Here is a 55,624-nt window from a genome sequence, read left to right as displayed (position 1 = left end):
TTCAGCTATGCTGCTTTTGACCTGCCCTTATTGCGGTGTCTCCGCCGATGAGACTGAACTTTCCCCAGGCGGTGAGGCGCATCTCAAACGCTTTGGCCCAGGATCTTCGGATGAGGATTTTGAAGGCTATTTGTTCATGCGGCACAACCAAAAGGGCGTGCATTTTGAACGTTGGCGGCACACATATGGCTGTGGCAAATGGTTCTTGGCGGCGCGCTGCACCGCGACCCTAGAGGTGTTTGGAACCTATAGCGCACAAACGCCCGAACCCCCCAAAGAGATTATTGCAAAGATACAGGCAAAACGCCCTGATTGGAGCCTGACATGAGCCATCGTTTGCCTCAAGGCGGCCGTCTGATCGACAAGGCCCGCACGGTTTCTTTTGAATTTAACGGCCAGAAAATGCGCGGGCTTGCGGGCGATACGCTGGCCTCTGCGCTTTTGGCGGAAGATCAGATGTTGGTGGGCCGCTCGTTCAAATATCACCGCCCGCGTGGCATTGTGGCCTCGGGCGCGGAAGAACCAAACGCGCTTGTTGGTTTGGGCCGTGATGCGCGGTTTGAGCCGAACCAACGCGTGACCACCACCGAATTGTTCGAAGGACTTGAGGCGCAAAGCCAAAACCACTGGCCGAGCCTTGAGAACGATATCGGCGTGGTGAACAATTACCTCGCGCCGTTCTTGCCTGCGGGCTTTTATTACAAGACATTCATTCACCCGCGCCCGTTTTGGAAACATGTGTTTGAACCCATTATCCGTCAATCCGCGGGTTTGGGCAAAGCCCCCAAAGATCGCGATGCAGATCGTTACGAGCATTTCTACGCCCATGTTGATCTGCTGATTATCGGCGGCGGTATTGCAGGGCTTCAGGCTGCGTTGGACGCAGGCAAGCAAGGCAAGCGGGTGCTTTTGGTTGAACAAACCGCCCATTGGGGTGGCCGTGCCCCTGTCGATGGGATCGAATTGGGCGGTAAATCTGCGGATGAATGGATCACCGCAACATTGACCGCCCTTGGTAAGATGAAGAATGTCACCTTGCGCACCCGCACAATGGGGGCAGGGGTCTATGATCACGGCTATGCCTTGGCCTATGAGCGCGTGACGGATCACGCGCCGAGCCTTGATGCCCCCCGTCATCGCTTGTGGCGTATTCGCGCCGCACGCATCATCACCGCGACAGGTGCAATCGAGCGCCCGCTGTCTTTTGCAGGCAATGATATTCCAGGCGTGATGTTGGCCAGCGCCCTGCGCGATTACATCGTCAATTATGGCGTGGCTGCGGGCAAGCGTATCGTGATTGCCACCAATAATGATGATGGCTATCGCAGTGCTTTGGTCGCCAAAGAGGCGGGTCTTGAGGTTGCAGCCGTTATCGACCCACGCCCCGATGCGACAGGCGATTTGATTGAAGCCGCCCGTTCTGCGGGGATTGCGATCAAGCAGGGGATGGCCATTGCAGAGGCGCAAGGGGGCAAGCGTGTCACGGGCGTGAAAATCTGCGCGCAAGACAGCGATGGCAGCACGGGCGAGGTCATCGCCTGTGATGCGGTCGGCATGTCGGGCGGATGGTCGCCTGTGGTGCATCTGTGGTCACATTGCGGTGGCAAGCTGATTTGGGATGAGGCACAGGCCTGTTTCCGACCCGATCCCGCCCGCCCGCCGCTCAGCCATGATGGCGAAGGGTTTGTTTTCGTTGCGGGGGCGGCAGACGGGCATTCCACCGCAGCTGCGTCTTTGAAATCCGCGCAGGCGGCTGTTGCGGCCGCCACGGGCCAAGCGGTGAAATCGCGCCTGCCTAAAGTGGTGGAGCCTGAATTGGGGGCCTTGGCCCCGATTTGGATCATGCCCGCCCGCGCACCCATTCAGAAACGCGCAAAAATGTGGCTTGATTTCCAAAACGATGTGAAAGTGTCTGACGTTCAGTTGGCCGCGCGCGAGGGTTATGAAAGCGTTGAGCATACCAAACGCTATACCACATTGGGCATGGCAACCGATCAAGGAAAGCTAAGCAATATCAATGGCCTTGCGGTGCTTGCTGATGCACTTCAGGCGCAAATCCCTGCTGTGGGAACCACCACATTCCGCCCACCCTATACGCCCATTTCCATGGGGGCCATCGCAGGCGAGGCGCGTGGTGCGGTGTTCCAACCGCTGCGCCGCACCCCGATCTTTGACTGGCACGTTGAACATGGCGCCGATTTTGAGCCTGTGGGTCAGTGGCGGCGCCCCTATTGCTATCCACGGGCGGGCGAAGATCGCCACGCAGCCGTGACCCGCGAGATCAATGCCACCCGCGGCTCGCTTGGTCTGCTTGATGCATCGACCTTGGGCAAGATCATCGTCAAAGGGCCTGATGCGGGGCGGTTCATGGATATGCTCTACACCAATATGATGAGCACCCTGAAACCGGGCCGCTGCCGCTATGGTCTTATGTGCAATGAGAACGGCTTTTTGATGGATGACGGCGTTGTGGCCCGTCTCGATGAAGAGACGTTCCTCGTGCATACCACCACAGGCGGGGCTGATCACATCCACGCGCATATGGAAGATTGGCTGCAATGCGAATGGTGGGACTTTAAGGTATACACGGCCAATGTGACCGAAAGATGGGCACAGGTGGCCGTGGTTGGCCCAAATGCGCGCAAGCTGTTGGAAAAGCTCGGCTCTGATACGGATTTGTCGGCAGAAGCCTTGCCCTTTATGGCGTGGACAGATGCGAAAATCGGCGGGTTTGAGGCGCGGGTGTTCCGTATTTCCTTCTCGGGTGAGCTGTCCTTTGAAATCGCTGTCCCTGGAAGTCAGGGATTGGATTTCTGGAAAAGCCTGATTGAGGCGGGCGCAGAATGGAACATCACCCCCTATGGCACCGAAGGGCTGCATGTCATGCGGGCCGAAAAGGGCTTTATCATGATCGGGGATGAAACCGATGGCACGGTCATCCCACAGGATTTGGGCCTTGATTGGGCGATTTCCAAAAAGAAAGAGGATTATTTGGGCAAACGCGCACAGGCGCGGAGTTTCATGGATAATCCCGATCGGTGGAAATTGGTCGGTCTTGAGACGCTGGATGGTGGGGTTCTGCCAGATGGTGCCTATGTGATCCGCGCAGGCAAAAACGCCAATGGTCAGAACAATGTCCAAGGGCGGGTGACATCGACCTATTATTCACCAACCCTAAAACGCGGGATCGCAATGGCGCTGATCCATAATGGCCCTGATCGCATGGGCGAAGTGGTGAATCTCACCGATGGTAAGGGTGGTCAGATCAAGGCACGGATTTGTTCGACCATCTTCTTTGATCCCGAGGGGGAGAAGCAAAATGTCTGATCTCAGCACCCTAACACCTTATGTCAGCGTCAGCGAACTGCCGCTGCAAGGTATGATCACCTTGCGCGCAGATCTGTCCCAGAAAACAGTGGCGACAGCGGTCAAGGCCATCACAGGCCTTGCCATGCCCGCCCCGCGCGCAATCCTTGAGAAGGGTGCCTATGGGGTCGCATGGATGTCACATGACGAGGTGATGATCCTCTGCCCCTATGCGGAATGCGCGGCCCATGTCGCCACCTTGGACAAGAAATTGGCCAAGCTGCATCATTTGGCGCTGGATATGTCTGATGCGCGCGCGGTGTTTGAGATCACCGCACCCACAGCGGGCGCATTGCGCGATTGTTTGGCCAAATTGATGCCCGCAGATTTTCATCCCGACAGTTTTGGGGTCGGTGAATTGCGCCGCAGTCGCGTGGCACAGGCCGCTGCCGCAGTTTGGCTAACCGATCCAAAAACAGCACGGCTTTTTGCGTTTCGTTCGGTCAAGCAATACGTCCATGACCTGCTGCGCGTCTCTGGCGCAAAAGGCGGCGAGGTGGGGTATTTCTGATCTGCCCCCCCTTGACCTTTGGGGGCGATGCCCTCCATCTGTGGTCTAGAAATTGAAACCGCGAGACGAGGGGATAAACCCATGGCTTTTACACTTCCTGACCTGCCCTATGCCCATGATGCGCTTGCCGCAAAGGGGATGTCGGCCGAGACATTGGAATTCCACCACGACCTGCACCACAAGGCCTATGTCGATAATGGCAATAAGCTGATTGCAGGCACCGAATGGGAAGGCAAATCTGTTGAAGAAATCATCACAGGCACCTATCAGGCAGGCGCTGTGGCCCAAAACGGCATCTTCAATAATGCAAGCCAGCATTGGAACCATGTGCAGTTCTGGGAAATGATGGGGCCGGGGTCATCGGCCATGCCATCGGAATTGGAAAAGGCACTGGTTGACAGCTTTGGCTCGGTTGATCAGTTCAAGGCTGATTTCGCCGCCGCAGGCGCGGGTCAGTTTGGCGCGGGCTGGTGCTGGTTGGTGCAGGACAAAGACGGCAGCCTCAAGGTCACCAAGACCGAAAACGGCGTGAACCCGCTCTGCTTTGGTCAAACAGCCCTTCTGGGCTGTGATGTGTGGGAACATTCTTATTACATCGACTACCGCAACAAGCGCCCTGCCTATTTGGACAATTTCCTGAACAACCTCGTGAATTGGGAAAACGTGGCTTCGCGGATGAAGTGAGGCAGTTCACGGCCTAAGACGAAACAGAACCCCTCGCGAAAGCGGGGGGTTTTTTGTTTCCCTTTGGATTTCAGGCGAAGGGGGAAATCTATCGCAAGTGCCCCCCTTGACCTCCCCCAAATTCCTCCCTCACATACGGGCGCAACCACGGAACCGAAGGCGATGCTTCATGACAGAGGCCACCAAAGGCGTTTTGGCGATGGTGGGGGCCTGTGTGATTTGGGGCTTCTCCGCGCTTTACTATAAATTATTGGCCGATATCCCGCCGTTGGAGGTTTTGGCGCATCGCACGCTGTGGTCGGTCTTTGTCTTTATTGGCGTGCTTGCGTTGCAATCGCGACTGGGTGAATTGCGCCGCGCCTTGTCGGGCGGGCGGTCGTTTTTATTGATCGGGGCTGCGGCCTTGATGATTTCAACAAATTGGTTTTTCTTCATTTTTTCCATCCAAACAGGCCATTTGATGCAAAGCTCGCTTGGCTATTACATCTTTCCTTTGGTGGCTGTGGCGCTTGGTGCGATTGTGTTGAAAGAGCGCCTTTCGCGGTCAAAAAAAATCGCCGTTCTTTTGGCGGCCATTGCGGTTGTGCAATTGACCCTCGGTCTTGGGGTGGCGCCATGGATTTCGCTGATCTTGGCCTTCACATTCGGCCTTTATGGTCTGATCAAACGCTATGTCGCGGCGGGGCCGGTTGTATCGGTCACGGCTGAGGTGTTTTTGCTGATGCCAATCGCGCTTGCCTATCTGGTCTGGTTGGGGCGGGTTGAGGGCGTCTTTGGCGCTGATCTGATCCAATCGGGGCTGTTGATCTTGTCTGGCCCTTTGACCGCGGCACCTTTGATTTTGTTCTCCTACGCGTCAAAGCGTGCGGCCCTCTCAACGATTGGTTTGGTGCAATATCTGAACCCCACGCTGCAATTCACGATTGCCGTGGTCATTTTTGGTGAGGTTCTCACCCTGTGGCACGCGATTGCCTTTGCGTTGATTTGGACAGGTCTTGCGATCTATTCGGTGGGGGCCATGCGCCCTCAGGCCGCGCGATAGGTGTTAAGCCGCGCCAAGATATCGGCAGGCGTATCTGCCGTTTCCACAAAGCCCAACAGGCTGGCATCGGCAAAGCCATCTGTGACCACATGGTGCAAAAGATCGGTCAGCCTGTCCCAATAGCCCGCGGTGTTCATGAGGATAATGGGCTTATCATGGAGGCCCAATTGCCGCCATGTCAGCACTTCAAAAAACTCGTCCAAGCTGCCAGCGCCACCTGGCATCATCACGACCGCATCGCAATTCATGAACATCACCTTTTTGCGCTCATGCATGGTTTCGGTGATAACAAAACGTGTCAGGTCGCGTTTGCCGACCTCACGCGCCATCAGATGAGTTGGGATGACCCCGAATGTGTCACCCCCTGCCTCTTGCGCGGCGCGGGCGATATGCCCCATCAGCCCGACATCACCCGCCCCGTAAACAAGGCGCATTCCCGCCCTTGCAATTGCAAGGCCTAAGTCACGCGCGGCCTTTGCATAAAGGGGATTTACCCCGTCCCGCGCGCCACAAAAGACACAAACTGAAAAATCGCGCATCGGGCCTATCCTTTGGTTTTTGCATATTGGGTTGGTTCTGTGATAGCCGCCTTCGGCAAAGGGCTCAACTGTTGCGGCGCTGTCAGTGTGACACAGTTTTGTGTCAGATAGGTTTCGCAACATCTTGCGGATGGTGCTAAGCGTGGTGCAATATCTGCGTAAGCCCTTGGGTTTGGGGATAAATCTATACGCCCGCAATGCGGTGCGATCATGAAGGTAGAAAATATGGCAAACGGGTCAAAAATGGCGGGCGGCTTGTCGGGGGTTGGGATGGGCATTATTGCCCTTGCCATCGCCGCTTTGGGTTTTTTGGGCTGGCAAGTGGTAAACGAAGACCGCGCTGGTGACGAGGCCGTAGCAGAGGTACCCGCCGTGGCAGATGACGCCACAAGCAGCACGGAAGCGCCAGAGCCCGCAGAAGAAGCGGCTGCGGAAGAGGCCAGTTCAGAGGCCACCGAAGAAACCTCGGCGACTGAGGAAACCGCCGCCACTGAGGAAACCGCTGGCACTGAGGAAACTGCAAGCGAAGAAACCGCTGGCACTGAGGAAACCGCCGCGACTGAGGAAACTGCAAGCGAAGAAACCACCGCGCCCGAGACATCTTCGGCTGCGCAAGTTGCGGCAGATGTCGCTGAGGCCGTGGTGACGACCACGCCTGTTTTGGATGTCATCCGTGTCTCGCCCGATGGCATGACCGTGATCGCCGGCAGCGCGATGCCAAATGCCGAGATTTATCTCTTGCTCGATGGGGTTGATAACGCTGATGCCGCTGCGGACCGCGCGGGCAATTTCGTGCTTTTGTCCAAACTTGCCCCTTCGGACAGTCCGCGTCTTTTGTCGGTCGAAGCGACCGATGAGACAGGTGCGCGGGTGGCTGCAGCACAAACCTTGGTCGTGGCGCCGATTGCCGCTCCAGTGACTGTTGCAGAGGCCACAGACGAGGCGGAAACAGTGACCCAAAGCACCACAACGCCCATCGTTTTGCAATCAGACGGGCAGGGCGTTTCCCTGGTGCAAGGTGGCAGCACTGATGGCGTGGCCCTCAGCATTGACACGGTCAGCTATTCCAGTGCGGGGGATGTTCAAATTGCGGGGCGTGCCGATAGCGGCGCTGCTTTGCGGGTTTACCTCAACAACGCGCTTGTGGCTGAGGTGACAGGCGGTGACGATGGCACATGGCGCGCCGATGTCGCCAATGTTGCCGCAGGGGCCTATGATCTGCGCGTGGATCAACTGGCCGCAGATGGCACAGTGATCGCGCGGTCTGAAACCCGCTTTATCCGCGAGGCTGCGGCTGAGATTGCAGATGCCGCAGGTGGTGCGCAAAACGCCATTCGTGTGGTAACGGTTGAACGCGGCTTTACGCTTTGGGGAATTGCCGAAAATATGTTGGGGTCTGGCTTTGACTATGTTCAGATTTTCAATGCCAACCGCGACCAAATTCGGGATCCCGATCTGATTTATCCGGGTCAGGTCTTCACCATCCCTGCGCAATAGGTCGCGGGGGCAGGGGCAGGATCGCACAAGCGGGGCTCTGGTCATCAGCGCCCCGCTTCTTTACGTTTGGGTCACCTGACCAAACCCGAGTCTCCAAATAATGACCGCACCACATACAAACGGGCCAGCGATTGATCCTGAAAGTCGCGCCTCTAGCATGATCACCTTGCGCAAGGTGGGGCCTTATCTCTGGCCCAAAGAGATGCCATGGGTGAAATATAGGGTTGTCTTTGCCCTTGCCGCCTTGGTGGTTGCCAAATTGGTCGCGGTTGCGGGGCCTTTTGCCTATAAGGCTGCTGTGGACGCGCTTGGGGGCGATGCCCCAAGCCCCGCTTGGGCCCTTGGCCTTGGGGCGGTTGGCCTGACTATCGCTTATGGGCTCGCGCGCGCGGGCAATGTTGGCTTTCAGCAATTGCGTGATGTGATTTTTGCCCGTGTTGGGCAGCGCGCCCTGCGCATGATTGCGATTGAAACCTTCCGTCATATCCATGCCTTATCGATGCGGTTTCACATCACGCGGCGCACAGGGGGCCTAAGCCGCATTATCGAGCGCGGGGTCAAGGGCGTAGATTTTCTTTTGCGGTTTTTGCTGTTCTCAATCGGGCCGCTGATCCTTGAATTACTGCTAACGGGGATCATCCTCGCCACGGTGTTTGACATCAGCTATTTGGCGGTTCTGATTGTCACCATTGCCCTCTATGTTTGGTTTACCTTTAAGGTGACAGAATGGCGCGTGAAAATTCGCCGCCAAATGAATGATCAGGACACCGATGCCAATCAAAAGGCGGTCGATAGTCTTTTGAACTTTGAAACCGTCAAATATTTCAACGCCGAAGAGCGTGAGGCACAGCGCTATGATCGCGCGATGGCGGGCTATGAAGAGGCGGCGATCAAGACCAATTACTCGCTTGGATTTCTAAACTTCGGCCAATCATTGATCATCACCACGGGTCTTGTGATTGTGATGATCATGGCGGCTTTGGGGGTTGAGCGGGGCGATTTGACTGTGGGTGATTTCGTCATGGTCAACGCGTTTATGATTCAAATCACCATGCCATTGAATTTCTTGGGCACAGTCTATCGCGAAATTCGACAGGCTTTGGTTGATATGGGCGAATTATTCACGCTGCTTGAGCAGCCCGCCGATGTGCATGACGCCGCTGATGCGCAAGTGCTGAAGGTCAGCCGTGGCAAGGTGGAATTCCGCGCCATTGATTTTTCATATGAAAGCACGCGCGCGATTTTGCACGGGGTGGATTTCACCCTAGAGGCGGGTCAAAGTGTGGCACTGGTTGGGCCGTCTGGTTCGGGAAAATCCACCATTGGGCGTTTATTGTTCCGCTTTTACGATCCCCAAAAGGGCCAGATTTTGATTGACGGGCAAGATGTCGCCAAGGTGACGCAAAGCTCGCTGCATGACGCCATTGGCGTGGTGCCGCAGGATACGGTTTTGTTCAATGATACGATTTTCTACAACATCGCCTATGGCCGGCCCGATGCCACCCGTGCCGAGGTAGAGGCCGCCGCAAAATCCGCGAAAATCCATGATTTCATCGAAAGCCTGCCCGAAGGCTATGAGACAATCGTGGGGGAGCGGGGGTTAAAGCTCTCTGGGGGTGAAAAGCAGCGCGTGGGAATTGCGCGCACCTTGTTGAAAGATCCCCCCATTCTTTTGCTCGATGAGGCGACATCGGCCCTTGATACGGAAACCGAGCGCGAGATTCAGGGCCAATTGCGCGCGCTTGGTCAAGGGCGCAGCGTGATCATGATTGCGCATCGCCTGTCGACTGTGGTGGATGCGGATTTGATCATGGTGCTTGAAAAAGGCGTTGTTGTAGAACGGGGACGCCACGATGATTTGGTTGCCGCAGGTGGCCGTTATGCGGCCATGTGGGCGCGTCAGATGAGTGAGCAGGAACGCGCGCCCCAATAAGGGGCGCGATTGTCTTTACTGTGCGGCGTGAACGGTCGGGCCTGCAGGTTTTGTCTTTTGATCTTCGGCTGTGTCATCCTCCCACAAGATGAGGGGGTTTGCCGTTTCCAATGCCGCGCGCGCCAAAGCGTAATCTTGGGTGCGTTGTGACAAGCGCGCCGCGCCAATGCGCGCCAAGGCCTGCGCAATCCAGCCTAAAATTTCATTCCACCAGACCCGCACCGCCAAAAGCGATGGCGTGAAGACCAAAGTCAGAACTGTGGCAATGCCCAATCCAAAGACCACTGCCGTGGCAAGGTTTTTCCACCACAGGGCAGTCGGGCTATCAATCGTGTAACCGCCATTTGCAAAATCAAGGCTGATGCCAAACATCATCGGCGCAAGCCCCGCCATCGTGGTGATGGTGGTCAAAAGAACAGGGCGAATGCGCGCCTCGACCGTGCGGATGATCGCCTCAATCGGGGCCAGATAGCGGCTATATTCTTGATAGGTGTCAATCAGAACAATGTTATTGTTCACCACAATACCCGCCAAGGCGACAATGCCCGTGCCCGTCATGATGATCGAAAAGCTTTGCCCCATGGTCAAAAGCCCGATCAATACCCCTGCGGTCGACAAGACAACCGCCAGAAGCACCAGAACCGAATTGTAAAACGAATTGAACTGCGCCAGCAGGATGATGAACATCAAGCCCAATGAGGCCGCAAAGGCCTGAGATAAGAAGGCCTGACTTTCGGCTTGCTCGGCTTGGTCGCCGCCCCATTGCCAATTCACGCCATCGGGCAAAATTGTGCCTGTTTCTAATGCGGCGGTGATATGGGCAATCCGTTCATTGGCCGTGATAGGCGTCAGGGTAACATCGCCGTTTAATGCATCGTCAAACTCGGCGCGGCTTACGCCTTCGGCCAAGGAATGAAGCACATAGTCGCGCCCATCTATGCTGAATTCAGCGGGCCTGTTGGCGTGTTCAGGCGCCGCATTGCGCAGCAATCCCAAGTCACGATCCCCGATCGTCACCCGCATAAGGCCCGAGATAACATCGGCCTTCACGTGAAAGATGCGCGATTGATCAAGGCGTTTGATCTCGGCCAAACGGCGCACGGGTTCCCATGTGACGAAATTTGACAGGGGCACCAATCCATCTGCGGTGCGCACGCGCAAAGTGTCTAGGGTCGACAGGACGCGGGCATCTTCTGGAAAACGCACGCGAATTTCAATCTCATCATCCGATGTCGGTACGCGCATCCGATCAAGCAAAATCCCGCGCGTGACCAATTGCACCATAGCGCCCACTGTGGCCACATTCGCGCCATAGCGGCCTGCGGCCTCGACATCGACATTGATCTGCCAATCAATCCCCGGAAGGGGCAGGGTATCTTCGATGAGGGTCAGCCCTTCGAGGCTCTCGAAATAGGCATGAACGTCTGCCGTAGCTTGCTGAAGCTGCACCCAGTCATCGCCTGTTAGTTCGAGATCAATCGGCTTGCCGTTGGCAGGGCCATTGGCCTGCTCGAATATCTCGGTATGGATGCCCGGAATGGTGTCCAACTCCGCTTGGATCGCATCAAGGATGATATTGCCATCGGCCCGCGTGCCCCAAGGGGCGAGGTCGATTTGAACCTGACCGATTGTGTCTTCAGGGGCGCTTGCGCCGCCTGTGTTATTGTTCAATCCGCCATCACCCGAAAAGGCAAAGACATCGCGCACGCCCTCGAACCCAAGCACCCGCGCCTCGACCTGTGCGACCAAAGCGTCTTTTTCTTCGACCGACAGATTGCCGCGCGCGCGCACATAGACAATTGCGTTTTCAGGCTCGGTCTCCACGAAGAAATCCACGCCGTTATTGTTGGCCCCGTAATAGCTGAAGGTCACGACAACAAAGCCCAAAACCGCGGCAATGGTCAAAACGGGGGCAAACGGGTTGCCCACCAAACGCTCGATCAGCAGGCCAAATCTTGTGCGTTTATATCCGCCCTCAACCCGTTCCACCACGCGCGGGCGGATCAATGTACCCATGACAACCGACATGGCCAAACCTGTAACCGAAAAAGCCAAAACGCCCGGCAGAATCGCAAGAAGGGCGGGGGTGTCTGGCCCTGCGCCACCGCCACGCATAACCATCAAAGCGGATTGAAACAGGGCAAACCCCACCACAACCGCAAGAGCGATGCGAATGGCGCGACTTGGCACAAGGCGCATCAACAGCACACCAAAGCGATCCGCGCTGCGCGATAGACGGGCGGCAACGCCCCCCATCACGGGCAGATAGACCAGCGCTACAATCAGAGAGGCCGAGAGAACAAAGATCAACGTGACGGGGAGCATCCCCATAAATTCACCCGGAACCCCAGGCCAGAATAGCATCGGCAGAAAGGCGCAAAGCGTGGTCGCAGTTGAAGATATAACGGGCCAGAACATCCGCTTTGCGGCATCAGTATAGGCCTGCATAGGGCGCGCGCCCTCAGCAAGGCGTTTGTCGGCATATTCGACCACAACAATCGCGCCATCAACGAGCATCCCAACGGCCAAGATCAGGCCGAACATCACGATATTTGAAACCGCGATGCCCATGATGCCCAGAAAGATAAAGCACAATAAGAATGAGGTGGGGATGGCAAAGCCCACAAGAAGCGCCGATCTTGTGCCAAGCGTGGCCAGAACAACGATCATCACAAGCGCGATTGCAGTCAAAACCGACCCTTCAAGCTGTGCCACCATCGAGGCCACGGTTTTGGATTGATCCAAGGAGGTGGTGATATGAACGGCGGCGCGTAATTCTTCGGGCCATTCCGCCTCGAAGGCGGCCACTTCTTGGCGCACCAATTCGGCGGTGTCTATAATGTTAAACCCTTGGCGTTTGACGACCTGAAGCGCAATCGTGGGGTTTCCGTTAAAGCGCGCAGCGCCCGTGCGATCCTCATAGGTGAGGCGAATTTGCGCCAAATCCCCTAAGGTCACAACGCGGTCACCATTTACCTTGACGGGCAAATCATAAACGTCTTGCGGACTTTCAAACGAGGATGGAATGCGCACAGATAAGGCACCCGTTGGGGTGTCGACCACGCCTGCCGCGATCAATTGGTTGTTGTTCACAACTGCCGAAATCAATTCCTGCGCCGTGACATTATAGGCCTCTAGCGAGAGCGGGTCGATCAAGACCTCCAACATCTCATCGCGCGCGCCTGCAATCCCCGCCTCCAAAATAGGCGACAACCCCTCAAGCCGTGTTTGCAAATCCTGCGCAAGGCGGATCAATGTGCGCTCGGGCGCGTTGCCAGACAGCGCCACGATGATGATTGGAAATTCCGAAAAATTGATTTCATTGATGGAATAGTTCTCCGCCCCTTGCGGGAATTGCGTCTCGGCGCGGTTCATGGCATCGCGCACATCGGCAATGGTTGCGGATTTATCCCATCCAAATTCAAACTCGATAAAGATCCCCGCATACCCTTCGGCGGCGGTGGAGTTGATGGATTTCAATCCATCGAGATCTTGAAACTCGGCCTCCATCGGACGCACCAATTGGCGCTCGCTATCCTCTGCGGAAATGCCGGGGAAGGGGACAGAAACAAACAAACCGGGAATATCAATGTCAGGTTCACCCTCTTTGGGCAGTCCGACATAGGCGGCCGCACCAACTGTCAGCGACAAAACGATAAAGGCCACGACCATCCGCGCACGGGCGGCGGCCCAATCGATGATCCCGGTCATTGTGCCCCTCCAAGCGCGGATCGCGCTGCATCAATCGTGGCATTTTGGCCTGCGGGTATGTCATGGATCGAGACAGGCACGACCTGCCCCCCGTTTGAGACAAATTCCTGCCCTACGATGATAATGTCGACCTGCTCAGGCAGCCCTGTGACTAAGGCCCCATCAGGCGTGTCACGCAGGAGGGTGACGGGGTAAAATGCAACGAGATTATCTTCGGCCACCACACGCAGCCCCAAATCACCCTGATCATCCAAAGTCAGCGCAGAACTTGGCACCAAATGGGCGGCTGTCCCTTCGGTGGCAATGGCGATATCGGCACTTTGGCCATCCCCAATGCTGAGATCGGGGTTTTCTGCCTCAATCTCAACGCGGAAGGTGCGGGTTTGCGGATCAGCGGAACGCGCGACAAATCGCACAATTCCGTCCACCTCACGCCCATCCACCAGCCGCGTGGTTGCCGTTTGGCCGATGCTGATGCGCGCCAATTCAGCCTCGGGCAGGAACCCAACGAATTTGATGGGATCAAGATCAATCACCGTGGCGCATAATGCGCCCGGCTGCATCAATGTGCCCAGTTCCGCGGTGTCGCTTTCCAACAGCCCGTTGAAGGGGGCGCGGATTTCTACGCGGGCCAATTCTTCGGCGGCGCGATCAATGGCCGCCTCAGCCGAGCGCAAGGCGGCCTCTGCACTGCTGAGGCTGGCTGAGGCGCTGGCCGCGCGTGTCTCAGAGGCAAAACCGCTCTCATTCAGGCGGGTTGCGGCATTGGCGTCAATTTGCGCGGCTGCAAGTTGCGCCTCAGCGGTGCTGCGCGCGGCCTCAGCCTCGGCGAGGGCTGCGGCGCGGGTGCCTTCATCGATTTGGCACAGAATATCACCTGCGGTCACGGATTGGCCCGCCTTGATCGGGTCTGAAATAATCCGACCCGAGGTTTCTGCGCGAATCTCAACAAAGCGCGCGGCCTCGGATCGTCCGCGCAGACGCACGGCATCGGAAATCACCTCAGCGCGGCTTGGCAAAATCACCACGCGCATCGCATCCCCAAATGTGCCGCTGTCCATTTGCGCGGCCTCAGCCGCCGCAGGGCTTTCACTGTCGCGCCCCATCAAGGCATCGCGCTGAAAAATAAGCACATAAAGCGCCGCGCAGACCAAAAGGGCCGTGATGACTGGAAAAATGCGCATTAAATAACCTCTTTTCGGGGCGGATATATGATCTGATCACGCCCGCTGATCTTTTGTGTTCTGCGTTTGGTTGAGTAACGCTTTCTGTCTCATACGAGTGAACTGTTGCGTTTAGATTAGTCTTTTATACCTACGTCCGCAAGAATGAACGGAATGGTTTAGTTTTTATTTTGTGACAGAATTTGACCATCTGTTGCGAATACGCCGTTTGGGTGCGGTTGCACTTGGCAAAGCTTTGTGCTTCGCGTTAAGTGAGACACGTGGGTTTTGATTTCAAAGAGAGAACGGCACAGCATGAGCCAAAGCGACAGTTTCATTGATGAAGTCACCGAAGAATTGCGCCGCGATCAGCTGTTTCGCGCGCTCAAAAGGTGGGGCTGGATTGGCGTCTTGGCTGTTGTCGCATTGGTGGGGGCCGCGACCTATCGCGAGATCAGCACAAATCGCGATCTTGCAGCGGCGCGTGATTTTGGGGACGCGGTGATTGCCGCCCTTGATCTGCCCGATGCCGAGGCCCGTGCTGCGGCCCTCGCTGAGATCACCCCAAGCCGCAGTAATCAAGAGGTTCTGCTAGCTTTCATTCGTGCCTCAGACCTCAGCGAAAGCGACCCGGTGGCTGCTGCAGCGGCGTTGCGCGCAATTGCAGATGCACCCGATCTCTTACCACGTTATCGCGATCTGGCCCTGTTGCGCGCTCATATCCTCGCCCCCTTGGAGGATCAGGGATTGGTCGATGCAACATTGGCGCGTTTGGCCGAGGATGGTGCGCCTTTCGCAGGCATCGCGCGTGAAATGCAGGCGTTGGAACTCTTAAAGGCGGGCGATAAAGAGGGGGCGATTGCAGCACTTGAGGCCTTGTCTGAACAATCCGTTGTGACCCTGTCACAGCGTCAGCGGATCAGCGCCTTGATTTTCGCGCTGCAAAGTGGCGCTACGATCACGGGCCAAAGCGCGTCATCTGAATAAAGGGACAGGTTTCATGCACAACACCGTTTCTTACGCAAAACCTGTGGCGCGGCTCTGCGGTGTCAGCCTCATCGCTTTGGCCCTTTTGACGGGTTGTGAGCGCGAGCCGATCTTGCAAGGTGAACGGTTCGGGACACGCGTGCCTTTGGCGCAAACCCTGCCAAGCGAGGATGGGGTGGATGCCACCGCTGAGGCGGCAGATGCGGCCCTCGTGCCTTTCACGCAACCAACAGCGCAACGTTTGACGGATTGGCCATTGCGCGGTGCGAATGCCGCGAATGCGATCCCTGCGCTTGGGTTTTCGCAATCGGCAAGCCTGTTGTGGTCAACGGATATTGGCCAAGGCAATGGCAGACGCACCCGACTGACCGCTGACCCGATTTTCACAAATGGCGCGATTGTTACGCTTGATAGTGATGCAGGGCTTCAGGCGACCTCGCCCGAGGGAGCCGTGATTTGGCGCACTGATTTGACCCCTGCAAGCGAACGCGATGGCGGTGTCTCTGGCGGCGGGATTGGCGCCGCAGGGGATCAGATTTTTGCAACCACTGGCTATGGTGAATTGCTGGCCATTGATGCCGCAAGCGGTGCTATTTCATGGCGTCAACGTCTTGGGGCAACGCTTGGCGCACCAACGGTGGCGGGCGGCGTTGTTTATGTGACGGGCCGTGATGATCAGGCCTATGCCGTGGATGCGGCCACGGGGCGTGTGCGGTGGGAAATCCCCGCAACTGGGGCCGCTGCGGTCTTGTCAGGCAGCCCATCCCCTGCGCTGACCTCGCGCTTGGTCGTGTTTCCCTTTGGCTCGGGCGAGTTGACAGGCGTGCTGCGCCAATCGGGCGTGCGGGTTTGGTCGGGTGCCATCGCGGGTGAGCGGATCGGTGTGGCTTATAATTATATCAACGATATCACCTCTGACCCCGTTGTGGTGGGGGGCAGGCTTTATGCGGGCAATCTGTCTGGCCGCGTTGTCGCGATCGATGCGGGATCAGGCGAGCGTCTTTGGACAGCGACAGAAGGGGCCTATTCGGGTCTGATCGTTGCAGGAAATTCCGTGTTTTTCGTATCTGACCGCAATGCGTTGATCCGTCTTGATCAAGCGACTGGTGAGATGATTTGGGAAACCGAATTGCCCCTTTACGAGGCCCGCCGCGAGCGCCGCCGCAAGGCCGTATTTACCTATTGCGGGCCGATTTTGGCGGGAGGTCATTTGATCTTGGCTACGGGCGATGGGGAAATTCTGCGTTTTGACCCTGAAACAGGTGCCGCGCTTGATGGCAACCTTACCCTGCGCGGCGGGGCGGCAAGCCAACCCATCGTTGTCAATGATACGCTTTATGTGGTCAGCGCAGATGGTCGCCTGCATGCCTATCGCTGAGCCGTTAAGCCTGTTTTAACCATAGTCTGATAGACCTTCCCCGTCATTAACCGCAGAGCAGGGAGGGAGCGCCCATGCTTTCGGTTCGGGCGATTTCACACCAGATCCTAAGCCATGAGGGCGGCTTTTCCGATGATCCCGATGATCCGGGCGGCCCCACAAATTTTGGCATCACCTTGGCCGCCCTGCGAAATGCAGGGCGCGATTTGGATGGCGATGGTGACATCGACCGCGAGGATATCCTGCGCCTGACGCGCGCTATTGCCATCGAAATTTTCGAAGAAGATTACTATCGCGCCCCGCGCATATATTTGCTGCCTGAGGCGTTGCAGCCTGTCGTTTACGATATGCAGGTGAATGCGGGGGCGCAGGCAATCATTTTGCTGCAACGCCTGCTGCGCGATATGGGGTTTGATATCGCGGTTGATGGGGTGATTGGCCCCATCACCGCACGGGCCGCAGAGGCCGCGAGCAGCCGCAATGAGCGCGCGTTGATTGATGCCTATGCCATTGCGCGGCGCAATTTCTATTACAGCTTGGGGGAGAGACGCCCCAGTTTGCGGAAATTTGCGCGCAAGCGCGATGGCGGAAAGGGCGGTTGGATCACGCGGGCAGAAACCTTCTTGTCGCCCAAATATCATTTAAGCGCGGCAGAGCATCACGAAAGGGTTAAATCATGGCGGTGATTGGGGCGCTTGGCGGGCTAACGGCCCTTGGCCAGACTGCTGAAAATATATCCGAGGTCTTTGCCGGCAATGCGGCTGCGCGCGAGGCCGCAGATGCAGAATTTCGCGCAGAAATCTTGCGCAGCTACGCGGCCGAATTCACCCATAGTGGCAGCACGGGGTTTGACCGCGCGATTAATGGGCTAAACCGCCTGCCGCGTCCTTTGATGGCGCTGTCGGTCATTGGCCTATTCGCCTTCGCCATGATCGACCCTGCGGCTTTTGCCGCGCGCATGACGGGTTTGGCGGCCATCCCCGAGCCGCTTTGGTGGCTTTTGGGGGCGGTGGTGAGTTTCTATTTCGGCGCGCGCGAAATGTATTATGCCCGCATACCCGACACACCGCCGCAAAGATCAGCACGCCGATGGTGGCCATTTGGCCAAAGGGGCAGCCACGAAAATCCCGCGCTTGAGGAATGGCGCGCCGATTAAGGCGCGCGCATCACCTTCGCCTCTGGGTCAAACAGGGGCTGGGGCAGGGGCGTGGCCTTTAGGGCATGGCCCAAAACCTCGATTGTGAAACCATCCGCCTGATCGGCATATTCCTTCGGCACATATCCCATCGCAACCGATGTCGCGCTGGCATGGGCATAGCCGCCAGATGTAACCCAACCGATGGTTTTCCCCTGAAAATCAATTGGCTCATCCCCGATCACATCGGCATCATGTGCGTCAATCGCGAAACTCATTAGGCGTAAAGCTCCGCCCGTCTCCCGCTCGGCCAAGGCTGCGGCTTTGCCGATAAAATCAGCGGGTTTGTTATAAGCCACAAACCGATCAAGACGGGCCTCAAGCGGGCCATAGACGGGGCGATATTCGCGCGCCCATCCACCAAAGTTCTTTTCCAAACGCAAAGAATTGAGCGCACGCAGACCGATAGGACGCAGCCCGTGATCCGCCCCAACGCGCAACAAGGCCTCAAAAATTTGGCGCTGGAATTCTGGGCGCATCCAAATCTCATAGCCCAAATCACCCGTAAAGCTGACCCGCCCGACATAGGCGGGGGCCATGGACACATCCATTTTCGCAAAATCCATGAAGCGCATCTTCGCCATGTCAGGGGCAATTTGCGCAAGGATGTCGCGCGCTTTTGGCCCTGCAATATGCAGCCCGCAAAGACCTAAACCGATCACCTCAATGGTGACCTCTTCGGTGCTCAATTTTTGGGCCTCGAACCAACGGGCGTAGAAATTTTCAGCCATGCCAGAGCCAAACAGCATATAAGTCTCAGGATCTAGGCAGGCGCAGGTGAGATCACCTTGCAGCTTGCCATTTTCCTTTAACATTGGCGCCAACGTCATCCGACCAGGTTTGGGCAAGGCACAGGCCAAAACGCGGTCAAGAAACGCGCCTGCATCCGCGCCCGCGATCCGAAATTTCGAATAGCCCGAGATTTCCAACAGGCCCGCAGCCTCGCGCAGGTTGCGCGCCTCGGCCCCAACATGGTCAAAATCACTTGAGCGCCGCCATGAGAATTGATCCCGCACACCTTCGGGCGCGAACCAAAGCGGCACTTCAAGCCCCCAAGATTCACCCATCTGCGCGCCAAGCCCGACCATGCGATCATAAATTGGCGTGGTCTTATGGGGGCGGGCGGCCTGCAATTCCTCATTCGGGAATTTGATGGAGAACCGCCGCGAATAGTTTTCTTGCACTTTCGGGTTGGTGTAGCTGAGGGTCGTCCAATCGCCATAGCGCGCGACATCCATCGCCCATACGTCAAAGCCAGGATCCCCTTGGGTGATCCAATTGGCCAGCGCCAGACCGACACCGCCCCCTTGGCTGAAGCCTGCCATAACCCCGCAGGCTGACCACATCCCCTCGAGCCCGCGAATAGGCCCGATCAGCGGGTTGCCATCGGGGGCAAAGGTGAAGGGGCCATTGATGATTTGTTTGATGCCCGCATTCGCAAAGGCGGGGAAATGTTCAAACCCCACCTCAAGGCTTGGCGCGATGCGGTCAATATCGGGTTGCAGTAACTCATGCCCGAATTCCCAGGGCGTGTTGCGGGTCGACCATGGAACACAGGCCTTCTCATAGGTGCCCATAAGCATCCCGCCACGTTCTTGGCGCAAATACAGCTCGCCATCGAAATCGACCGCATGGATCACTTCGCGGCCCGTTTTTGCATTGATCTCGGCCACTTCGGGCATGTCTTCGGTGATGAGATACATATGCTCCATCGCCAAGATGGGCAGTTCAAGGCCAACCATACGCCCCACTTCGCGCGCCCAAAGCCCGCCTGCATTCACCACATGCTCGCAGGCGATATCGCCCTTGTCGGTTTGCACGATCCAACCGCCCTCGCGCGCGCGCAGGATGCCCGTCACCATGCGGTGGGTCTGATAGCTCGCCCCAAGAATTTTGGCGGATTTGGCATAGGCATAGGTCACACCAGAAGGGTCAAGATGGCCATCGACAACGGTGCGCAAAGCGCCCGTAAACTGCCGCGGATCAAGAAGCGGCATCAGCTCATGCGCCTCTTCGGGGGTGATTACTTCGGCTTCAATACCCTGATAGCGCCCTTTGGCAGAGATGGATTTCAACCAATCAAACCGCTCAGGCGTGGAGGCCAACATCACCCCACCTGTCATGTGAAAGCCTGTGGCCTGACCTGACAGCTCTTCAATTTCTTTATAAAGATCAATCGTGTATTTCTGAAGCTTGGCAACATTTGGATCACCGTTGATGGTGTGGCACCCGCCCGCTGCGTGCCATGTGCTGCCCGAGGTCAGTTCAGACCGTTCGATCAAAAGGCTATCTGTCCAACCCGCTTTGGCGAGGTGGTAGAGAACGGATGCCCCCACAACACCACCCCCGATAATCACGACCCGCGCTGTTTCAGACATCCATACCTCCCGTTGAGATGATCTTTACCTTGCACCAAACCTAGACCGCCAAATGGCGGCTGAGGTGCTTAAATTCGACCAAATTGGGGGGGCAAATGCCGCGAATAGGCTAAATCGCGGGGCGCTAGAAATCAGGCGGCCAGTTCAACCCAAACCGGCACGTGATCTGATGGCTTTTCACGCGCGCGGATTTCACGATCTATTCCAACATCTTGCAAAAGATCAGCCGCGTAGGGGCACAGCAAAATGTGATCAATGCGGATCCCATCATTGCGGTTCCACGCCCCCGCTTGGTAATCCCAGAACGAATAATTGTCGCCACCTTGCACCCGTGCGCGAAACGCATCCGTCAGACCAAGGTTCACGATTTTGCGAAACGCCTCGCGGCTGGTTTGACGCGCCAATGCATCCTCACGCCATGCATCGGGGCGGGCGGCATCTTCGTCTTGGGGGATGATATTGTAATCCCCCGCAAACAAAACGGGGGTTTCTTCCGCCAAAAGTTCGGCAACACGCGCCTGCATCCGCGCCATCCACGCCAATTTATACTCATATTTCGGGCCAGGGCAGGGATTGCCATTGGGCAGATAAAGCCCGCAAATCCGCAGCGCCTTTTGACCGACCACTGTGGCCTCGATCCAACGTGCCTGCTCATCCTCCGCGTCACCGGGCAGGCCGCAGATCACATCTTCGAGCGGGTATTTTGATAAAATCGCCACGCCGTTGAAACTTTTTTGACCATGGGTTTCCACGTTATAGCCCCGCTCCTCAAAAATCTCGCGGGGGAAGGCCTCGTCAACCGATTTGATCTCTTGCAATAGCGCCACGTCAGGGGCCGCCTCATCCAACCATTGCGGCAGGGCATCAATGCGGGCTTTGATCCCATTGATGTTGAATGTGGCTATTTTCATAAGCGCAGGCCTTTTTAATCAATGGGTTAAAGAGAAAAGCTAATCCCGCAGCCGCAGGATGACGCGGCATTTGGATTGTCGATAACAAAGCGCGCGCCGATCAATTCTTCGGAAAAATCAATCACGGCATTGGCCAAAAACGGCAGCGAGGTTTCGTCAACCACAACCTTTTGGCCTGCATCCTCCAAGATCAGATCACCCTCGGCGGGATCATCAAGCCGAATATCATATTGAAAGCCAGAACACCCGCCCCCCTCAACGGCCACGCGCAGCGCCTTCGGGGCGGGTGTATCTGCGTTAATCTCAGCCAGACGCGCAAAGGCGCGAGGGGTTACTTTGGGGGGTAGGTTCAAATCCATCGCCATCTCGTTTGGGCAAAAATTGCTGTGATTGCGGGCTGTTAGAACAGTGTGTTTTCCAATATAAGACCGCCAAATTGAAACGGCAAGGATAGGGATCATGCGCGCAAACTATGCCTGCACTCCGAGCGACAGTCGCGGCAGGCTCTACCCCGAGGCGGAAAGTGGGCACAGATCTTGCTTTCAGCGCGACCGTGACCGCATCATCCATGCCTCTAGTTTTCGCCGCCTCAAGCATAAGACTCAAGTTTTTGTCGAGCATGAGGGCGATTATTTTCGCACCCGTCTGACCCATTCGATCGAGGTCGCGCAAGTGGCCCGCACGATGGCCCGCGCCCTTGGGGCGAACGAAGATTTGACCGAGGCGATTGCGCTGGCCCATGATCTGGGCCACACGCCCTTTGGCCATACGGGCGAGGATGCGCTTTGCGATTTGATGGCCCCCTATGGCGGGTTCGATCATAATGCGCAGGCCATTCGCATCGTCACCAATCTCGAGCGCCATTATGCCGATTTTGACGGGCTAAACCTGACATGGGAAAGCCTTGAGGGGATTGCGAAACATAACGGGCCTGTAGCCGCCCCATATCCTTGGGCCTTGGCCGATTATAATGCGCGCCATGATCTAGAATTGACCACCTATGCCAGCCTTGAGGCGCAGATTGCTGCAATTGCGGATGATATCGCCTATAATCACCATGATCTGCATGACGGGCTGCGGGCAGGGCTATTTGAGGTGGCCGATATTATGGCGCTGCCCCTTGTGGGCCCGTGTTTTGGCGAGGTGGATACGGCCTATCCCGATATTGACCCAACCCGCCGCAGGCACGAGGCGCTGCGCCGCTTTTTCGGGGTATTGGTTGAGGATGTGATTGCCTATGCCACCACGGCCCTCGGCGCGCTTGATCCTGCTTCGCCGCAAGATATCCGCCATGCAGGGCGCGCAATGGTGCGGTTTTCGGATCAGGTTTTTGCTGATCTCAAAGAGGTGCGCGCGTTTTTGTTCACCCGCATGTATCGTGCGCCGCGGGTGGTCGAGACACGCGCAATCGTCACGGATGTCGTGAATGATTTATTCCCGCATATGATGGCCCACCCTGACCAACTGCCCCGCCAATGGCAGGCCGAAGTGCGCGCAGCACAAGATGACACCACGCTTGCGCGCTTGGTTTGTGATTATATCGCGGGCATGACGGATCGGTTCGCACTGCAAACCCATCGGCGGATCTTCAACCGTGACTTGGGTCTGGGGGCCGTCTTCTAAGGGCCTTGTGGCATTGACCTTGCCCTGCAACCTGATAGAGCAGGGCGCAAGACAATCAGGATGATAAAACATGATGCTTTTTGCCGATATTCGCGCCTTGGTGATTGACGCTTTGGGTCAGATGGAGGCTGCAGGCACGTTGCCCGCAGGGCTTGATTTCGCCAATGTCGCGGTTGAACCCCCGCGCGATGCCGCTCATGGCGATATGGCAACGAATGCGGCCATGGTTCTGGCAAAACCTGCAGGGCTAAAGCCACGTGATATCGCCGATGCATTGGCCCCGATCCTGATGGCCGACCCGCGGATTGAGACCGCCGATGTGGCGGGGCCAGGCTTTCTGAACCTTCGCCTTTCTGCGCAGACATGGCGCGAGATGCTGCGCGGCATTGCGCAGGCGCGCGGTGCCTATGGCCGCGTCAATATCGGGCAGGGGCGCAAGGTGAATATCGAATATGTGTCGGCCAACCCGACAGGGCCCTTGCATGTGGGGCATACGCGCGGCGCGGTCTTCGGCGATGCTTTGGCCAGCCTGTTGGATTACGCAGGATATGACGTGACGCGCGAATATTACATCAATGATGGCGGGGCGCAGGTCGATGTTTTGGCGCGTTCTGTGTATTTGCGCTATCTCGAGGCGCATGGTCAGGCTGTGTCCTTTGAGGATGGCACCTATCCAGGCGATTACCTAATCGAGGTGGGTCAGGCCCTGAAATCTGAGGTTGGGGATGCGTATCTTGGTCGCCCCGAGGGGGAATGGCTTGCCCCCGTGCGTGAGTTCGCCATCGCGTCCATGATGCAGCTGATCGAGGCTGATCTCGACAGTCTTGGCGTGAAAATGGATCACTTCTTTAGTGAAAAATCCCTCTATGGCACGGGGCGGATTGAAGCCGCGATTGAAGACCTTAAGGGTAAGGGCCTGATTTATCGCGGTGTGTTAGAGCCACCAAAGGGCAAAACCCCAGAGGATTGGGAGCCGCGCGAACAAACCTTGTTCAAATCGACCGAGCATGGCGATGATGTGGATCGCCCGATTATGAAATCGGATGGCGCATGGACATATTTTGCCCCTGACATCGCCTATCATTATGACAAGGTCACGCGTGGCTATGATGAATTGATTGACGTCTTTGGCGCCGATCATGGCGGCTATGTCAAACGGATGAAGGCCGCCGTGGCGGCGCTGTCCGAAAACAAGGTGCCGCTTGATATTAAGCTGACGCAATTGGTGCGCCTCTTCAAAGGCGGCGAGCCGTTTAAGATGTCAAAACGCGCAGGCACTTTCGTCATGCTGTCTGATGTGGTCGAGGCGGTCGGGCGCGATGTCACGCGCTTTATCATGCTAACCCGCAAGAACGATGCGCCTTTGGATTTTGATATCGACAAGGTTTTAGAGCAATCCAAAGATAACCCCGTGTTCTATGTTCAATACGCCCATGCCCGCATTCAATCGGTGCTGCGCAAGGCGGGTGAATTGGGCATCGCGATAGATCACAAAAATCTGGACGCGATCAACGATCCTGCTGAATTCGCGCTGGTGGCGAAACTCGCGGAATGGCCGCGTGTGGTCGAGATCGCGGCACAATCGCACGAGCCGCATCGCATTGCGTTTTTCCTCTATGATCTGGCCGCTGAATTCCACGCACTGTGGAATAAGGGCAATGCCGCACCCCATCTGCGCTTTTTGCAAGAAGATGATTTGGCCACGACTTCGGCAAAATTGGCCCTTATTGATGCAGTAGCCGTTGTTATTTCCAACGGTCTTGGTATCTTAGGGGTAACACCTGCGGATAAAATGTAAGGCGATAAACGTCTTCAGCTTCCGCAGGCCAGAGGCAGAGCAGGATAGTGCCGTGACATAAGCCCATAAAACAAAGGGCATCACGGCGGAAAAGGGCAGGCATGGCGGCTTATGAAAAAGAACCTCCCGCGCAAAGACCGTTTCAGCGCATAGCGAACTCTGCGCAGGCCAGACGCCCTGTCGGGGGGATGGCGGTTGATCCGGCGCGTCTTTTTGCCAACCCGCCGCAAAGATTTGATCCCCCATCCGCGCGCGCGCCACAGATGCCGCAAGCGGGGTGGGATCCTCTCAGCGCCACAGCCGAGCCCGACCTTCAGGCCTCCGCCGATCAGATCACCGCGAGCCTTGCCGAGGTCGAACGCACGCAGTCTGTGCGCAAGCTCGGCCTTGGGGTCATGGGGCTGATGTCGGTCGCCATGGTGGCGCTTGGGGCGTATTGGGGATATGAGGCGCTGAAACGGCAAACCCTTGGTGTGCCTGTGATTGCCGCACCATCCGAGCCGTTTCGCGTGCCGCCGGATGATCCGGGCGGGGTTGAGGCGGATCACATGGGCCTTGCCGTGAATGAGATCGCCGCAGGGCGTGAGGCGGGGCCTGCAGCCGCGCAAATCATCCTCGCGCCGCCGCCTGTTGATTTGATCGAGGATATAACCCTTTTGGTGACGCCTGAGGCTGAAATGCCCCAAGCCGCGCCTGAATTGGACATTATCGCGCCTGACAGTTTTGACTTGATCGGGCCGCCTGCGCGGCCTGTCGCGGATGTGCCGCAGGCGACCGAAGATTTGATCACCGCCCTTTTAGCAGAGGCTTTGGGGGAAAGCCCGAATGCGTCTCAGCCTGATCTTGCGCCTGAGGTCGACAGAATTCCTGCCTCTGTCGCGGGCGTGGCTGTATCACTTATTCCAACGCCGCGACCCTTTACGATGGATCTGAGCCTTGCGCAGGCGCCCAGTGATGCAAGCCGTGATGACGTCATTGAAATTGATCCTTCAACCCTTGCCGCGGGGGACATGGTTGTGCAGCTTGGCGCCTTTGACAGCCCCGATGCGGCGCGGCGTGAATGGGATCGGCTTGCGGCGCAATATGATGGTTTTTTCGAAGGGCGTGGCCGCGTGATTATGGCGGCCAGTTCGGGCGGTCAGGAATTCTTCCGTCTGCGTGTCGCGGGGTTTGACGGGGTGGATGATGCACGCCGTTTCTGCACGGCGCTCTTGGCATTGGGTCAGGCCTGTATCCCTGCGACCATTCGGTGAGGGGGCAGGGCTATGTCTGTCCCTTATTCTGCCACAATCCTTGGCTTGAAGGGCCTAAGTTTGTCGGCGGATGAGGCGCAGTTTTTTCGCGCGGCCAACCCTTGGGGATTTATTCTTTTTGCGCGCAACATTGATACCCCCGACCAACTGCGGGCCTTAACCGATAGCTTGCGCGATTGTGTTGGGTGGGATGCGCCCATTTTGATTGACCAAGAGGGCGGGCGTGTGCAGCGCATGGGGCCACCGCATTGGCGGCACTGGACACCGCCCCTTGATATGATCGCAGGCCGTGATCCGCACTCGGCTGCGCGCGCCTTATATTTGCGCGCGGCCTATATCGGGCTTGAGATGCGTGCCGTGGGGCTTGACGTTAATTGCGCGCCTTTGGCGGATGTCGCGCGGCCTGAAACTCATGCGGTGTTAAAAAATCGCCTTTACGGGTTTGCGCCTGACACAGTTGCAACCTTTGCCCGTGCCTATGCACAAGGGTTGATGGATGCGGGCGTGGCCCCGATTTTGAAACATCTGCCCGGATATGGTCTTGGTCAGGTGGATAGCCATCTCAGCTGCCCCCGTGTCAGTGCCGCGCCCAGTGAATTGAAGGCGGTTGATTTCGCGGCCTTTCGGCCCCTGATTGATCTGCCAATGGGGATGAGCGCGCATATCATATATGAGGCAGTTGACCCCGACCTGCCTGCAACCCTGTCGCCTGTGCTGATGCGGATGATCCGCGAGGATATTGGGTATCAAGGGTTGATGATGACCGATGATATCTCGATGGGGGCGCTTGGGGGCAGTTTGGCAGAACGCAGCACACAGGCCCGCGCAGCGGGCTGTGATGTGATTTTGCATTGCAATGGCAAGCTGCCCGAAATGGAGGAGGTCGTTGCCCATTCTGGACAGTTGGACGGGATCGCGGCAAAACGCGCGCAGGCGGCACTTTTGGCCCGCAAATCCGCGACATCGCTTGACTTATATGCGATAGATGCCGAACTTCGCAGCCTAAGCGAAAAAGGCCCAGTATGAGCGATACACCTGCGCTGCCCCCTGAGGCGGCAAATGACAATCTTCTCGCCGATCCCGGTGAATGGGATAGCGTGGCCGAACGCCGCGCGGCCGAGGCGTTGATTGTTGATGTCGATGGGTTTGAAGGGCCGCTTGACCTATTGCTGACATTGTCGCGCACGCAAAAGGTGGATTTGCGCAAAATATCGGTGTTGCGATTGGCCGAACAATATTTGGCCTTCGTGGAAGAAGCGCGCAAATTACGGATTGAATTGGCAGCGGATTACTTGGTTATGGCCGCGTGGTTGGCCTATCTCAAATCGCGCCTCTTATTGCCGCCTGATCCCGAAGAAGAGGGCCCGTCAGGCGAAGAATTGGCGGCGCATTTGGCCTTCCAGTTGGAGCGATTAAGCGCCATGCGTGAATGCGCGGCCAAGTTGATGGCGCGGGATCGTTTGGGACGGGATCGTTTCGTGCGTGGCATTCCCGAGACCGTTACCCATGCCCGCAAGGTCAAATATACCGCAAACCTTCTTGATTTGATGCAAGGTTATGCCCGGATTAGAACCCGTGATGATTTTCGCCCCTTTGTCATGGATCGCGACAGCGTCTTTACAATGGAGCAAGCCCTAGAGCGGATGCGCGGTCTGATCGGATATGCGGGCGAGTGGACGGATATCTTGACCTATCTGCCCGATGGGTGGGGCATGGATCCGAAAAAACGCCGCTCTGCCACTGCGGCCACATTTGCGGCGAGTTTGGAATTGGTAAAGGCGGGAAAATTGGTCATTCGCCAAGCGGAAACATTCGCGCCAATTGAAGTGAAACGAAGGGATGATGAAAGATGAGCGGCGTGGCGGATACACCTGAAACTTCACCCGAAACACCTGCTGAAGCACCCTCAAACACGCCTGAGAAGAGCCTGTTTCAAGCGCCCCCTTTGGCGGAACAGGAACGCATGATTGAGGCCTTGCTTTTTGCCAGTGCCGAGCCTGTCTCAATCCGCGAGATGGAAGCACGTCTTCCGCATGGTTGTGATCCTGCTGAAGCCTTGCAACTGCTGCGCCGCCGCTATGAGGGGCGCGGTGTGAATGTGGTCAAAGTGGGTGACGCATGGGCGATGCGCACCAGTGCTGATCTGGGCTTTCTGATGAGCCGCGAAACGGTCGAGACACGGAAACTGTCGCGCGCGGCAATCGAAACCTTGGCAATCGTGGCCTATCATCAACCTGTGACACGCGCCGAGATTGAAGAAATCCGCGGCGTGTCGGTCAATCGGGGCACGATTGATCAATTGATTGAAATGGAATGGATCAAATTTGGCCGCCGCAAGATGACGCCGGGCCGGCCCGTCACATTCGTGGTGACGCCTGCGTTTTTGGATCATTTCGGTTTGGAATCTGCCCGCGATTTGCCGGGCGTGAAGGAATTGCGCGATGCGGGGCTGCTCGACAATCGCCCACGCGGCTTGAACCTGTCCGAGGAGGGCGCAGAAGCCCCAGAGGAGGAGGAGGGCGGTCTTCCCTTTGATATGGATGACGCAGATGAGGATGGCGCCTTGTTCGAGGATGACGCGCCCTGATTTTGCCCCAATACGCTGGTATTATCTCACATGGCCCGCGGTCTGCGGGTCTTGTTTTAGGGGCCGCGATTGAGGGTGAGATGAGCAACCTTATTTCAGCACTGATCCGTATGGTGATAAGGCGGATGGTTTGGCGTGGGGTGAATAAAGCAACCGACCATGTCGCGCGGCGGGGCGCGCGCGGTGATCCTGCACAGGCCCGTGCGACTGAGCGCCGTCTGCGCCAGACTACCGGTCTTATGCGGCGGTTCATGCGGTTCTGAATAAAAAAGGCGCAAGCATTGCTTGCGCCTTTTCTGTTCGATTTCTGCTGCTTAGCAGGAGAAATACATCTTGTATTCCACAGGGTGTGGGGTGTGTTCGAAGGCATAGACCTCCTGCCACTTAAGCGCGGCATAGGCATCGATTTGATCCTTCGTGAACACATCGCCTTTGAGCAGGAAGTCGTGATCTTTTTCCAGCTCTTCCAATGCCTCGCGCAAGGATGCGCAAACAGTTGGGATTTCGGCCAATTCTTCTGGGGGCAGATCATACAGATCTTTGTCAGAAGGCTCACCTGGGTGGATTTTGTTCTGAATGCCGTCCAGACCTGCCATCAACAAGGCCGAGAAGGCCAAGTAGGGGTTTGCGGATGGATCAGGGAAGCGGGCCTCAACGCGCTTGGCTTTGGGGCTTTCTGTCCATGGAATACGCACGCAGCCCGAACGGTTCCGTGCAGAATAAGCGCGCAGAACGGGGGCTTCGAAGCCGGGGATCAGACGCTTATAGCTGTTGGTGGATGGGTTTGTGAACGCGTTCAACGCTTTGGCGTGCTTGAGGATGCCGCCGATGAAGTAAAGCGCCTCATCTGACAGATCCGCGTATTTGTCGCCTGCAAACAAGGGCTTGCCATCTTTCCAGATCGACATGTTCACATGCATCCCCGTGCCGTTATCGCCTGCCATAGGCTTGGGCATGAAGGTGGCTGTTTTGCCATAGGCATGGGCCACGTTCTGGATGATGTATTTATATTTCAGGATGTTGTCGCCCTGTTCGGTCAATGTCCCGAAAATCAGGCCCAATTCATGCTGACAGGTCGCCACTTCGTGGTGATGCTTGTCCACTTTCATCCCGATGGATTTCATGGTCGACAGCATTTCAGAGCGCAGGTCTTGGGCTTCGTCAATTGGGTTCACAGGGAAGTAGCCGCCCTTGTAGCCCGCGCGATGGCCCATATTGCCCATCTCGAACTCAGCATCGGTGTTCCATGCGGCTGCGACCGCGTCAATTTCGTAACCCACTTTGTTTGGGGCGACCGAGTAGCGCACATCATCGAAGATGAAGAATTCGGCTTCTGGGCCGAAATAGGCCACATCGCCAATCCCTGTGGATTTCAGATAGGCCTCTGCCTTAACGGCGGTGCCGCGTGGGTCACGCTCGTAAGGCTCGCCCGTGTCGGGCTCGACCACGTTACAATGCACGCACAGGGTTTTCTCTGCGTAGAACGGATCAATATAAGCGCTGTCTGTGTCTGCCATCAATTTCATGTCGGAGGCTTCGATGCCTTTCCAACCAGAAATGGAGGAGCCGTCAAACATGAAGCCCTCATCGAGGAAATCTTCATCAACCAGATCAGACATCACGGTAACGTGCTGGATCTTGCCGCGCGGGTCTGTGAAACGAATATCGACATATGCGATGTCTTCGTCTTTGATCAGTTTAAGAACCTTGTCTTTGCTCATCGTGACCTTCCCTTACATTTTGGTCTTTGGGGAGTGAGATAGGGCCAAAGAGACCCTGGCTATTTTGGCCTCATGCCTTAGAGCGCGTCTTCACCAGACTCGCCTGTGCGGATGCGGATTGCTTGCTCGATGGTGGAGACGAAAATCTTACCGTCCCCAATCTTATCGGTCTTCGCCGCGTCAATGATCGCCTCAATCGCGCCATCGACCATATCATCGGAAAGAACAACTTCGATTTTCACCTTGGGCAAGAAATCAACCACATATTCCGCGCCGCGATAAAGCTCTGTATGACCTTTTTGACGGCCAAACCCTTTGACTTCGGTCACCGACAAACCTTGAATGCCGATTTCCTGAAGCGCTTCTTTTACTTCATCAAGCTTGAATGGTTTGATGATCGCTTCGATTTTTTTCATGTGGCCCTCGCCTTCCTGCGTGCATTGCGCCTTTCTGACACCATGTTGTGCGGGGCGGGGCAATCTGATTGCCCGCTCGCGCTGCTCTCTCTCAAGGGAAATTTAGAGACTTGCAACATATTTGTGCGCTGCGCACAAAATTTAATCAGTTTGAAAACTGTGACTTTAGGCTGCGGCCTGATCGACTGAACGGGCCGCCTGTAGGATCAGCCCATTGGCAAAAATCTGGACATCGCGCGCAAAATGCAAGGCCAACAAGCGCGCCTGTGGCAGATTGCGATACCTAACGCCCCGCTGCCCGATGAAATCCCGCGCAAAGGCCATGTCACCTTGGCGCGTTTTCAACAATTGACTGGGAAAGAGATCACAAGGCTGCGTCTGGTCAGAGCCAAGCGCATAGGCCTCAAGATGCACCACGCGCAGGGGGTGGGCGAGATGCACAGGCATCATTGCCTGAAGGGGCAGGGCGCCAATACTGGTGATGACACGATCCCCCACATAGAGATGTTCTGCGGGCAAGGCCCCCTCAAGGGTGAGAATGGGCAAATTTGCCATAATGAGCTGCGTCTCTAGAGCGGGCTTTGCGTCAATTGGGCTTTGCACCAAATCGCGCAACCCCATAAGCATCGCAGGGCTAACGGGAATTGTCATTTGTTTTGCTCGCATTTGACGCGGGTCTTTGCCCGCTTTTGCCTCTGTGGGGAGGTAACATCAGAAATAAGGCGAAATTGTGGCGCAGCCTTTGGTGCGGGGCGATGCGGCCTTTGAGAAATTGCAAAAAGGGTAATTTTCCCCCTCGCACTCCGCAAAGGCCTCTGCTAAGGACAGCTCCGTTGCGGGTGTGGCGAAATTGGTAGACGCACCAGATTTAGGTTCTGGCGCCGCAAGGCGTGGGGGTTCAAGTCCCTCCACCCGCACCAAATCATGATAAATTTATGCGCTTTGACAATATTGGCGCAGCTCACTTTGGCCAAAGGCCACCCAAAGCGCGCAAGTAGCGCTTGTGCCGTGGGAAGCCCCAGATAAACAAACCTGAAAATCCAAAAATAATCAGGGCCCAAGCGGTTATATCCGCTAAAATTGTGCCAAAGCGTGTATCGACCCAACCCAGATTGTGGAAGGTTGATAAAAATCGACCCCAATAGATTTTGCGATGCAATCGGGTGCCATCAGGCGCAAAGGTTGTGCGGGTGAGACGGGTTTTGTGGTAGAAATGCCCTGTATCAGCGGCGACAATCACCTGTGCCCGTTCACCTAAAAACTGATAACCACGAAAGCCATGATAGGTGGTTTGTTTGGCATCTGTGATAACAAGATCGGGAAAGTGATCTTCCACCAAGGCCAGCGCCTGCGCCGCTGATAGCGGTGCGTCAAGCATGGCTTCGGAGAGGGCGGTCTCGTCATATTCACCCGAGGGCAGGATATTTAACACCGCTTGTTGGTGATTGAAATAAAACCCCGAAAACCCAAACAAGATGATCCACGGCAAAATCAGCAATCCAAGCCAACTGTGTAGAGTTCGGATGAAGCGAAAAACGCGCATTGGATTTACCCCTCTAGGGTTTCAGAGTGAAAATTCGTCAGCGATTTCGAGATTGAAAAGGTTTTGATCCGCGCCAAGAGTTGCGTCAGAGGAACTGGCGCAGGGGTCGGGGTCAGCTCGACAATTTCATCGGGGAAAAAAGCGAAGCCTGCAGGCGCGATGTCAAAAGCATCCCGCCGTGAATAGGCGATGGATTTGCCCGCGATGAAGCGCTGCCCAAGATCAGTGTCGAGTTTGGGCAGGGGGCGGCGCATCCTGAGCGGCAGACCAAGACAAATGAAGCGATTTTTGCTGCGATCCCAGAGCAGGAGATCATCCGCGAATATGCGATCCCCGCGATAGGCGTGGTGAAAGGATAGGGTGGATTTACCAACGCCCTTTTTGCCGAATGCGATTTGTGTTGCTCCCTTTGTCCCAAATGCGGCGCAATGCAAAAGCGTGGCATTTGAGGATTGCGCGGCACAGCAATAGGCAAGATCCAAACAAAGATAATTCAGCGCATCAATCGGGTCTGGGCTGTGGTTGATGATCATCTGGGTGCGACCCGAAATCTTAAGCACCGCATCACTCTTGGTCACAATGATGTCCAATCGTGGTGGATTTGTCGCCTCCACGATCTGCCAACCCGTAAGGCAGGTTTCAATTAACTGTAAGAAGGGGGCAGGGCAGCGCAAGTAAAGGCAAAAATCCCCGCCTTTGAGTTGCGCTGTCCTTATCGTGCCCCAGTCTAGTGTCACGGCAGATTATCTCCACTCGCCGCCGCGGATCTTGCAGAAACTTTCGGTGTGAAAGCGGCCTTCCGTTTCGACATTGACAACACGGCAGAGGCGGCGCCCATCTGTTCGCGTGGACACAATTTCAAAGCGTCCCGCGCCTGATGCGAGAGCCCCGCTATAGCCATCAAGTTGGCTGTCCAATGCACTATAAAGGTTAGGCGTGGCGCTGCGATTAAATGTCGTGGCGACACATGCCGACAAAAGTGCCACGCCTAGGATCAGAACAGCTGCCCTCATTGGAAATCCGCCAAGACATTGGCCAGATTATCCATCGAAACGGGTTCTAGCCCGTCATCATTTAGGGACTGGTCAATATTTTGCGTCTGTTGAAGGCGCAGAAGATCGTCATTGGACGAACTGCCGCTCAGCGTGTCATCAGGGCCAGAGGGGCTATTTGGCGATGAGCCGCCGTTTGAGCCATTGCTGCTGCTGCCCGATGTGCCGTTATCATCATTACCGCCGAAGCTACCTGATGAGCTGTTATCATCATTGCCGCCGAAGCTGCCTGACGAACTGCTGTCATTGCCGCCAGAACCGCCGCCGTCATTCGAACTTGCGCGGGCTTGGCCTGCAAGCATGGCGGTCATAGGCAAGGCTGCTGCGCCGCCCAAGAGAAGTTGTAAAGCTGTGCGTCTGATCATTTTGATACCTCGTAAATTGCGTGCCTCGCGGCAAATTGATAGGTATCGAGTTAGAACCCATATTGAATTTTGTCGTTAAACTTTAGTTCAATGGCGTCTAACTTGGGTTTACTCTAAGCGGAAAAGATCGGCGTGCAATAAGGACGGAACTGATGCAAAACAAAAAAAGCTTCATTCTCGTATCTTTGGGTTTGATGCTCGTCAGCAGCATCTTTTTCATTTTCGATGTTGCGGCTGATTTGAGTGAACATTTGGCGGCGGGTGTTTCCTACTCTCAAGTCGAACTGGTGCATCTGATTTTTGAATTAACCGCGGTTTTGGCCCTCATTCTAGGGATGGTTCAAATGGTGATGCATCTTCGGGGCTTGGAGCGTCTCAGCGATGCGCAAGCGGCCTCTCTCCATCATCTGCGCGAAGATTTTGACGCGTTGATCCGCCAGAAATTTGGCGATTGGGGGCTGTCCAAAACAGAGGCCGATATCGGGCTTTTGATTGTGCGGGGATTGAACAATGAAGAGATCGCAAAGATGCGTGGTGTAAAGTTGGGCACGATCAAGTCACAGACCCATTCGCTGATGGGAAAGGCAGGGGTGAAGTCGCGCGTTGAGCTGCTTTCGCTCTTTGTGGATGAGTTCATTGACATCGGCGCGACCAAGTAAGCAGCGCCCAAAGATGGCCATCAAGCCATGCGTGACTTTCACGCTTCGAATTCATCTCGCGCGGATGGCTGAAACACCATGCCGCGCGAGAATGTTTGGCGTTACTCTGTCGCCAAAGATTGCAGATAGGCGTAAAGGTTGCGGGCATCTTCCTCGCCACGCACACGGAACGACATCGCGCTGCGCGCGCCATTGTCGCCTAGCGCCTCGCGCAGATAGGCGGTTGGGTCTTGGACATAGGCCACAAAGGCCTCTTCATCCCAAACATTGCCTGCCTCACCATAGGCTGCAAGGCTGGAGGAATAGCGGAACCCTTCGGCCGCCCCTGCAGGGCCGCCTGCCACGCCGTATAGGTTTGGCCCTGTGCGCCCATTACGCCCCGCAAGCGTGTCGCCTGCTGCGTTTTTAACAACGTGGCACGCCACGCATTGGTTGAACGCGCGTCCACCCGCAGCGGCATCACCGCTTGCCCATGCTGCCCCGCCCGAAACTGCAAAAGCCAAGGCTGCGGCCAGTCCGATTTTTTGCGTCAAATCACTTACTCCCTTGTCAGTCATTATTGGCACGAATGACTGAAATGACGCCGTCACAAGGCTAGTTTTGGTGTTGATTGATCTGATTTCAAGTCAGGCTTGCGCGACAAATTCCCGCAAACCCTGACGCCCCTCCCTTGCAGCATGGCTTGCAGGTCTTTAACGATAGCGCCAACAGCCAGTGATAAGGGAGCGCGTTATGGGATCTGAGCCAAAATTTCACCCGCATGGACAGCATTTGATTGCAGGCCACTGGCATGCAGGGGAGGGGCAGTTTACCTCGGCCCCTGTGGATGGTCAGGGTCACGCGGTTTCAAAGGGCAGCACCGCTTTGGTGGATCAGGCCGTTCAGGCCGCTGAAACTGCATTTTGGGATTATAGCGCCACATCCCGCGCTGCGCGCGCTGCCTTTCTCAACAAAATCGCGGATGAGATTGAATCGCGCGGCGAGATGATCACCGATATTGGTACGCGCGAAACGGGCCTGCCTGCCGCGCGCCTTGAGGGGGAGCGGGGTCGCACCACGGGCCAGTTGCGGATGTTTGCGGCGCATATCTTGAAAGACGACTATCTTGATTTGCGCCATGATGCAGCCCTGCCTGATCGCGCGCCCTTGCCACGCCCTGATTTGCGCATGATGCAGCGCCCTGTTGGCCCCGTGGCGGTGTTTGGCGCCTCTAATTTCCCACTCGCCTTTTCAACGGCGGGGGGCGATACAGCCAGCGCCTTGGCGGCAGGCTGCCCCGTGGTGGTCAAGGCGCATGAGGCGCATCCAGGAACGGCTGAAATCATCGCTGAGGCTATCTTGGCCGCGATCCGCGCCTGCGAAATGCCTGAGGGCGTGTTCAGCATGATTCATGGCGGCGCCTATGAGGTGGGCGGGGCGCTTGTGCAACATCCATTGATCAGCGCGGTTGGCTTTACGGGATCGCTCAAAGGCGGGCGCGCCTTGTTTGATCTTTGCGCAGCACGCCCAACCCCGATTCCATTTTTTGGCGAATTGGGCAGCGTAAACCCGATGTTCTTGATGCCTGCGGCGATGGCCGCGCGTGGTGCGGCGATTGGCACAGCGTGGGCGGGGTCGCTGACCATGGGCGTGGGGCAGTTTTGCACCAATCCAGGGATCGCCGTGGTGATTGACGGGGCTGAGGCCGATGCATTCGTGGCCGCCGCAAGTGAGGCGCTCGCCGCGACCGCGCCTCAGGTGATGCTAACCACAGGCATTGCCGAGGCCTATCGCAATGGGGTCAAAACCATCGGCGCCCAAAACGCGGTGCGTGAGGTTTTGGGAACCATGTGCGACAACCGCGATGCAGCCCCCTATCTCTACGAGGTGAGCGGTGCAGATTGGTTGGCCAATGATGCGCTTGGTCACGAGGTATTTGGCCCAATGGGGATGGTTGTGCGCGCCCGCGATCTTGCACAGATGCGCGAAATTGCCCTCAGTCTTGAGGGGCAGTTGACCTGCACGTTGCATATGGATGACGGCGATTTGGCAGAGGCCCGCGCGTTCTTGCCGATCCTTGAGCGCAAAGCAGGCCGCGTTTTGGCCAATGGCTTCCCCACTGGGGTCGAGGTCTGCGATGCCATGGTGCATGGCGGGCCTTATCCAGCATCTACAAATTTTGGGGCGACATCCGTGGGTTCTTTGGCAATCCGCCGCTTTTTGCGGCCTGTCTGCTATCAAAACATGCCCGAGGGTCTGTTGCCCAGTGAATTGGCCGAGTGAGGTTAGATCATGGGTGTGCATGCAAGCGCGATAACGACACAGCCAAATTTTCTAGGTGAGGGGCCTTTGTGGCATCCGTTGCGTAGCGAATTGCTGTGGTTCGATATCATGAACAAAACCCTGTTTGCGCTGAAAGATGGCGCTCAGCGCGAATATGGGTTCCCAGATTTGGTTTCGGCGGCGGGATGGGTCGATGAGACCCGTATCGTCATCGCCTCTGAACGCGCGCTGTTTGTGTTTGATTTGGACACAGGCACCGCCACACCATTGTGTGATCTTGAGGCAGATAACCCCGTGACACGCTCAAATGATGGCCGCGCGGATCATCAGGGCGGGTTCTGGATCGGGACGATGGGCAAGAAATTCGAAGAGGGGGCAGGGGCGATTTATCGCTACTATAAGGGCGAATTGCGCAAATTATTCGCCGCCGTGACCATACCCAATTCGATTTGCTTTTCGCCCGATGGCAAGATCGCTTATTTCTGCTCGACCCCAGATCAGCAGATTATGCAAGTCGGCCTTAATGCCGATGGATGGCCCGATGGGCCAATTTCGGTCTTTCTTGATCTGCGAGGGGAGGATTTGAACCCTGACGGGTCTGTGGTGGATGCCGAGGGCTATGTTTGGAATGCGCAATGGGGCAGGGGCCGTGTTGCGCGATATGCCCCCGATGGCAAGCTTGAGCGCGTGGTCACGCTTGACGGGCGGCATTCCAGTTGCCCCGCCTTTGGTGGGCCTGATCTTCAAGACCTTTACATCACCTCCGCACAGGAGGGGATGGAAGCCCCAGATGCGCCGCAAGGATTGCTCTATCATGCACGGCTTGAGGTCAAAGGCGTGGCCGAACCACGGGTTATTTTGCCCTAATTTATGTGAATGCAGAGGCCAAGCGCCGCTTGGCCCGCATTTCGGGGTTGAACGCCCCCTTGCCTGTCAATAGTAAGGCGCAAATTCCCTTTTTGCGGGTCGCCTTTGGGTGACCACCGTTTTCGATTGCGAGGAAAGCAGATGAACGTCACGGAAACCCTAAACGAAGGCCTAAAGCGCGCCTATGAAATCACCATCACGGGTGCGGAACTTGAAGCCAAGGTCAATGAGAAACTGGCCGAAGCGCAGCCTGAGATTGAGATGAAAGGCTTTCGCAAGGGGAAAGTGCCAATGGCGCTTTTGAAAAAGCAGTTCGGCCCCCGTGTCATGGGCGAAGCGATGCAAGACGCTGTTGATAGCGCGATGCAAAACCACCTTGAAACATCTGGCGACCGCCCTGCGATGCAGCCTGAGGTCAAGATGGTGAACGAAGATTGGAAAGAAGGCGATGATGTCATCGTCTCGATGTCCTATGAGCGTCTGCCAGAAATCCCTGATGTGGATTACAAGAAGCTGAAGCTTGAGCGCATGGTTGTGCCTGCATCAGATAAAGAGATTGACGAGACACTGGCGAAACTGGCTGAGACAGCCCAGAATTTCGAAACCAAAAAGGGTAAAGCCGCTAAAGATGATCAGGTCGTCTTTGATTTCGTAGGCAAGGTCGATGGCGAGGCGTTTGAAGGCGGCAGCGCCGAAGATTACCCACTTGTTTTGGGCTCGAATAGCTTCATCCCAGGGTTCGAAGATCAGTTGATCGGCGTAAAAGCAGGCGAAGAAAAGCAGGTTTCTGTCACCTTCCCCGAGGAATACGGCGCAGAGCATCTGGCAGGGAAAGCAGCGACCTTTGATTGCACAATCAAAGAGGTCAAAAAGCCCGTTCCTGCGGCGATTGATGATGAGCTTGCCAAGAAATACGGCGCAGAAAGCCTTGAAGCCCTGAAGGGTCAGGTGTCGGAGCGTTTGCAGGCTGAATATGCAGGGGCCGCGCGCCAGATCACAAAACGCGCTTTGCTCGATCAGTTGGACAAGCAAGTTAAGTTTGATCTGCCTCCAAGCCTTGTCGAGGCAGAAGCCGCGCAGATCGCGCATCAGCTTTGGCATGAAGAAAACCCTGAGCATCAGGGCCATGATCATGGTGAGATTAAACCAACCAAAGAGCACACAAAACTGGCCGAGCGCCGTGTGAAGTTGGGCTTGCTCTTGGCGGAATTGGGTCAGAAGAACGAGGTTCAAGTGACCGATGCGGAATTCACCCAAGCGGTCATGAACCAAGCGCGTCAATACCCTGGTCAAGAGCGCGCCTTCTTTGAATTCATTCAGAAAAATCAGCAAGCGCAGCAGCAGCTTCGCGCACCATTGTTCGAGGATAAGGTCGTTGACTACATCTTTGAGCAGGCTGAAGTGAAGGATGTTGAAACCACCAAAGCCAAGCTTGAAAAAGCTGTTGAGGCCTTGGACGAAGAGTAATCTTCAAAAGACTTATTGCAGCATTACGAAAGGCCCCCAATGAAGATTGGGGGCTTTTTTGTGGTGTTTTGGGGATTTCGGCGTAAGCTAGAGACGGGGTGCACTGCATATATGGGTCGCGCGTGCCATTCGCGACTTGGGGGTAAACCAAAAAAATGAGGGACGAAGTCATGCTACGCGTTTTACTATCAGCCTATGCCGTGTTGTTTGTGTCTGTGGTCACGGCAACCGCCTGTCCAACCTTTGCCAAAAGCGGCACTTATCTGAATTTTACCGGGGATCAGCTTTATTCACCGCAAAGCTATTCAACCATCGCAACGGGCGGGGCAATGCTCAGCAGTTGCGGCATATCGGGTGCAGGATCAGTCTCGGCAAGCCCGCAATATACGCTAAACCTGTCAGGCATGCAGGGCTATGATCTTGAGATCCAAGTGAACAGCAGTTGCGATGCTACGCTACTTGTGAATTCAGCGAATGGAATTTGGTATTTTGACGATGACAGCAACGGCAATCTTGATCCGATGCTGCGTATGTCGGGCAGTGATGCGCTGAATGGGCAGGTGGATGTTTGGGTTGGCACCTTAGGATCAAATTGTTCGGCTACGATTGAATTTGAAACATGGACGGCGAGCACCGCCGCGCCAAGCAATTCGGGCAATTGTCCGACCATCGGCCTGACGGGGCCAAGCTATGATTTGAACGGGCCGCAACTATACTCACCCACCAATTTCTCAGCTTCGGCCTATGGCAGCGGCGAGATTTCTGGGTGCGGTTTGCCTGGTCATGGCTGGTTCACGCCTGCACCGCAATTTTCCTTCAACCTCAGCCAGATGCAGGGGTATCGGTTGGAATTACAGGTCAATGCGAGCTGCGACACGGTGATGTTGGTCAATACCGCAGATGGAACATGGCTGTTTGATGATGACAGCAATGGCAACCTTGATCCTTTGATCAATGTCTATGGGCCATCGGCGCTAAACGGGCGTGTTGATGTTTGGCTTGGCACATATAATGGTCAAAGCTGCCCCGCCAATTTGGAATTGGAGACTTGGACGAACTGATCCAAGCGAAGGTGGTAAACAGAAAAAACCGCGCCCTGTTTGGGGCGCGGTTTTCTTTTGGTTTGCAGTCTGAGAAACGCTTATGCGTTTTCTTCACCTTCGTCTGCTGCCTCTGCCTCTGCCGCAGGGGCAGGGGCGTCTTCGTCATCGTCCATCTGAGCTGCGCCGATATCGTCAAAGAGTTCTGCAATTTCGAATTCTGCAGCAGCTTCTTCTTCGGCGGCCAGGTCTTGGATTGACTTACCAGAGGCTTGCAATTCTGCCTCTTCGGTCGAACGTGCCACGTTGAGGGTGATGGTCACATCTACCTCAGGGTGCAGAACGACAGACACAACGTGAAGGCCAAGCTCTTTGATCGGCGCGGTCAGGGCAACCTGCTTGCGATCAATGCTGAACCCTGCATCGGTGGCCGCATCAGCCGCGTCACGGGTGGTGACAGAGCCGTAAAGCGCCCCAGAATCAGAGGCCGAGCGGATCACAACGAATTGCTGACCACCCAAGCGGGCTGCCAAATCCTCGGCTTCTTTCTTTGTCTCAAGGTTGCGCGCTTCAAGCTGGGCTTTTTGCGCTTCGAAGGCCTTGAGGTTGTTGTCATTTGCACGCAACGCCTTGCGCTGTGGCAAGAGATAGTTGCGCGCATAGCCGTCTTTTACCGAAACGACATCGCCCATCTGGCCAAGTTTGGCCACGCGTTCAAGAAGGATCACATCCATATCGGTTTCTCCTTACTTCACTGCATAGGGCAACAGCGCGAGGAAACGAGCGCGCTTGATGGCCTGTGCCAGCTTGCGCTGGTTTTTTGCGGATACGGCAGTGATACGTGCAGGCACGATCTTGCCACGCTCAGAGATGTAACGCTGAAGCAAGCGCACATCTTTGTAATCGATTTTTGGCGCGTCTTCCCCGTCAAACGGGTCGGACTTGCGGCGGCGGAAAAACGGTTTTGCTGCCATGATTCTATCCTTCCCTTAAATTAACGGCGCTCGCGGCGTTCGCCGCGTTCTTCGCGTTTTTGCATTTGAACCGAAGGGCCTTCTTCGTGGGCGTCAACCTTGATGGTCAAGACGCGCATCACGTCATCATGCAAGCGCATCAAACGCTCCATCTCATGCACGGCGCCCGCTGGGGCATCGCTGCGCAAGAAGGCATAATGGCCTTTGCGGTTCTTGTTGATTTTGTAGGCCATGGTCTTGATACCCCAATATTCGGCATCAACCACGGAACCACCATTGTCCTTGAGGACGGTGCTGAAATGCTCGATCAAGCTTTCAGCTTGCGCGTTGGACAAGTCCTGACGCGAGATCATAACATGCTCGTAAAGGGGCATGTGAACTCCGATACTGTTCGGGCGCGTTTCAAAGACCGATGCGTTCCACTTTCGCCCCATCAGTCACGAGGGATCACGCCGTTGCATTTATATTAGGCGAAAGATGCCTGCCTTATACACAGATCACGGCAGGGTGCAAGCTGTCGCGGGCTTGCCGTAAAATCAGGGCAAAATTGCGGTTATGAATTGCCCTTGCCCCCTATATCTTGTAGCCATAACCCCAAGACAAACAAGTGGGAGAGGCAATATGAGCCGTGCTTTTATCTTTCCAGGCCAAGGGGCGCAGACCATTGGAATGGGCCGTGATTTGGCTGAAACCTATGCCGCGGCGCGCGCGGTGTTTGAAGAGGTGGATGAAGCACTGGGTCAAAACCTGTCGCATTTGATTTGGGAGGGGGATCAGGACGAATTGACCCTGACCGCCAATGCGCAACCTGCGTTGATGGCAACGTCCATGGCGGCCGTGCGCGCGCTTGAGGCCGAAGGGTTTGCCCTGAAAGATCACGCAAGTTTTGTGGCGGGGCATTCTTTGGGCGAATATTCCGCGCTTTGTGCGGCAGGTAGCCTGTCGGTGGCGGATACGGCCAAGTTGTTGCGCATTCGTGGCGATGCAATGCAAAAAGCTACACCCAAAGGGCAGGGCGCGATGGCCGCAATCTTAGGCCTAGATTTTGATACGGTGGCGGATTTGGCCTCTGACGCGGCTGAAGGGGATGTTTGCCAAGCGGCCAATGACAATGACCCCGCGCAAGTTGTGATTTCGGGTCATGCAGCGGCGGTGGAGCGCGCCGTTGAGCTTGCCAAAGCACGCGGGGCCAAGCGCGCTGTGATGCTGCCTGTCTCTGCCCCCTTTCATTGCGCGCTGATGCAACCTGCGGCCGATGCAATGGCGGAGGCGTTGGCAAGTGTCACATTAAACGCGCCCGTTGTGCCATTGGTCGGAAACGTGATGGCGGGGCCAAGCGATGACCCCGCGCTGATCCGCGACAATCTGATCACGCAGGTCACAGGCCGCGTGCGGTGGCGGGAATCCGTGATGTGGATGGCGCAAAATGATGTGACCGAGGCGTGGGAGGTTGGCGCAGGAAAAGCGCTGTCTGGGATGGTCAAGCGCATTGCGCGCGAGATGGAGACAAAAGCAATCGGAACGGCCGCGGATATTGCCGCGCTTAAGGTATAAGGACAGGCTTTATGTTTGATTTGACAGGAAAATCTGCGCTTGTGACGGGCGCATCTGGGGGGATTGGGGCGGATATTGCGCGCGCGTTGCACAGCGCGGGGGCGGTGGTTGCCTTATCTGGCACGCGGGTTGAGCCGCTCGAGGCCCTCGCCGCTGAACTGGGTGAGCGCAGCCATGTTCTGCCGTGCAATTTGTCCGATGCTGAGGCGGTTGAAGCCCTGCCAAAACAAGCCATCGAGGCCATGGGTGCGATGGATATTTTGGTCAATAATGCGGGCATCACACGCGATAACCTGTTCATGCGGATGTCAGACGAAGAATGGGCGCAGGTGTTGGAGGTTAATCTGACCTCAACCATGCGGCTGTGCCGCGGCGCGTTGCGCGGTATGATGAAATCGCGGTGGGGTCGGATCATCAATATCAGCTCTATCGTGGGGGCAACGGGCAATCCAGGGCAGGGGAATTATGCAGCCGCGAAAGCGGGCATGGTGGGTATGTCAAAAAGCCTTGCCTATGAGGTGGCGAGCCGTGGCGTGACTGTGAACTGTGTCGCGCCGGGTTTCATTGCAACACCGATGACAGACAAGCTGAATGATGATCAAAAAGCGGCCATCAATGTCAAAATCCCCGCAGGGCGCATGGGAACCCCCGAGGAGATCGCGGCAGCCGTGCTGTATCTGGCATCAAATGAAGCGGGATATGTTACAGGGGCCACGTTGCATGTGAATGGCGGCATGGCGATGCTGTAACAGTTGTGCCGTTATGGTGGGATTGAGGCATTGCCTTATTTCGCAAACATGCTATAGCGGCGCTGATTTTCACCGAAAGGCTTTGCTTTTCGGCGGCTCTGGTTCTGACATTTCTCTGGTTGAGTCGGTTGGGATCGGGATTGAGCGGCCAAAATCGGCCCAGTGAAACAGTGCAGGGGATAAACCCACGCACGAAACGGATGAGGAAAGAACATGAGCGATATCGCAGGTCGCGTGAAGAAAATTGTTGTCGAGCATCTGAGCGTAGATGAAGACAAAGTGACTGAAAACGCGTCTTTCATTGACGATCTGGGCGCGGATTCGCTCGATACAGTCGAGTTGGTAATGGCGTTCGAGGAAGAATTTGGCATCGAAATCCCCGATGATGCGGCGGAAACGATCCAGACTTTCGGCGATGCGGTCAAGTTCATCACTGACGCGCAATAAGTCATTCCCCCACAGTCCGCCTAGTGGCTGAGGGATAGGTTTTGAAAACGGCATCGTTGCGGCGGTGCCGTTTTTTTGTGCCAAAATGGCAAGGGAATCTGCCTGATTTCAGCGAGAGGGATTGCCCATCTTGGCACCCCTAGGCTATCAACGTGCAAGCTTTCGCGAAACGAGAGAAGGGCAGTGAAGATGCGGCGCGTTGTTGTGACAGGATTGGGACTGGTGACACCTCTGGCCACAGGGGTGGAGGAGACATGGTCGCGGCTTTTGGCGGGCCAATCAGGGGCGGGAACCATCACCCGCTTTGACGCAAGCCATCTGGCAACGACCTATGCCTGCGAAGTGAAGCGCGGCGATGGGTCGGATGGAACCTTTAACCCTGATCTTTACATGGAGCCGAAAGAACAGCGCAAAGTGGATGAATTCATCCTCTATGGCGTTGCGGCGGCAGAGCAGGCCATCAAAGACGCAGGATGGGAACCCGAAGATCGTGATGCGCTTGAGCGCACAGGTGTTTTGATTGGGTCTGGTATTGGTGGCTTGGCCTCGATTGCGGAAACATCCATCACGCTGAAGGAAAAAGGGCCGCGCCGCGTATCGCCTTTCTTTGTGCCAGGCGCGCTGATCAACCTGATCTCTGGGCAAGTGTCGATCAAATATGGTTTTCGTGGGCCAAACCATGCGGTGGTAACGGCCTGTTCCACGGGCGCACATGCCATTGGGGACGCGGCGCGTTTGATCCAATGGGGTGATGCGGATGTGATGATTGCAGGCGGTGCAGAAAGCCCGATTTGTGAAATTGGTATTGCGGGCTTTAACGCATGTAAGGCGCTGTCGACCAAGCGGGGCGATGAGCCTCAAAAGGCAAGCCGTCCATGGGATAGCGACAGTGACGGGTTCGTCATGGGCGAAGGCGCGGGCGTGGTTGTGTTGGAGGAATATGAACACGCCAAAGCGCGCGGCGCAAAAATCTATGCGGAAATTTTAGGCTATGGCCTGTCGGGCGATGCCCATCACATCACGGCCCCACCGCCTGACCATGAAGGGGCCGAGCGCGCGATGCGTGCCGCGCTTAAGCGTGCAGGGCTAGCGCCGTCAGATGTGGATTATGTCAATGCGCATGGCACCTCTACTATGGCCGATACCATTGAATTGGGCGCAGTTGAGCGGTTGATGGGGGATCATGCGAAAAATCTGCTGATGTCCTCAACAAAATCCGCAACAGGGCATTTGTTGGGTGCAGCGGGCGCGATTGAGGCGATCTTCTCTATCTTGGCCATTCGTGACCAAATCGCCCCCCCAACAATTAACCTTGATACGCCTGCGGCAGAAACGGCCATTAATCTTTGCGCCAATCAGGCTGTGAAGGGCGAGATCAATGTGGTGCAGAGCAATTCCTTTGGCTTTGGTGGGACAAATGCCTGTCTGATTATGGGGAAAGTCTGACATATGTGGAAAAGCGTGGCTGCGAATGCGTTCAGCCTGCTGATTGTGCTATGTATCGCCGTGGCTGGCGCGATCGGGTGGGGTCAGCGGGAATTTACCAAGGAAGGGCCGCTTGAGGGGCCGATCTTTTTCGAGGTGCCGCGCGGTGCGGGCCTGTCGCAAGTGGCTGCGCGTTTGGCCGAAGCGGGGGCTGTGACGCATCCTGCTATTTTTCGTTTGGGCGCAGAATATAGTGACATGGCAGGCGCTATTCGTGCAGGGTCTTTTGAAATCCCTGCGCGCGCCTCAATGGAGGAGATTTTGGGGGTCATCACCCAGAATGCCGCCCCCGTTTATCGTTATGTTGCAACCTATGTTCTGCGCATTGATGGCACGGGCGAGCAGCGTCTGGTCGAGCGGGTGCCTGGCACGGGCGAGGTCATTGAATTGGCTGAATTTGCCTATGATGCGGAAATCCCAACGATTTACAGCGATATCACCGAAAGCGGCGCAAGCATTGCCTATCGCGTGTCGATCCCAGAAGGTTTGACATCGTGGCAGATTGTCGAAGGGCTGAAATCAGCAGAATTCCTAACCGGTGAGGTAGCGGAGATCCCTGCCGAAGGGGTATTGGCCCCAGACACCTACGAGGCCACGCTCGGCATGGAGCGGGCGGAGCTGTTGGTTCAGATGCAAGCCCGCCAAGAGGCCATTTTGATGGAGGCGTGGGCCAATCGCGCGGAAAACCTGCCAATCAGCACGCCGCAAGAGGCGTTGATCTTGGCCTCAATCATCGAAAAAGAAACGGGGCAGGCTGAAGAGCGCGGGGTTGTTGCCAGTGTCTTTACCAATCGTCTGCGGCAGGGAATGCGTTTGCAGACTGACCCGACTGTGATCTACGGTGTCACGGAGGGGCAAGGCGTGTTGGGGCGCGGCTTGCGGCGCAGTGAACTTGACCGCGTAACCCCTTGGAACACGTATCAAATTGACGGCCTGCCACCAACGCCGATTGCAAATCCAGGGCGCGCTTCTATTGAAGCGGCGTTGAACCCTGACGGCACGAACTACATCTTTTTCGTGGCGGATGGCACGGGCGGTCACGCCTTTGCTGAAACACTGGCCGAGCATAACCGAAATGTCGCGCGCTGGCGCGAGATTGAGGCGGATGCACGAGCCAATTCTGGAAATTAACCGCGGCGCAGAACGAAACGGCAGGCGTCCGCGCCTGCAGCAGCGCAAGCTGTTTCACGGCAGATGACATCAGGACTGACGAGGCGGCGATAGAGCCGTTCAAAAACCGCGCAGTGCCAGTGGCACAGGGGGTGGTCTGAGCTTTCGCCGCCAATCACGGGGTTGTCCGCAATTTCAAATTCCCAAGGTGATATCACGCGAAAGCGGCCCGAGCCTGCAAATGTCCACGCATTGCGCGCAATCGCATGAGACAGGGCGCGAGCGGCGAAATTTGCGGGCAAAAACCCCATCAATATTTGTGCCTTTGCGGGGATGCGATGGGTGATGATGTAATCGGCCGTTGCCCGCCCTGCCTGTGCGCAGAGCCCTGCGGCCTGTTGCGGGAAAGCCGCGCGCAGGCCTTGGTGGATGCGGGCGGCATCGCCTTCGGGGATCATGTGATCACCTGAGGGAATTTCGGTTTGTGTTCGCAAAAACAACGCCTTGCGGGCCTGTTCACCCACCGAATGATCAAGAACGGGGATTAATTGCAGGATCGCATTGGGGCCGATGAGGGCGGCATCGGCCATTTAGACATCCTCCGCCGCTTTGCCCCGTTCGGCGCTGCGGGCCTTCATTTGATCGCGGACTGCTTCGCGGCGTTCTTTTGCGCGGGCCGCGCGGTCTGCTGCGGCCTCCCAATCTGCGACTTGAGCAGGGGCTAGGGTGCGGCTTTCGTCAAATTGAAAATCGACAGATTTCTTGGTTTGCGGCCCCCAATAGCCTGCCTTGCCCAAGTCATAGAAACTGCGCTGCACACCCGCCTTGAGAAAGGCCTTGAGACAGCCAAGCAGGTAACGCCGCCGATACCCTGTGCCGCGCCATGGGTAATGGAAAAGCGCCTTGCGCATATAGAAGCGGCGGTAGTTTTTCATCACCCCGTCAAGCAATTCGCCCCGCTCCATCGCGGCGGGTTTCATGATCGGGGTGACAAAGTTGTATTTGGAAAAGTCGTAGATCTCGACCTGATCCTTCAATTCCTGAAACAGGGGGGTGAAGGGCCAAGGCGTATACATAGCCCAATTTGCCAAATCAGGCTGCCAATCCCACGCCATTTGGAAGGTTTCCTCGAGCGTTTCAGGGGTTTCATTGTCGAGCCCTACGATGAATTGCGCCTCAGTAAAGATATCGGCCTCACGCAAGAGACGAATGGCCGTCTTGTTCTCTTCGACCTTGGTCTCTTTGTTGAAGCGGTCGATTTATGCGGTTGGGGCCACTGCCCAAGATGATTTTGCGGGTCACGCAGGGCAACTCGCGCTGTTTAGCAATGGGGGATGGGATTACATCACGCCCGCAATCGGGTGGCAGGGCTATGATGTGAGCGCCCGTGAAATCTTGCGATTTGATGGCGTGACGTGGCAACGCCCGCAGATCAGCGGCGCGCCCTTGGGCGGGGGCGTTGAGGTGCGATCCGCATCCCTTGATCTCGTGATTGCCCCCGGTGCGAGTGCCACAACAGACCCGATTTTTCCAGAACGCAGCATCGGGTTGGGGGTCACGGGATTGGTCACATCCACGCTCACGGGCACGCTGAGCACATGGGCGATTGGGGTCGCAGACGACCCCTTGCGATTTGGATCAGGCATATCTTTGGGTGTCAATTCATGGGTGAAAGGGCCGCAAGCGCCGCTTGTTTATTGGTCACCAACGGCCCTCACCCTGACTGCAGAAGGCGGTGTGTTTTCAGGTGGAACGGTGCGATTGGTGGCGCATTATATTGAATTAAGCCTGCCCGATTGGGTCTAAACCGCCCCAAAATTTTGAAAGCGCATTGGGTTTTCAAATATGCTATACCTGCTATATCGGTCGCCTGAATTGACGTGATGGAGGCAGAATATGGCCCAAACACATCCAAAACCATCGAAGCTGGATCCTGTATGGGATCGTATCTTGCGCGAGGCGGAGGAGGCTATTGTGGCCGAGCCTCTGCTGGGTGGTGTGATCCATGGCTGCGTGCTGCATCATAAATCGCTAGAGGCGGCACTGGCCTATCGAATGTCGCAGAAGCTAGCCTCAAGCGAGATGAGCGAACAAATCCTGCGTGAGATTGCAGACGAGGCCTATCGCAGCGACCCATCTCTTGGGGCAGCGGCCCGTGCAGATATTGTTGCCGTGACGGATCGCGACCCTGCCTGCCATCGTTTCATCCAACCGCTTCTCTATTTCAAAGGGTTTCAAGCGGTGCAGGCCTATCGTTTGGGTCATTGGCTGTGGCGGCAGGGACGGCGCGATTTTGCATATTTCATCCAAATGCGCACCTCTGAGCTATTCGGCGTGGATATCCACCCCAATGCGCGGATCGGGCAGGGGATCATGATCGACCACGCGCATTCTATCGTGATCGGTGAAACGGCCGTGGTCGGCGACAATGTGTCGATGCTGCATTCGGTGACCTTAGGCGGCACAGGCAAAGAGGAAGAAGATCGGCATCCCAAAATTGGGGATGGCGTGTTGATCGGCGCAGGCGCCAAAGTTTTGGGCAATATACGTGTTGGTCACTGCTCGCGCATTGCCGCTGGTTCTGTTGTCCTGCACGAGGTGCCTGATTGCACCACAGTTGCAGGGGTGCCTGCAAAGGTTGTGGGTGAGGCAGGGTGCGCACGGCCCTCTATCAGCATGGATCAACTTTTACCAACTGGCAAAAACGAATAAGGAAAAGCCCGCCAAAATGGCGGGCTTTTTTCTTTATTAGCTTGCCGCGCGCGATTGGCGTTTACGCTCGTGCGGATCAAGGAAGCGCTTGCGCAAACGGATCGAATTTGGCGTCACTTCAACCAGTTCATCATCATCAACATAGGCGATGGCCTCTTCGAGGCTGAATTGAACATGCGGGGTCAGGCGCACTGCCTCATCAGAGCCAGAGGCGCGCACATTGGTCAATTTCTTGCCCTTAAGCGGGTTCACTTCTAGATCATTGTCGCGGCTATGTTCGCCAATGATCATGCCTTGATAGACCTTTTCCTGCGGGCCAATGAACATGCGGCCACGCTCTTCAAGGTTCCACAGGGCATAGGCCACGGCCTCGCCATCTTCCATCGAGATCAAAACGCCTGCGCGCCGACCGGGAATTGGCCCTTTATGGGGTGCCCATTCGTGAAAGACGCGGTTCAGCACACCTGTGCCGCGCGTATCGGTCAAGAATTCCCCGTGATAGCCGATCAAACCCCGCGATGGCACATGTGCCACGATACGGGTCTTGCCGCCATTTTGCTTCATCTCGACCAGATCGCCCTTGCGCGGGCCTGTGATTTTCTCAATCACCGCCCCTGCATATTCATCATCCACATCGACAGTCACTTCTTCGATGGGTTCTAGACGTTGGCCGCCTTCCTCACGGAACAAAACTTGCGGGCGGGAAATCGACAGTTCAAACCCCTCGCGGCGCATGTTCTCGATCAAGACACCCATCTGCAATTCGCCGCGCCCTGCGACCTCAAACGCCTCGCCGCCAGGTGTATCAGTGACCTTGATGGCCACATTCGATTCCGCCTCTTTTATCAGACGCTCACGGATCACGCGGCTTTGCACCTTTTTGCCATCGCGGCCTGCAAGAGGGCTGTCATTGATGCCGAAGGTCACAGTAATCGTAGGCGGGTCAATCGGTTGCGCAGGGATCGCCTCGGTGACTTGGGGCGCGCAGATTGTATCTGCCACAGTGGCCTTGGTCATACCCGCAAGGGTCACAATATCCCCCGCTTCAGCTGCATCGATGGGTTGCTGGCCCAAGCCGCGGAAGGCCAAGATTTTGCTCACCCGAAAGCTTTCGATTTGGGTGCCATCACGTGACAGCGCCTTAACGGTTTCATTTGGCTTTAGCGTGCCGCTTTCAACGCGCCCTGTCAGGATGCGCCCAATAAACGGGTCAGAACCAAGCGTTGTGGCCAGCATCCGAAACGGCGCGCTGCGTTCTGCAATCTGACGCGGGGCAGGGACATGGCGCATCACCAATTCAAACAGCGCCGTCAAATCCTTGCGCGGCCCTTCTAGCGATGTATCCGCCCAACCAGAGCGCCCCGATGCATAGAGATGCGGGAAATCAAGCTGCTCATCACTTGCCCCAAGCGAAGCAAACAGATCAAAACATTCGTTCAAGGCGCGATCAGGCTCGGCATCAGGTTTATCCACCTTGTTCAGCACAACAATGGGGCGCAGACCTAGCGCCAGTGCCTTGGACGTTACGAATTTCGTCTGCGGCATTGGCCCTTCTGCGGCATCCACCAACAACACCACGCCATCCACCATGCTCAAAATGCGCTCCACCTCACCGCCGAAATCGGCGTGGCCTGGAGTGTCCACAATATTAATGCGCGCGCCATTCCATTCCACACTAGTGGCTTTCGCCAGAATAGTGATCCCGCGCTCGCGCTCTAGGTCATTGCTGTCCATCGCGCGCTCAGCCACGGCTTGGTTCTCGCGGAAGGCGCCCGATTGCTTGAGCAGCTCATCAACAAGGGTTGTTTTGCCATGGTCGACATGGGCGATAATCGCGATATTACGCAGTTCCATCGGAATTCCTTATCCGCAAAGGGGGAGAGTTTCGCAGGCCCATAACGGCAAAGCCCGACAAAAGCCAGACGCAAATGCGCGGGGCAGGGATTGAGAGTGCAGGGATGTGGCGGAGAGACAGGGATTCGAACCCTGGGTGGAGTCACCCCCACAACGGTTTTCGAGACCGCCCCGTTCGACCACTCCGGCACCTCTCCGCGCTTTGGGTCAGGGTGGTGGGGGAATAGCGGCAGGCGGCAGGGCGCGCAAGGGGGTGTGGGCAGCTGCTTGCAAGATTTTTTGCGGCCTTGAATGCATAGCCCTATTTGCCATGATTTGCCTCTGACTTCACCTTGACAGCCAAACGCCCTTGGGGCATACGCAGCGCACAGGCCGCGCGAGGTGACTCGGGCGGTTTCTGATTTTTGTGATGAACGCCCTGAAAACAGGGTGCGCAGCCAGAGGCGCAAGTGGGTCAAACCCTTGCATCAACACCCCAAGGCGGGGGCCACACGGCGCGGAACTGGAAAGGAAAGACCCATGTTCGCGGTCCTTAAGACAGGCGGCAAACAGTATAAGGTGCAGGCGGGTGACGTTCTGCGCGTTGAAAAACTGGCTGCTACAGCGGGTGAAACCGTTCAATTCAACGAAATTCTGATGGTCGGTGGCGACAAGCCTGTGCTTGGTGCGCCGCTTGTGTCTGGTGCTGCTGTTCAGGCCACTGTGATCGACCAGATCAAAGGCGAAAAGCTGATCCACTTCGTCAAGCGCCGCCGTAAGCACAGCTCGAAGCGCACGAAGGGCCATCGTCAGCAACTGACCCTGTTGCGCGTGACAGAGATCCTTGCCTCGGGCGCGGATAAATCTGGCGTTAAGGCGGCTGTTGGCGCGGGTTCTGTTTCTGCGGCTGAAATGGCAGCCTTGGTTGCAGCAACCCCTGCAAAAGCCCCAGCGAAAGCGCCTGCCAAGAAGGCAGCGGCGCCGAAGGCGGCAGACGCGGCAGAGAAGCCTGCAAAGGCAGCCGCGAAAAAGCCTGCGGCCGCAAAGGCAGAGGATGCAAAGGCAGACGCCCCTAAAAAGGCCCCTGCCAAGAAAGCAGCCCCTAAGAAGGACGCCGCTGATAAGAAAGCCGCAGCACCTAAAAAGGCAGCTGCGAAACCCAAAGCCGCGAAAGCGGACAAGGCATAAGGAGAGAGACACATGGCACATAAAAAAGCAGGTGGCTCGTCCCGCAACGGTCGCGACAGTGCTGGTCGCCGCCTTGGCATTAAGAAATTCGGTGGCGAAGCCGTAATTCCAGGTAACATCATCTGCCGTCAGCGCGGCACAAAATGGTGGCCGGGTGAAGGTGTTGGCATTGGCAAAGATCACACGATCTTTGCAACCGCTGAGGGCAATGTCAGCTTCCGCAAGGGCTTTAAGGGCCGCACATTTATCTCCGTGTTGCCGACAGCAGAAGCCGCTGAGTAACGCCACGCTTTTCGCGATGATTTCGAAAAGGGGCCGGCGTTTCAGCCGGCCCTTTTTTCGTTGGTTAAGCCCTATAATGGGGCAATAGGTGCGATCATGAAGCAAGACAAAATCACCACGCAATCTGTCATCTCGACAGATCGCTTTCAGCTGCGCCCCTTAAGCATGGCGGATACAGGGTTGATGTCGCTTTACGCATCCGACAAACGGGTGGCCGAGATGACACCCAATATCCCGCATCCGCTGCCCCCAGGGGCAGTTGAAGCCATGATTGAACGCGCCTTGGCGGATCAATCCCAAGATGTGATTTGGGCCATTGATGCCAGCCCTTCAGGTGGGGCGGAATTGGTTGGCGTGATCGAATTGCACCAAATGGATCGCGGGCAGTCAGAAATCCGCTATTGGGTGGCCCCCACAATGTGGAACACGGGTATCGCCTCTGAAGTGGTGCGCGCCCTCATTGCTGCCAATCCGCTGGCCAATGACACAATTTTCGCAAGCGTCTTTCAAGACAACCCAAGCTCGGCCCGGGTTTTGGTGAATGCAGGCTTTGAATACTTAGGCGATGCAGAAAGCTATTCAGTCGCGCGCAGCGCGGCATTGCCCACATGGACATATTTGAAAAAACTGATCTAAGGCGCTAAGGCAGGTCAGACATTCCGAATTTGGCAAGGGAGCGCCATAAGCTACCCGCGAAAGGTGAACTTATGAAATTCCTTGATCTTGCCAAAGTTTATATCCGCTCGGGCGCGGGCGGTTCTGGCTGCGTCAGCTTTCGCCGCGAAAAATTCATTGAATATGGCGGCCCTGATGGTGGCGATGGCGGGCGCGGCGGTGATGTCTGGGCGGTTGCGGTTGATGGGCTAAACACCCTCATTGATTTTCGCTATCAGCAGCATTTCTTTGCCAAAAACGGGCAGCCTGGCATGGGGCGCCAGCGCACGGGTAAAGATGGTGACGAGATCATTTTGCGCGTGCCTGCGGGCACAGAAATCCTAGACGAGGATATGGAAACCGTCATCGCCGATCTGACCGAGGTCGGCCAGCGCGTGCTATTGGCCAAGGGGGGAAATGGCGGCTTTGGGAATTTACATTTCAAATCTGCCACCAATCAGGCCCCCCGCCGTGCAAATCCTGGCCAAGAGGCGGTCGAGCGCACCATTTGGCTGCGCCTTAAACTGATTGCGGATGCGGGGCTTTTGGGTTTGCCAAATGCGGGAAAATCGACATTTCTCGCAGCAACGTCCAATGCCCGCCCGAAAATCGCGGATTATCCCTTTACCACCCTGCACCCGAATTTGGGGGTTGTTGGGGTCGATGGGGTTGAATTTGTGGTTGCTGACATTCCTGGTTTGATCGAAGGCGCATCTGAGGGCAGGGGGCTTGGCGATCTCTTCTTGGGTCATATTGAACGCTGCGCGATCTTGTTGCATCTCATTGACGGCACATCCGAGGATGTCGTGGGTGATTGTGAAACCATTCTGACCGAGCTAGAGGCCTATTCAGACGCGCTGTATGACAAGCCCCGTGTCACAGTTCTCAATAAAATTGACGCGCTCAGCGATGAAGAAATCGCCGAAAAGCGCGAGGCTCTGCAAAAGGCGATTGGCGGTAAAGTCATGTTGATGTCAGGGGTCGCAAAAACAGGCGTGACCGAGGTGTTGCGGGTCTTGCGCGCGGGGATTGATGACAGCAATCTGCGCCAAAAGAAATTGGACGCAAAGGAAGACGAAGCGTGGCGGCCATAACACAGCCCCAGCAGGCGGTGCCGCAACTGGCACAGGCGCGGCGATTGGTGGTTAAAATCGGCTCGGCCCTTTTGGTCGATGGTGTATCGGGCCAATTGCGCGAGGCATGGTTGCAAGATTTGACCGCGGATATCGCGCGGCTGCGCAATCGCGGCACGGATGTGATCGTGGTGTCGTCTGGCTCAATCGCGCTTGGTCGCGGCGTGCTTGAATTTGGGGCCAAGGCGCTCTCCCTTGACGAGGCGCAGGCCGCCGCCGCCGTAGGGCAAATCCGTTTGGCCCGCGCCTATGAAGAATATCTCGCCCCGCATGGGATTACGGCCGCACAAATCCTGCTGACCTTGGATGATAGCGAAGATCGGCGGCGCTATTTGAACACGCGCGCAACCTTTGCAACGCTTCTCGCACAAGGTGCTGTTCCCATCGTCAACGAAAATGACACTATTGCCACCGATGAAATCCGCTATGGTGACAATGATCGTCTGGCGGCGAATGTGGCCGCCATGGCGGGCGCGGATCAATGTATTTTGTTGTCAGATGTGGATGGGCTTTATTCCGCCAACCCTTCACAAGACCCAAGCGCCATACATTTCCCCATGATCCATGACATAACCCCTGAGATCGAGGCGATGGCAGGCGATGCGGGAACGGGTCTGTCAAAAGGTGGCATGAAAACCAAACTGATGGCCGCACGCAATGCCATGAGTGCAGGATGCGCCATGGCGATTGCCCAAGGGGCGGTGAGTGCGCCCCTTGCGGCGATTGAGGGCGGCGCACGGGTGACATGGTTTATTCCAACACTCGACCCTCAAGATGCGCGCAAGCGTTGGATTTTGGGAATGAAGCCCAAAGGTAGCCTGACCTTGGACGCAGGCGCGTTGCGCGCGCTCAATCTGGGGAAGTCTCTGCTGCCTGCTGGGGTGCATAAGGTTTCAGGAAGTTTCTTGCGCGGCGATCCTGTAGAACTGCTTGGCCAAGACGGCGCGCATATCGGAATTGGCTTGTCGCGCTATAGTGCCGATGAAACCAAGATTATTGCAGGCCATCATTCTGATCAGATTGAAGAATTACTTGGCTATCCAGGGCGCGCGGCCTTGGTGCATCGCGATGACATGGCCTTATAAGGGAGGGCTGCGCCAGTGACAGAGGATATCACAGGATTGATGAACGAGCTATGCGCGGGCGCGAAAACTGCGGCGCGCGCCTTGGCCACAGCATCGGCTGAACGCAAACATGCAGCCCTGATTGGCGCGGCAGACTACGTGTGGAAATCCCGCGCAGATATTCTGGCCGCGAATGCGCAAGATCTGGATTACGGACATGAAAAAGGGCTGACAGCGGCGATGATGGATCGCCTCACCCTGACCGAGGATCGACTGCGCGATATCGTGGGTGGCCTGCGGGCGATTGCAGAACAGCCTGATCCGATTGGCGCCACGATTGCAGAATGGGACAGGCCCACAGGGTTGCATATCGCCCGCGTGCGCACCCCGCTTGGGGTGATTGGCGTCATCTATGAAAGCCGCCCCAATGTGACTGCGGATGCAGCGGCGCTCTGCCTCAAATCTGGCAATGCCGTGATCTTGCGGGGGGG

Annotated in this window: 55 protein-coding genes, 2 tRNA genes and 1 pseudogene (1 of these 58 running past the window's edge); 37 read left to right on the top strand and 21 right to left on the bottom strand. The window is 56.3% G+C overall.

The window, feature by feature from the left end; genetic code table 11:
• The first annotated feature begins 7 nt into the window (after positions 1-7).
• The 5 genes from RYZ18_RS01915 to rarD all read left to right on the top strand — a co-directional run bounded on the left by RYZ18_RS01915 (position 8) and on the right by rarD (position 5,603).
• Positions 8-328: a sarcosine oxidase subunit delta gene (locus RYZ18_RS01915; protein WP_317654691.1), complete on the top strand. Its 321-nt coding sequence runs from the start codon at positions 8-10 to the stop codon at positions 326-328.
• The gene (locus RYZ18_RS01910) at positions 325-3,327 is read left to right on the top strand and encodes a sarcosine oxidase subunit alpha family protein (protein ID WP_317654690.1); all 3,003 of its coding nucleotides are present in this window, start codon (positions 325-327) and stop codon (positions 3,325-3,327) included. Before RYZ18_RS01915 ends, RYZ18_RS01910 begins: the two co-directional genes overlap by 4 nt.
• The gene (locus tag RYZ18_RS01905; protein ID WP_317654689.1) at positions 3,320-3,877 is read left to right on the top strand and encodes a sarcosine oxidase subunit gamma; all 558 of its coding nucleotides are present in this window, start codon (positions 3,320-3,322) and stop codon (positions 3,875-3,877) included. Before RYZ18_RS01910 ends, RYZ18_RS01905 begins: the two co-directional genes overlap by 8 nt.
• Before the next feature lie 81 nt (positions 3,878-3,958).
• The gene (locus tag RYZ18_RS01900) at positions 3,959-4,561 is read left to right on the top strand and encodes a superoxide dismutase (RefSeq protein WP_317654688.1); all 603 of its coding nucleotides are present in this window, start codon (positions 3,959-3,961) and stop codon (positions 4,559-4,561) included.
• 169 nt (positions 4,562-4,730) lie between these two features.
• On the top strand, positions 4,731-5,603 hold the full coding sequence (gene rarD / locus RYZ18_RS01895; protein ID WP_317654687.1) for an EamA family transporter RarD: 873 nt from the start codon (positions 4,731-4,733) through the stop codon (positions 5,601-5,603).
• On the opposite strand, the gene RYZ18_RS01890 is transcribed toward rarD, so the two are convergent.
• Positions 5,588-6,142, bottom strand: coding sequence for a TIGR00730 family Rossman fold protein (locus tag RYZ18_RS01890; protein WP_317654686.1), 555 nt, complete (start codon positions 6,140-6,142; stop codon positions 5,588-5,590). The genes rarD and RYZ18_RS01890 overlap by 16 nt on opposite strands.
• 210 nt (positions 6,143-6,352) lie before the next feature.
• Here RYZ18_RS01890 and RYZ18_RS01885 point away from each other — a divergent pair, with 210 nt between their 5' ends.
• Together RYZ18_RS01885 and RYZ18_RS01880 are read left to right on the top strand one after the other, a co-directional pair.
• The gene (locus tag RYZ18_RS01885) at positions 6,353-7,639 is read left to right on the top strand and encodes a LysM peptidoglycan-binding domain-containing protein (RefSeq protein ID WP_317654685.1); all 1,287 of its coding nucleotides are present in this window, start codon (positions 6,353-6,355) and stop codon (positions 7,637-7,639) included.
• A 157-nt stretch (positions 7,640-7,796) separates the two neighbouring features.
• Complete coding sequence (locus tag RYZ18_RS01880; RefSeq protein ID WP_317655789.1) at positions 7,797-9,572, top strand: ABC transporter ATP-binding protein/permease; 1,776 nt, start codon at positions 7,797-7,799, stop codon at positions 9,570-9,572.
• 15 nt (positions 9,573-9,587) lie between these two features.
• Here RYZ18_RS01880 and RYZ18_RS01875 read toward each other — a convergent pair whose 3' ends face one another.
• Entirely contained in the window at positions 9,588-13,283 is a 3,696-nt protein-coding gene (locus RYZ18_RS01875) for an efflux RND transporter permease subunit (protein WP_317654684.1), read from the bottom strand.
• Positions 13,280-14,467 (bottom strand): efflux RND transporter periplasmic adaptor subunit, encoded by a 1,188-nt coding sequence (locus RYZ18_RS01870; protein WP_317654683.1) that lies wholly within the window; start codon positions 14,465-14,467, stop codon positions 13,280-13,282. The genes RYZ18_RS01875 and RYZ18_RS01870 overlap by 4 nt, the downstream gene beginning before the upstream one ends.
• Before the next feature lie 294 nt (positions 14,468-14,761).
• Between RYZ18_RS01870 and RYZ18_RS01865 the strand changes: the two genes are divergently transcribed.
• The 4 genes from RYZ18_RS01865 (at position 14,762) to RYZ18_RS01850 (ending at position 17,967) form a co-directional block, all read left to right on the top strand.
• Positions 14,762-15,433, top strand: coding sequence for a hypothetical protein (locus RYZ18_RS01865; protein WP_317654682.1), 672 nt, complete (start codon positions 14,762-14,764; stop codon positions 15,431-15,433).
• Positions 15,434-15,446: 13 nt separating this feature from the next.
• A complete protein-coding gene (locus RYZ18_RS01860; RefSeq protein ID WP_317654681.1) occupies positions 15,447-16,811 on the top strand; it encodes a PQQ-like beta-propeller repeat protein in 1,365 nt (454 codons plus the stop codon).
• Positions 16,812-16,885: 74 nt separating this feature from the next.
• Complete coding sequence (locus RYZ18_RS01855; protein WP_317654680.1) at positions 16,886-17,497, top strand: holin-associated N-acetylmuramidase; 612 nt, start codon at positions 16,886-16,888, stop codon at positions 17,495-17,497.
• Entirely contained in the window at positions 17,488-17,967 is a 480-nt protein-coding gene (locus RYZ18_RS01850) for a holin family protein (RefSeq protein WP_317654679.1), read from the top strand. The genes RYZ18_RS01855 and RYZ18_RS01850 overlap by 10 nt, the downstream gene beginning before the upstream one ends.
• Here RYZ18_RS01850 and RYZ18_RS01845 read toward each other — a convergent pair.
• The 3 genes from RYZ18_RS01845 to RYZ18_RS01835 form a co-directional block, all read right to left on the bottom strand.
• On the bottom strand, positions 17,964-20,384 hold the full coding sequence (locus RYZ18_RS01845) for an FAD-dependent oxidoreductase (RefSeq protein WP_317654678.1): 2,421 nt from the start codon (positions 20,382-20,384) through the stop codon (positions 17,964-17,966). The two genes, RYZ18_RS01850 and RYZ18_RS01845, sit on opposite strands and share 4 nt — an antisense overlap.
• 131 nt (positions 20,385-20,515) lie before the next feature.
• Positions 20,516-21,295 (bottom strand): exodeoxyribonuclease III, encoded by a 780-nt coding sequence (gene xth, locus RYZ18_RS01840; protein WP_317654677.1) that lies wholly within the window; start codon positions 21,293-21,295, stop codon positions 20,516-20,518.
• Between the two features lie 26 nt (positions 21,296-21,321).
• A complete protein-coding gene (locus tag RYZ18_RS01835) occupies positions 21,322-21,660 on the bottom strand; it encodes an iron-sulfur cluster assembly accessory protein (RefSeq protein WP_317655788.1) in 339 nt (112 codons plus the stop codon).
• A gap of 94 nt (positions 21,661-21,754) precedes the next feature.
• On the opposite strand from RYZ18_RS01835, the gene RYZ18_RS01830 reads away from it, so the two are divergent.
• The 7 genes from RYZ18_RS01830 (at position 21,755) to RYZ18_RS01800 (ending at position 28,819) form a co-directional block, all read left to right on the top strand.
• A complete protein-coding gene (locus RYZ18_RS01830) occupies positions 21,755-22,918 on the top strand; it encodes a deoxyguanosinetriphosphate triphosphohydrolase (protein ID WP_317654676.1) in 1,164 nt (387 codons plus the stop codon).
• Between the two features lie 70 nt (positions 22,919-22,988).
• Positions 22,989-24,716 (top strand): arginine--tRNA ligase, encoded by a 1,728-nt coding sequence (argS, locus tag RYZ18_RS01825; RefSeq protein ID WP_317654675.1) that lies wholly within the window; start codon positions 22,989-22,991, stop codon positions 24,714-24,716.
• 101 nt (positions 24,717-24,817) lie between these two features.
• Positions 24,818-25,969: an SPOR domain-containing protein gene (locus tag RYZ18_RS01820; RefSeq protein WP_317654674.1), complete on the top strand. Its 1,152-nt coding sequence runs from the start codon at positions 24,818-24,820 to the stop codon at positions 25,967-25,969.
• 12 nt (positions 25,970-25,981) lie between these two features.
• Positions 25,982-26,995 carry a glycoside hydrolase family 3 N-terminal domain-containing protein gene (locus RYZ18_RS01815; RefSeq protein WP_317654673.1) on the top strand — a complete coding sequence of 338 codons (1,014 nt, stop codon included), beginning with the start codon at positions 25,982-25,984 and terminating at the stop codon, positions 26,993-26,995.
• Positions 26,992-27,822, top strand: coding sequence for a segregation and condensation protein A (locus tag RYZ18_RS01810; protein ID WP_317654672.1), 831 nt, complete (start codon positions 26,992-26,994; stop codon positions 27,820-27,822). The genes RYZ18_RS01815 and RYZ18_RS01810 overlap by 4 nt, the downstream gene beginning before the upstream one ends.
• Positions 27,819-28,556, top strand: coding sequence for an SMC-Scp complex subunit ScpB (scpB, locus tag RYZ18_RS01805; protein WP_317654671.1), 738 nt, complete (start codon positions 27,819-27,821; stop codon positions 28,554-28,556). The genes RYZ18_RS01810 and scpB overlap by 4 nt, the downstream gene beginning before the upstream one ends.
• Positions 28,557-28,636: 80 nt before the next feature.
• Complete coding sequence (locus tag RYZ18_RS01800; protein WP_317654670.1) at positions 28,637-28,819, top strand: hypothetical protein; 183 nt, start codon at positions 28,637-28,639, stop codon at positions 28,817-28,819.
• 51 nt (positions 28,820-28,870) lie between these two features.
• Here RYZ18_RS01800 and glnA read toward each other — a convergent pair whose 3' ends face one another.
• The 3 genes from glnA to RYZ18_RS01785 all read right to left on the bottom strand — a co-directional run bounded on the left by glnA (position 28,871) and on the right by RYZ18_RS01785 (position 31,344).
• Positions 28,871-30,277 (bottom strand): type I glutamate--ammonia ligase, encoded by a 1,407-nt coding sequence (gene glnA, locus RYZ18_RS01795; protein WP_317654669.1) that lies wholly within the window; start codon positions 30,275-30,277, stop codon positions 28,871-28,873.
• Positions 30,278-30,354: 77 nt separating this feature from the next.
• Positions 30,355-30,693 (bottom strand): P-II family nitrogen regulator, encoded by a 339-nt coding sequence (locus RYZ18_RS01790; RefSeq protein WP_317654668.1) that lies wholly within the window; start codon positions 30,691-30,693, stop codon positions 30,355-30,357.
• 165 nt (positions 30,694-30,858) lie between these two features.
• Entirely contained in the window at positions 30,859-31,344 is a 486-nt protein-coding gene (locus RYZ18_RS01785) for a hypothetical protein (protein ID WP_317654667.1), read from the bottom strand.
• Positions 31,345-31,528: 184 nt separating this feature from the next.
• Here RYZ18_RS01785 and RYZ18_RS01780 point away from each other — a divergent pair.
• Positions 31,529-31,613, top strand: a tRNA-Leu gene (locus RYZ18_RS01780).
• 41 nt (positions 31,614-31,654) lie between these two features.
• On the opposite strand, the gene RYZ18_RS01775 is transcribed toward RYZ18_RS01780, so the two are convergent.
• The 4 genes from RYZ18_RS01775 to RYZ18_RS01760 are packed head-to-tail and all read right to left on the bottom strand — an operon-like array spanning position 31,655 to position 33,653.
• On the bottom strand, positions 31,655-32,236 hold the full coding sequence (locus RYZ18_RS01775; RefSeq protein ID WP_317654666.1) for a PepSY domain-containing protein: 582 nt from the start codon (positions 32,234-32,236) through the stop codon (positions 31,655-31,657).
• A gap of 5 nt (positions 32,237-32,241) precedes the next feature.
• The gene (locus RYZ18_RS01770; RefSeq protein ID WP_317654665.1) at positions 32,242-32,973 is read right to left on the bottom strand and encodes a hypothetical protein; all 732 of its coding nucleotides are present in this window, start codon (positions 32,971-32,973) and stop codon (positions 32,242-32,244) included.
• A 6-nt stretch (positions 32,974-32,979) separates the two neighbouring features.
• A complete protein-coding gene (locus RYZ18_RS01765) occupies positions 32,980-33,249 on the bottom strand; it encodes a hypothetical protein (RefSeq protein ID WP_317654664.1) in 270 nt (89 codons plus the stop codon).
• Positions 33,246-33,653: a hypothetical protein gene (locus RYZ18_RS01760; RefSeq protein WP_317654663.1), complete on the bottom strand. Its 408-nt coding sequence runs from the start codon at positions 33,651-33,653 to the stop codon at positions 33,246-33,248. Before RYZ18_RS01760 ends, RYZ18_RS01765 begins: the two co-directional genes overlap by 4 nt.
• 152 nt (positions 33,654-33,805) lie before the next feature.
• Here RYZ18_RS01760 and RYZ18_RS01755 point away from each other — a divergent pair, with 152 nt between their 5' ends.
• Positions 33,806-34,312, top strand: coding sequence for a helix-turn-helix transcriptional regulator (locus tag RYZ18_RS01755; RefSeq protein ID WP_317654662.1), 507 nt, complete (start codon positions 33,806-33,808; stop codon positions 34,310-34,312).
• A 101-nt stretch (positions 34,313-34,413) separates the two neighbouring features.
• Here RYZ18_RS01755 and RYZ18_RS01750 read toward each other — a convergent pair whose 3' ends face one another.
• Positions 34,414-34,845 (bottom strand): c-type cytochrome, encoded by a 432-nt coding sequence (locus RYZ18_RS01750; RefSeq protein ID WP_317654661.1) that lies wholly within the window; start codon positions 34,843-34,845, stop codon positions 34,414-34,416.
• Positions 34,846-35,044: 199 nt separating this feature from the next.
• Between RYZ18_RS01750 and RYZ18_RS01745 the strand changes: the two genes are divergently transcribed.
• The 4 genes from RYZ18_RS01745 (at position 35,045) to RYZ18_RS01730 (ending at position 39,969) form a co-directional block, all read left to right on the top strand.
• Positions 35,045-36,574 carry an aldehyde dehydrogenase (NADP(+)) gene (locus RYZ18_RS01745; protein WP_317654660.1) on the top strand — a complete coding sequence of 510 codons (1,530 nt, stop codon included), beginning with the start codon at positions 35,045-35,047 and terminating at the stop codon, positions 36,572-36,574.
• Positions 36,575-36,583: 9 nt separating this feature from the next.
• Complete coding sequence (locus tag RYZ18_RS01740) at positions 36,584-37,441, top strand: SMP-30/gluconolactonase/LRE family protein (RefSeq protein ID WP_317654659.1); 858 nt, start codon at positions 36,584-36,586, stop codon at positions 37,439-37,441.
• Positions 37,442-37,582: 141 nt separating this feature from the next.
• Positions 37,583-38,908, top strand: a complete 1,326-nt coding sequence (tig, locus tag RYZ18_RS01735; protein ID WP_317654658.1) for a trigger factor — start codon at positions 37,583-37,585, stop codon at positions 38,906-38,908.
• Between the two features lie 170 nt (positions 38,909-39,078).
• A complete protein-coding gene (locus RYZ18_RS01730; protein WP_317654657.1) occupies positions 39,079-39,969 on the top strand; it encodes a hypothetical protein in 891 nt (296 codons plus the stop codon).
• 80 nt (positions 39,970-40,049) lie between these two features.
• Here the strand turns inward: RYZ18_RS01730 and rplI are convergent, their stop codons facing one another.
• From rplI to rpsF, 3 genes are read right to left on the bottom strand one after another with little or no spacing between them, the layout of a single operon-like run.
• A complete protein-coding gene (rplI, locus tag RYZ18_RS01725) occupies positions 40,050-40,682 on the bottom strand; it encodes a 50S ribosomal protein L9 (RefSeq protein ID WP_317654656.1) in 633 nt (210 codons plus the stop codon).
• Between the two features lie 12 nt (positions 40,683-40,694).
• Positions 40,695-40,922: a 30S ribosomal protein S18 gene (gene rpsR / locus RYZ18_RS01720; RefSeq protein ID WP_213675305.1), complete on the bottom strand. Its 228-nt coding sequence runs from the start codon at positions 40,920-40,922 to the stop codon at positions 40,695-40,697.
• 20 nt (positions 40,923-40,942) lie between these two features.
• Positions 40,943-41,296, bottom strand: a complete 354-nt coding sequence (gene rpsF, locus RYZ18_RS01715; RefSeq protein WP_317654655.1) for a 30S ribosomal protein S6 — start codon at positions 41,294-41,296, stop codon at positions 40,943-40,945.
• A gap of 247 nt (positions 41,297-41,543) precedes the next feature.
• Here rpsF and fabD point away from each other — a divergent pair, with 247 nt between their 5' ends.
• From fabD to mltG, 5 genes are all read left to right on the top strand, one after another.
• On the top strand, positions 41,544-42,476 hold the full coding sequence (gene fabD / locus RYZ18_RS01710) for an ACP S-malonyltransferase (protein WP_317654654.1): 933 nt from the start codon (positions 41,544-41,546) through the stop codon (positions 42,474-42,476).
• 11 nt (positions 42,477-42,487) lie between these two features.
• Positions 42,488-43,225, top strand: coding sequence for a 3-oxoacyl-[acyl-carrier-protein] reductase (gene fabG, locus RYZ18_RS01705; RefSeq protein ID WP_317654653.1), 738 nt, complete (start codon positions 42,488-42,490; stop codon positions 43,223-43,225).
• Between the two features lie 213 nt (positions 43,226-43,438).
• On the top strand, positions 43,439-43,672 hold the full coding sequence (locus tag RYZ18_RS01700) for an acyl carrier protein (RefSeq protein WP_317654652.1): 234 nt from the start codon (positions 43,439-43,441) through the stop codon (positions 43,670-43,672).
• A gap of 189 nt (positions 43,673-43,861) precedes the next feature.
• Positions 43,862-45,118 (top strand): beta-ketoacyl-ACP synthase II, encoded by a 1,257-nt coding sequence (fabF, locus tag RYZ18_RS01695; protein ID WP_317654651.1) that lies wholly within the window; start codon positions 43,862-43,864, stop codon positions 45,116-45,118.
• Positions 45,119-45,121: 3 nt separating this feature from the next.
• Positions 45,122-46,288 carry an endolytic transglycosylase MltG gene (mltG, locus tag RYZ18_RS01690; protein ID WP_317654650.1) on the top strand — a complete coding sequence of 389 codons (1,167 nt, stop codon included), beginning with the start codon at positions 45,122-45,124 and terminating at the stop codon, positions 46,286-46,288.
• Here the strand turns inward: mltG and bchJ are convergent.
• Together bchJ and RYZ18_RS01680 are read right to left on the bottom strand one after the other, a co-directional pair.
• Positions 46,285-46,857 carry a bacteriochlorophyll 4-vinyl reductase gene (gene bchJ / locus RYZ18_RS01685; protein ID WP_317654649.1) on the bottom strand — a complete coding sequence of 191 codons (573 nt, stop codon included), beginning with the start codon at positions 46,855-46,857 and terminating at the stop codon, positions 46,285-46,287. The two genes, mltG and bchJ, sit on opposite strands and share 4 nt — an antisense overlap.
• Positions 46,858-47,526, bottom strand: a pseudogene (locus RYZ18_RS01680) (magnesium-protoporphyrin IX monomethyl ester cyclase); the annotation flags it as partial. It abuts the gene before it with no gap.
• Here RYZ18_RS01680 and RYZ18_RS01675 point away from each other — a divergent pair.
• Positions 47,432-48,073, top strand: coding sequence for a DUF2793 domain-containing protein (locus RYZ18_RS01675; RefSeq protein WP_317654648.1), 642 nt, complete (start codon positions 47,432-47,434; stop codon positions 48,071-48,073). The pseudogene RYZ18_RS01680 and the gene RYZ18_RS01675 sit on opposite strands and share 95 nt — an antisense overlap.
• 90 nt (positions 48,074-48,163) lie before the next feature.
• Complete coding sequence (cysE, locus tag RYZ18_RS01670; RefSeq protein ID WP_317654647.1) at positions 48,164-48,979, top strand: serine O-acetyltransferase; 816 nt, start codon at positions 48,164-48,166, stop codon at positions 48,977-48,979.
• A gap of 36 nt (positions 48,980-49,015) precedes the next feature.
• On the opposite strand, the gene typA is transcribed toward cysE, so the two are convergent.
• Both typA and RYZ18_RS01660 read right to left on the bottom strand, forming a co-directional pair.
• The gene (gene typA / locus RYZ18_RS01665) at positions 49,016-50,833 is read right to left on the bottom strand and encodes a translational GTPase TypA (RefSeq protein ID WP_317654646.1); all 1,818 of its coding nucleotides are present in this window, start codon (positions 50,831-50,833) and stop codon (positions 49,016-49,018) included.
• 107 nt (positions 50,834-50,940) lie between these two features.
• Positions 50,941-51,030 (bottom strand) — tRNA-Ser (locus tag RYZ18_RS01660).
• Positions 51,031-51,352: 322 nt separating this feature from the next.
• Between RYZ18_RS01660 and rplU the strand changes: the two genes are divergently transcribed.
• From rplU to RYZ18_RS01630, 6 genes are all read left to right on the top strand, one after another.
• The gene (gene rplU / locus RYZ18_RS01655; protein WP_317654645.1) at positions 51,353-52,000 is read left to right on the top strand and encodes a 50S ribosomal protein L21; all 648 of its coding nucleotides are present in this window, start codon (positions 51,353-51,355) and stop codon (positions 51,998-52,000) included.
• Positions 52,001-52,012: 12 nt separating this feature from the next.
• Positions 52,013-52,282, top strand: coding sequence for a 50S ribosomal protein L27 (rpmA, locus tag RYZ18_RS01650; RefSeq protein WP_317654644.1), 270 nt, complete (start codon positions 52,013-52,015; stop codon positions 52,280-52,282).
• 96 nt (positions 52,283-52,378) lie between these two features.
• Positions 52,379-52,918, top strand: a complete 540-nt coding sequence (locus RYZ18_RS01645; protein ID WP_317654643.1) for a GNAT family N-acetyltransferase — start codon at positions 52,379-52,381, stop codon at positions 52,916-52,918.
• Positions 52,919-52,989: 71 nt separating this feature from the next.
• The gene (obgE, locus tag RYZ18_RS01640) at positions 52,990-54,030 is read left to right on the top strand and encodes a GTPase ObgE (RefSeq protein ID WP_317654642.1); all 1,041 of its coding nucleotides are present in this window, start codon (positions 52,990-52,992) and stop codon (positions 54,028-54,030) included.
• A 17-nt stretch (positions 54,031-54,047) separates the two neighbouring features.
• A complete protein-coding gene (proB, locus tag RYZ18_RS01635; protein WP_317655787.1) occupies positions 54,048-55,154 on the top strand; it encodes a glutamate 5-kinase in 1,107 nt (368 codons plus the stop codon).
• A 39-nt stretch (positions 55,155-55,193) separates the two neighbouring features.
• Positions 55,194-55,624 carry the 5' portion of a glutamate-5-semialdehyde dehydrogenase gene (locus tag RYZ18_RS01630; protein ID WP_317655786.1) on the top strand. It continues 805 nt past the right edge of the window, so only the first 431 of its 1,236 coding nucleotides appear in the window; the start codon lies at positions 55,194-55,196; its stop codon lies beyond the right edge, outside the window.

Source organism: Roseovarius sp. 10 (genome assembly GCF_033100315.1).
Classification (GTDB): Bacteria; Pseudomonadota; Alphaproteobacteria; order Rhodobacterales; family Rhodobacteraceae; genus M30B80.
This window is presented reverse-complemented; position numbering and strand designations above follow the sequence as displayed.

Excerpts from the sequence above, each read along its gene's own strand:
- RYZ18_RS01865 (WP_317654682.1), top strand. The coding sequence starts at position 14,762 with ATGAGCCAAAGCGACAGTTTCATTGATGAAGTCACCGAAGAATTGCGC.
- RYZ18_RS01905 (WP_317654689.1), top strand. The coding sequence starts at position 3,320 with ATGTCTGATCTCAGCACCCTAACACCTTATGTCAGCGTCAGCGAACTG.
- RYZ18_RS01740 (WP_317654659.1), top strand. The coding sequence starts at position 36,584 with ATGGGTGTGCATGCAAGCGCGATAACGACACAGCCAAATTTTCTAGGT.
- RYZ18_RS01850 (WP_317654679.1), top strand. The coding sequence starts at position 17,488 with ATGGCGGTGATTGGGGCGCTTGGCGGGCTAACGGCCCTTGGCCAGACT.
- RYZ18_RS01820 (WP_317654674.1), top strand. The coding sequence starts at position 24,818 with ATGGCGGCTTATGAAAAAGAACCTCCCGCGCAAAGACCGTTTCAGCGC.
- RYZ18_RS01800 (WP_317654670.1), top strand. The coding sequence starts at position 28,637 with ATGAGCAACCTTATTTCAGCACTGATCCGTATGGTGATAAGGCGGATG.
- RYZ18_RS01835 (WP_317655788.1), bottom strand. The coding sequence starts at position 21,660 with ATGGCGATGGATTTGAACCTACCCCCCAAAGTAACCCCTCGCGCCTTT.
- RYZ18_RS01785 (WP_317654667.1), bottom strand. The coding sequence starts at position 31,344 with ATGACAATTCCCGTTAGCCCTGCGATGCTTATGGGGTTGCGCGATTTG.
- typA (WP_317654646.1), bottom strand. The coding sequence starts at position 50,833 with ATGGAACTGCGTAATATCGCGATTATCGCCCATGTCGACCATGGCAAA.
- RYZ18_RS01855 (WP_317654680.1), top strand. The coding sequence starts at position 16,886 with ATGCTTTCGGTTCGGGCGATTTCACACCAGATCCTAAGCCATGAGGGC.
- RYZ18_RS01775 (WP_317654666.1), bottom strand. The coding sequence starts at position 32,236 with ATGCGCGTTTTTCGCTTCATCCGAACTCTACACAGTTGGCTTGGATTG.
- RYZ18_RS01765 (WP_317654664.1), bottom strand. The coding sequence starts at position 33,249 with ATGAGGGCAGCTGTTCTGATCCTAGGCGTGGCACTTTTGTCGGCATGT.
- fabD (WP_317654654.1), top strand. The coding sequence starts at position 41,544 with ATGAGCCGTGCTTTTATCTTTCCAGGCCAAGGGGCGCAGACCATTGGA.
- RYZ18_RS01910 (WP_317654690.1), top strand. The coding sequence starts at position 325 with ATGAGCCATCGTTTGCCTCAAGGCGGCCGTCTGATCGACAAGGCCCGC.
- RYZ18_RS01730 (WP_317654657.1), top strand. The coding sequence starts at position 39,079 with ATGCTACGCGTTTTACTATCAGCCTATGCCGTGTTGTTTGTGTCTGTG.
- RYZ18_RS01830 (WP_317654676.1), top strand. The coding sequence starts at position 21,755 with ATGCGCGCAAACTATGCCTGCACTCCGAGCGACAGTCGCGGCAGGCTC.
- RYZ18_RS01745 (WP_317654660.1), top strand. The coding sequence starts at position 35,045 with ATGGGATCTGAGCCAAAATTTCACCCGCATGGACAGCATTTGATTGCA.
- RYZ18_RS01885 (WP_317654685.1), top strand. The coding sequence starts at position 6,353 with ATGAAGGTAGAAAATATGGCAAACGGGTCAAAAATGGCGGGCGGCTTG.
- RYZ18_RS01915 (WP_317654691.1), top strand. The coding sequence starts at position 8 with ATGCTGCTTTTGACCTGCCCTTATTGCGGTGTCTCCGCCGATGAGACT.
- RYZ18_RS01860 (WP_317654681.1), top strand. The coding sequence starts at position 15,447 with ATGCACAACACCGTTTCTTACGCAAAACCTGTGGCGCGGCTCTGCGGT.
- fabF (WP_317654651.1), top strand. The coding sequence starts at position 43,862 with ATGCGGCGCGTTGTTGTGACAGGATTGGGACTGGTGACACCTCTGGCC.
- RYZ18_RS01790 (WP_317654668.1), bottom strand. The coding sequence starts at position 30,693 with ATGAAAAAAATCGAAGCGATCATCAAACCATTCAAGCTTGATGAAGTA.
- RYZ18_RS01845 (WP_317654678.1), bottom strand. The coding sequence starts at position 20,384 with ATGTCTGAAACAGCGCGGGTCGTGATTATCGGGGGTGGTGTTGTGGGG.
- bchJ (WP_317654649.1), bottom strand. The coding sequence starts at position 46,857 with ATGGCCGATGCCGCCCTCATCGGCCCCAATGCGATCCTGCAATTAATC.
- RYZ18_RS01875 (WP_317654684.1), bottom strand. The coding sequence starts at position 13,283 with ATGACCGGGATCATCGATTGGGCCGCCGCCCGTGCGCGGATGGTCGTG.
- rpsF (WP_317654655.1), bottom strand. The coding sequence starts at position 41,296 with ATGCCCCTTTACGAGCATGTTATGATCTCGCGTCAGGACTTGTCCAAC.
- RYZ18_RS01900 (WP_317654688.1), top strand. The coding sequence starts at position 3,959 with ATGGCTTTTACACTTCCTGACCTGCCCTATGCCCATGATGCGCTTGCC.
- RYZ18_RS01755 (WP_317654662.1), top strand. The coding sequence starts at position 33,806 with ATGCAAAACAAAAAAAGCTTCATTCTCGTATCTTTGGGTTTGATGCTC.
- rpsR (WP_213675305.1), bottom strand. The coding sequence starts at position 40,922 with ATGGCAGCAAAACCGTTTTTCCGCCGCCGCAAGTCCGACCCGTTTGAC.
- xth (WP_317654677.1), bottom strand. The coding sequence starts at position 21,295 with ATGAAAATAGCCACATTCAACATCAATGGGATCAAAGCCCGCATTGAT.
- RYZ18_RS01700 (WP_317654652.1), top strand. The coding sequence starts at position 43,439 with ATGAGCGATATCGCAGGTCGCGTGAAGAAAATTGTTGTCGAGCATCTG.
- RYZ18_RS01675 (WP_317654648.1), top strand. The coding sequence starts at position 47,432 with ATGAATTGCGCCTCAGTAAAGATATCGGCCTCACGCAAGAGACGAATG.
- RYZ18_RS01815 (WP_317654673.1), top strand. The coding sequence starts at position 25,982 with ATGTCTGTCCCTTATTCTGCCACAATCCTTGGCTTGAAGGGCCTAAGT.
- cysE (WP_317654647.1), top strand. The coding sequence starts at position 48,164 with ATGGCCCAAACACATCCAAAACCATCGAAGCTGGATCCTGTATGGGAT.
- fabG (WP_317654653.1), top strand. The coding sequence starts at position 42,488 with ATGTTTGATTTGACAGGAAAATCTGCGCTTGTGACGGGCGCATCTGGG.
- mltG (WP_317654650.1), top strand. The coding sequence starts at position 45,122 with ATGTGGAAAAGCGTGGCTGCGAATGCGTTCAGCCTGCTGATTGTGCTA.
- RYZ18_RS01890 (WP_317654686.1), bottom strand. The coding sequence starts at position 6,142 with ATGCGCGATTTTTCAGTTTGTGTCTTTTGTGGCGCGCGGGACGGGGTA.
- rarD (WP_317654687.1), top strand. The coding sequence starts at position 4,731 with ATGACAGAGGCCACCAAAGGCGTTTTGGCGATGGTGGGGGCCTGTGTG.
- RYZ18_RS01645 (WP_317654643.1), top strand. The coding sequence starts at position 52,379 with ATGAAGCAAGACAAAATCACCACGCAATCTGTCATCTCGACAGATCGC.
- RYZ18_RS01870 (WP_317654683.1), bottom strand. The coding sequence starts at position 14,467 with ATGCGCATTTTTCCAGTCATCACGGCCCTTTTGGTCTGCGCGGCGCTT.
- rpmA (WP_317654644.1), top strand. The coding sequence starts at position 52,013 with ATGGCACATAAAAAAGCAGGTGGCTCGTCCCGCAACGGTCGCGACAGT.
- scpB (WP_317654671.1), top strand. The coding sequence starts at position 27,819 with ATGAGCGGCGTGGCGGATACACCTGAAACTTCACCCGAAACACCTGCT.
- RYZ18_RS01810 (WP_317654672.1), top strand. The coding sequence starts at position 26,992 with ATGAGCGATACACCTGCGCTGCCCCCTGAGGCGGCAAATGACAATCTT.
- argS (WP_317654675.1), top strand. The coding sequence starts at position 22,989 with ATGATGCTTTTTGCCGATATTCGCGCCTTGGTGATTGACGCTTTGGGT.
- RYZ18_RS01760 (WP_317654663.1), bottom strand. The coding sequence starts at position 33,653 with ATGATCAGACGCACAGCTTTACAACTTCTCTTGGGCGGCGCAGCAGCC.
- obgE (WP_317654642.1), top strand. The coding sequence starts at position 52,990 with ATGAAATTCCTTGATCTTGCCAAAGTTTATATCCGCTCGGGCGCGGGC.
- glnA (WP_317654669.1), bottom strand. The coding sequence starts at position 30,277 with ATGAGCAAAGACAAGGTTCTTAAACTGATCAAAGACGAAGACATCGCA.
- RYZ18_RS01880 (WP_317655789.1), top strand. The coding sequence starts at position 7,797 with ATGATCACCTTGCGCAAGGTGGGGCCTTATCTCTGGCCCAAAGAGATG.
- rplU (WP_317654645.1), top strand. The coding sequence starts at position 51,353 with ATGTTCGCGGTCCTTAAGACAGGCGGCAAACAGTATAAGGTGCAGGCG.
- rplI (WP_317654656.1), bottom strand. The coding sequence starts at position 40,682 with ATGGATGTGATCCTTCTTGAACGCGTGGCCAAACTTGGCCAGATGGGC.
- tig (WP_317654658.1), top strand. The coding sequence starts at position 37,583 with ATGAACGTCACGGAAACCCTAAACGAAGGCCTAAAGCGCGCCTATGAA.